This window comes from Nocardia sp. 2TAF39, from assembly GCF_052114905.1.
Classification (GTDB): Bacteria; Actinomycetota; Actinomycetes; order Mycobacteriales; family Mycobacteriaceae; genus Nocardia.
On sequence record NZ_JBFRFQ010000051.1, the window covers coordinates 1 to 48,971 of the forward strand.

Annotated in this window: 30 protein-coding genes and 1 pseudogene; 12 read left to right on the forward strand and 19 right to left on the reverse strand. The window is 66.5% G+C overall.

The window, feature by feature from the left end; translation table 11 throughout:
• Positions 1-600: 600 nt before the first annotated feature.
• On the reverse strand, positions 601-1,539 hold the full coding sequence (locus AB4Z47_RS25505; RefSeq protein WP_441954296.1) for a hypothetical protein: 939 nt from the start codon (positions 1,537-1,539) through the stop codon (positions 601-603).
• A 556-nt stretch (positions 1,540-2,095) separates the two neighbouring features.
• On the opposite strand from AB4Z47_RS25505, the gene AB4Z47_RS25510 reads away from it, so the two are divergent.
• From AB4Z47_RS25510 to AB4Z47_RS25520, 3 genes are all read left to right on the forward strand, one after another.
• Positions 2,096-2,755: an AAA family ATPase gene (locus AB4Z47_RS25510; RefSeq protein WP_441954298.1), complete on the forward strand. Its 660-nt coding sequence runs from the start codon at positions 2,096-2,098 to the stop codon at positions 2,753-2,755.
• Positions 2,756-3,200: 445 nt separating this feature from the next.
• Positions 3,201-3,917, forward strand: a complete 717-nt coding sequence (locus AB4Z47_RS25515) for a metal-dependent hydrolase (protein WP_441954300.1) — start codon at positions 3,201-3,203, stop codon at positions 3,915-3,917.
• Between the two features lie 400 nt (positions 3,918-4,317).
• Positions 4,318-5,316 (forward strand): SMP-30/gluconolactonase/LRE family protein, encoded by a 999-nt coding sequence (locus AB4Z47_RS25520; protein WP_441954302.1) that lies wholly within the window; start codon positions 4,318-4,320, stop codon positions 5,314-5,316.
• Between the two features lie 152 nt (positions 5,317-5,468).
• Here the strand turns inward: AB4Z47_RS25520 and AB4Z47_RS25525 are convergent, their stop codons facing one another.
• On the reverse strand, positions 5,469-6,560 hold the full coding sequence (locus AB4Z47_RS25525) for a hypothetical protein (protein WP_441954304.1): 1,092 nt from the start codon (positions 6,558-6,560) through the stop codon (positions 5,469-5,471).
• A gap of 101 nt (positions 6,561-6,661) precedes the next feature.
• Here AB4Z47_RS25525 and AB4Z47_RS25530 point away from each other — a divergent pair, with 101 nt between their 5' ends.
• The 5 genes and pseudogenes from AB4Z47_RS25530 to AB4Z47_RS25550 form a co-directional block, all read left to right on the forward strand.
• Complete coding sequence (locus AB4Z47_RS25530) at positions 6,662-7,459, forward strand: HugZ family pyridoxamine 5'-phosphate oxidase (RefSeq protein WP_441954306.1); 798 nt, start codon at positions 6,662-6,664, stop codon at positions 7,457-7,459.
• Between the two features lie 85 nt (positions 7,460-7,544).
• Entirely contained in the window at positions 7,545-8,870 is a 1,326-nt protein-coding gene (locus AB4Z47_RS25535; RefSeq protein WP_441954308.1) for a family 1 glycosylhydrolase, read from the forward strand.
• A 254-nt stretch (positions 8,871-9,124) separates the two neighbouring features.
• Positions 9,125-9,976: a proteasome subunit beta gene (gene prcB, locus AB4Z47_RS25540; protein ID WP_441954310.1), complete on the forward strand. Its 852-nt coding sequence runs from the start codon at positions 9,125-9,127 to the stop codon at positions 9,974-9,976.
• Between the two features lie 497 nt (positions 9,977-10,473).
• Positions 10,474-11,352 carry a hypothetical protein gene (locus AB4Z47_RS25545; RefSeq protein WP_441954312.1) on the forward strand — a complete coding sequence of 293 codons (879 nt, stop codon included), beginning with the start codon at positions 10,474-10,476 and terminating at the stop codon, positions 11,350-11,352.
• Between the two features lie 66 nt (positions 11,353-11,418).
• Positions 11,419-11,670: pseudogene (locus AB4Z47_RS25550) on the forward strand (dienelactone hydrolase family protein); the annotation flags it as partial.
• 41 nt (positions 11,671-11,711) lie between these two features.
• Here the strand turns inward: AB4Z47_RS25550 and AB4Z47_RS25555 are convergent.
• The gene (locus AB4Z47_RS25555) at positions 11,712-13,010 is read right to left on the reverse strand and encodes an NtaA/DmoA family FMN-dependent monooxygenase (protein ID WP_441954314.1); all 1,299 of its coding nucleotides are present in this window, start codon (positions 13,008-13,010) and stop codon (positions 11,712-11,714) included.
• 199 nt (positions 13,011-13,209) lie between these two features.
• Here AB4Z47_RS25555 and AB4Z47_RS25560 point away from each other — a divergent pair, with 199 nt between their 5' ends.
• A complete protein-coding gene (locus AB4Z47_RS25560) occupies positions 13,210-13,341 on the forward strand; it encodes a hypothetical protein (protein ID WP_441954316.1) in 132 nt (43 codons plus the stop codon).
• A gap of 551 nt (positions 13,342-13,892) precedes the next feature.
• Positions 13,893-15,983 (forward strand): serine/threonine-protein kinase, encoded by a 2,091-nt coding sequence (locus tag AB4Z47_RS25565; RefSeq protein ID WP_441954318.1) that lies wholly within the window; start codon positions 13,893-13,895, stop codon positions 15,981-15,983.
• A gap of 165 nt (positions 15,984-16,148) precedes the next feature.
• Here AB4Z47_RS25565 and AB4Z47_RS25570 read toward each other — a convergent pair whose 3' ends face one another.
• The 7 genes from AB4Z47_RS25570 to AB4Z47_RS25600 form a co-directional block, all read right to left on the reverse strand.
• Positions 16,149-17,216 (reverse strand): DUF3179 domain-containing (seleno)protein, encoded by a 1,068-nt coding sequence (locus AB4Z47_RS25570; RefSeq protein WP_441954320.1) that lies wholly within the window; start codon positions 17,214-17,216, stop codon positions 16,149-16,151.
• Positions 17,213-18,451: a hypothetical protein gene (locus AB4Z47_RS25575; RefSeq protein WP_441954322.1), complete on the reverse strand. Its 1,239-nt coding sequence runs from the start codon at positions 18,449-18,451 to the stop codon at positions 17,213-17,215. The genes AB4Z47_RS25570 and AB4Z47_RS25575 overlap by 4 nt, the downstream gene beginning before the upstream one ends.
• Positions 18,452-18,473: 22 nt before the next feature.
• Positions 18,474-19,076, reverse strand: a complete 603-nt coding sequence (gene leuD / locus AB4Z47_RS25580) for a 3-isopropylmalate dehydratase small subunit (protein WP_441954324.1) — start codon at positions 19,074-19,076, stop codon at positions 18,474-18,476.
• Positions 19,076-20,482, reverse strand: coding sequence for a 3-isopropylmalate dehydratase large subunit (locus AB4Z47_RS25585; RefSeq protein ID WP_441954326.1), 1,407 nt, complete (start codon positions 20,480-20,482; stop codon positions 19,076-19,078). The genes leuD and AB4Z47_RS25585 overlap by 1 nt, the downstream gene beginning before the upstream one ends.
• On the reverse strand, positions 20,482-22,014 hold the full coding sequence (locus tag AB4Z47_RS25590) for a class I adenylate-forming enzyme family protein (protein ID WP_441954328.1): 1,533 nt from the start codon (positions 22,012-22,014) through the stop codon (positions 20,482-20,484). The genes AB4Z47_RS25585 and AB4Z47_RS25590 overlap by 1 nt, the downstream gene beginning before the upstream one ends.
• Positions 22,004-23,353, reverse strand: a complete 1,350-nt coding sequence (locus AB4Z47_RS25595; protein ID WP_441954330.1) for a Rieske 2Fe-2S domain-containing protein — start codon at positions 23,351-23,353, stop codon at positions 22,004-22,006. The genes AB4Z47_RS25590 and AB4Z47_RS25595 overlap by 11 nt, the downstream gene beginning before the upstream one ends.
• A gap of 498 nt (positions 23,354-23,851) precedes the next feature.
• Positions 23,852-25,273 (reverse strand): purine-cytosine permease family protein, encoded by a 1,422-nt coding sequence (locus AB4Z47_RS25600; RefSeq protein ID WP_441954332.1) that lies wholly within the window; start codon positions 25,271-25,273, stop codon positions 23,852-23,854.
• Positions 25,274-25,415: 142 nt separating this feature from the next.
• On the opposite strand from AB4Z47_RS25600, the gene AB4Z47_RS25605 reads away from it, so the two are divergent.
• Both AB4Z47_RS25605 and AB4Z47_RS25610 read left to right on the forward strand, forming a co-directional pair.
• Positions 25,416-26,054 carry a TetR/AcrR family transcriptional regulator gene (locus tag AB4Z47_RS25605; RefSeq protein WP_441954334.1) on the forward strand — a complete coding sequence of 213 codons (639 nt, stop codon included), beginning with the start codon at positions 25,416-25,418 and terminating at the stop codon, positions 26,052-26,054.
• Complete coding sequence (locus AB4Z47_RS25610) at positions 26,051-27,622, forward strand: MDR family MFS transporter (protein WP_441954336.1); 1,572 nt, start codon at positions 26,051-26,053, stop codon at positions 27,620-27,622. Before AB4Z47_RS25605 ends, AB4Z47_RS25610 begins: the two co-directional genes overlap by 4 nt.
• A gap of 86 nt (positions 27,623-27,708) precedes the next feature.
• Here AB4Z47_RS25610 and AB4Z47_RS25615 read toward each other — a convergent pair whose 3' ends face one another.
• The 9 genes from AB4Z47_RS25615 to AB4Z47_RS25655 all read right to left on the reverse strand — a co-directional run.
• Positions 27,709-28,596 carry a class I SAM-dependent methyltransferase gene (locus AB4Z47_RS25615; RefSeq protein ID WP_441954338.1) on the reverse strand — a complete coding sequence of 296 codons (888 nt, stop codon included), beginning with the start codon at positions 28,594-28,596 and terminating at the stop codon, positions 27,709-27,711.
• A 457-nt stretch (positions 28,597-29,053) separates the two neighbouring features.
• Positions 29,054-29,695, reverse strand: a complete 642-nt coding sequence (locus AB4Z47_RS25620; protein WP_441954340.1) for a hypothetical protein — start codon at positions 29,693-29,695, stop codon at positions 29,054-29,056.
• A gap of 70 nt (positions 29,696-29,765) precedes the next feature.
• Positions 29,766-30,971, reverse strand: a complete 1,206-nt coding sequence (locus AB4Z47_RS25625) for a cytochrome P450 family protein (protein WP_441954342.1) — start codon at positions 30,969-30,971, stop codon at positions 29,766-29,768.
• Positions 30,968-31,633, reverse strand: a complete 666-nt coding sequence (locus tag AB4Z47_RS25630; protein WP_441954344.1) for a glutathione S-transferase family protein — start codon at positions 31,631-31,633, stop codon at positions 30,968-30,970. Before AB4Z47_RS25630 ends, AB4Z47_RS25625 begins: the two co-directional genes overlap by 4 nt.
• Positions 31,630-34,620, reverse strand: a complete 2,991-nt coding sequence (locus tag AB4Z47_RS25635) for a type I polyketide synthase (protein ID WP_441954346.1) — start codon at positions 34,618-34,620, stop codon at positions 31,630-31,632. The genes AB4Z47_RS25630 and AB4Z47_RS25635 overlap by 4 nt, the downstream gene beginning before the upstream one ends.
• Positions 34,617-39,911 carry a type I polyketide synthase gene (locus tag AB4Z47_RS25640; protein WP_441954348.1) on the reverse strand — a complete coding sequence of 1,765 codons (5,295 nt, stop codon included), beginning with the start codon at positions 39,909-39,911 and terminating at the stop codon, positions 34,617-34,619. Before AB4Z47_RS25640 ends, AB4Z47_RS25635 begins: the two co-directional genes overlap by 4 nt.
• Complete coding sequence (locus tag AB4Z47_RS25645; RefSeq protein ID WP_441954350.1) at positions 39,904-46,476, reverse strand: acyltransferase domain-containing protein; 6,573 nt, start codon at positions 46,474-46,476, stop codon at positions 39,904-39,906. The genes AB4Z47_RS25640 and AB4Z47_RS25645 overlap by 8 nt, the downstream gene beginning before the upstream one ends.
• Positions 46,477-46,920: 444 nt before the next feature.
• The gene (locus AB4Z47_RS25650; protein ID WP_441954352.1) at positions 46,921-47,760 is read right to left on the reverse strand and encodes a patatin-like phospholipase family protein; all 840 of its coding nucleotides are present in this window, start codon (positions 47,758-47,760) and stop codon (positions 46,921-46,923) included.
• Between the two features lie 153 nt (positions 47,761-47,913).
• Positions 47,914-48,971, reverse strand: a 1,058-nt coding sequence (locus AB4Z47_RS25655) for an amino acid permease (protein WP_441954354.1), incomplete at its 5' end; no start/stop codon positions are given.

Consider the following 48,971-nt stretch of genomic DNA (forward strand, 5'->3'; position numbering starts at 1 on the left):
CAACCCGGCACGCCGAAGACGATCCAACCCCCGCGTCGTCAAACGCAAAATCCTCAAATGGGCAGCAAAACGCACCCATCACACCCAGCACCCGCAACCGACTCACGACCCGAAACTCACAATCAACGGACCTTAACTGAACGGTATTGCGCCTAAGGCCAGCTCGAGGATTCCCGGACATACTTACACATCAATCGCAACATAAGGCACTCTATGTCACATTCCGTCACTGTGACGCATAAATATGCAGGGGAAATTCGCAGGCGATGCGAGGACGACAGCCCACGAAGGAATCAACACGACACCGCCAAACATCCCCGGAACTACTGGCCACCATCCCTGGGATCACGACACACAGAGTCCATGTCCCACAAGTCGATGTCGCCGATGAACTCGGCCGGTTCTTCCGCCGATAATCAACATTATGTCAAGTAATGGTGACGACGGGCAGCCCCCCGGGGTCGACGACAGAAGCTCGTGCAGGACTTCATGTCTCCGTTTCAGCCTCGTGCGGCACCCCGTGAGCTGTATCAACTCACGGGGTGCCGTGCATGTAAGCGCCCTCTGTGACCATGCCGATCGGCGCCCCGCAGTTCCGGATCAGGAAAGTGTGTCCGCCAGCTCCGCGTGCAAATCGAACAGCGCCGGGATCTGGTCGGCTGGCCGGCGGCCCATGCCGCACTCGGTGGCAATGCCGAAGTCCGCGACGGCGGTGCGGGCGGCTTCGATCCGGCGCACTGCGCCAGCTCGACCGTCGCTGGCGTGCACCAAGCCGAGATAGAGATCGGTTTCGGACGGCAGGTACAGATCGGCGAGGGGTTTGAAGTAGTCGGCGTCGGTGCGCGACCGTGGGACCGGCATGTGGATCCAATCGACGCGCCTGCCCAGCCCGGAAAGGATGCGGGTCGCGACCGAGGCCAGCCGCCCGGTATCGGCGGGTTCAGCGAAGTGGCGGTGGCCGAAGTCGCCGTAGCACAGGTGGTATCCGAGTTCGACCGGTTCGGGCACCGAGGCGCCCAACCGGACCAGCCGCTGCGCGACTTCCTCGAGCTGAGTCGGATAGTCGCCACCGAACCAGGACGGGAACACGCCTTCGAAGATGGCGAACTCCACCGCGGTATCCCATTGCACCGCAAGGTCTTCCGTCGGGATGCCGTCGATGATTCGGGTCAACTCGCTGCGCAGCTGCGCCTCGTACCTCGCCTCCAACTCCCCCTGCGGTCCCGCAACGAACGCCCCGATCACCGCGATCGGCGTCGGCAGGCACACCTGAAATCGCGTGCCCCGCGGGATCACGCCGTCCTCCCGCAGCCGCCGGAAGACCTGCCATGACTCCAGGGCGGCGTCGGCATAGCCCAAGGGGCCGAAGTCGATTGATGCCGCGTCGACGCCCGGTTTGGGTTGCACTCGTTCACTCGGCCCGTATTCCGGGCTCGGCGGCGGAACGGTCTCCAGGTCTGGGTGTGCCTGCATCTTGGGCAGCTGCCACACCACCCAGTTGTCGCGCACTCCCGTCTCACCATCCGGAATGCGCTTCAATCGAGAACCTATCCGCTGTGCTGCTTCCGAGAACACCGCCTGCGCATCCCCCAACGGAACGCTGCCGCACAGATGAACCCCGCGACCGCTACCCACCGTAACCTCCCTACACATCGCCTACCGCTGGTCGAGCCGACCTGGTCGAAACCGGATTGTCGCCACGCACCGTCCCGCACGGTGCAAGACAGGCGACGGTGCGCGGTCGGGTCACAGGCTCGCGATGAGGTCGCGCTACGCGATGCAGCGTAAGCGTGGCCGCGCAAAAAAGTTCCCCACAGTTGGGAAGTAGTCGAGCACTCGCCCCGCCCGCGAGTGCGGCGATGTCGCGGTGGACGAGTTCCAGTCGCAGGCAGGATGCGGAAGGCCTCGTGCGTGCTCAGATCGACTGCGGAGTCCGGGAATTGGGCATGATCGCTGCAGAAGTTTGTCGAGCAAGTCGGCCTTTCCGCTGGTAATCCTTTGGCGATATCAGCGCGTACTTCTGCTCCGGGTTGACGGCCCGGCCTCGCAACGGCACTGCTCCTCTACGGATCTTCGAACTGTTCAACATTCTCCGGTGATCAGTGGTGATTCCGCTACCCGGCGCCGTGCCCCGCCGGGTGGGCACGAATCGACTTGCGCAATAAGGTTTCTCCCTGTCATCGATTCGGCGCGCACCGGAGGTCTCGTCACCATCTGCGACCTGCTCATCCTGATCAACGGACTGCCCGGTTCCGGGAAGTCGACCCTCGCACCGACCTTGGCGCGGGAGCTCGGCGCGCACCTTATCTCGAAGGACATCATCAAGGAAGCGTTGGGTTACGGGCTCGACAAGGCGTCTGTGCTACCGAATCTCGGGGCGATCGCGATGGACGCGGTATGGGCGCTGAGTGCCGCGCTACCAGGCGTCGTAGTGGTCGACTCCTGGTGGTTCAAACCGCGTGATGCACGGTTCGCCGCGAACGGAATCAGCACCTCCGGCGCGACGCGAGCCGTCGAAGTGTGGTGTGCAGTCCCTCCCGATGTCGCACTGGCGCGGTACCGCGGCCGTACCCGCGCCGCCCTGTACCACGATGACGCCCACCTCGCCCACGACTGGAACCGCTGGGCGCGACTCGCCGAACCGATCGCCCTCACCCCCGTCGTCTCCGTCGACACCACCGTGCCGGTGGACTGCGCGGACCTCGCCCGGCAGGTCATGGCGGCAGCGACGGTCGTCATCGATGACGTGCTATAGCGCGAAATCGACTGTCTCCAGCTCGCGGCCTTCCCTGAGCGTCTATGCAGTTCGGTTTGGAACGGGTCCTATTCGAATACGGCCGATTCGAGAGGAGTGTTATACATGCGTATATGCGCAGATGTACGTATCCAGATGCTTTATCTTTGGAGCGGTGCAAGCATCGGCTGCCGCATCCGACACTTCGGACTGCTCAGAGGAACGTCTACATCCAGATCGATGAACGCGACGTCGCCACCTCTCCAACCTCCCATACCGCAGCACCAGTAACACGCAAAGCACGCTGCGGGTTTCCGCGCCACTCCCCCAGCCCCTGACACGAGAGACAACCAAGGGCGCCAGCGTTACTCAGGTCAACAGCCGGGCCGGCGAGTTCACCCACTCGCCTTCGCCGTCGCGCAACGGCATTCGCATGCCCATACGGGGTTGAACTAATGTTCGACCGGTGCTTGGACATTCACATGCGACCAGTGGCGCGTTGGCCTGGTCGGCGGCTGCCGCGGCGCTGCCGGTTACGGTACTGACCTATCCAGCCCTGCAGGATGCCACGGGACATCTCGGCGTCGTCGACCTGCTGCTCGGGGTCTTCCTCACCGCTGGAGCCGCACTGCTCCCCGACGCGGACCATCCCGATGGAACGATTGCGCACGCACTGGGTCCGATCACGCACGCCGCGTGCAAGCTCATCTCCTGGATCTCGGGCGGGCACCGGCACGCCACACACTCCCTGGCATTCGTCGCCGCAGTCGCCTACGGCACGTGGGCAGGCGAGCACTGGCTCGGACGATGGTTCACCCTGGGTCTCGTCTTCTTCCTGCTGGCGTTGGCTGTCCGCGCACTGCACCTATGTCCGTCCGGCAACGGATTCAAGGCGTGGGGACCTATCGTCGTCCTAGCCGCCGCGGGGACCTTCGCGATGGACCATTGGATCGCGGACAAGCCGGTATGGCTGCCATTCGCCGTGGGCCTCGGCGCGCTGGCTCACCTGATCGGCGACTGCCTCACCGACCATGGATGCCGATTGTTTTGGCCCTTCGACATCCGCGTCAGCTTTCCGATCATCGATCGAACCGGCAACAAGGTCGAAATCTGGATTGTGTCACCGCTGTTCACGCTCGGCACCCTGGCTATTCTCTGGTACACGATCACACACCAGCCCTGACACCGTGGCGTCGGCGGACGCGTGCTCTATCGCCGAACGACTCGATGACTGATGAATCCCTCCGGCCGGAGGCCAGGCAATTCCCACGACGCTCCGACGCGTTCCTCGGCGACGATCTTTCGAGTGAAACCCAAGAGTTGCCGCCCCAGCGCTGGCACGACCGAGTGTGCAACCCCCTCGCCTCTTTGCGTTTTTTGGTGACCCTGGACTAGACGTGACCAGGTACGAATGTTGATACATGTTGCAATGCGCATATCTACGTAAGCACATGATAGTCGCCCGCTTACCGAACCCCCGCACCGGGCTTCGCCCACCTCGGGCCACCTAGACCGCAGGAGCCACCCCCTTCCCTAGCACTGTTTCCTACGGAACCCCGCACTCCCCCGGCTACCCTGATTCCATGCTCGCATCGATAATGCGGCCGAAGCGCTGGACTCCTCCGCACGCCCCGGCCCGTGCACGCCAAACCCGCAGCGTCCCACCTCTTCCCGCAGTGAAGCGAGTAGAGCTGCCCGGCAAGGGGCCTGAGGATGTGGTGCTCTCCCCCGAGGGCAGGTTGATCGCTGGTACAGAGAACGGAGCGATCCTCAGCATCGATCCGGCGACCGGCGATGTGCGCGAACTCGCGAACACCGGCGGCCGCCCGCTCGGCCTACACGCAGACACCGACGGCCGTATCCTGATCTGCGATTTCGAGCTAGGGCTTCTGGAATTGGCCCCTGATGGCAAGCTCACCGTACTGGTCGATGAGATCGACGGTGAACGACTCCGGTTCGCCAGCAACGTCGTTCGTGATACCGACGGGACGATCTACTTCTCCTCGTCGTCGAGCCGGTACTCCCTCGACGAGTACATGGGCGACATATTGGAGCATTCCGGGACCGGTCGCCTATTCCGCCGCGACCCTTCGGGCACGGTGGAGACCCTCATCGACGACCTCCAGTTCGCCAACGGCGTCGTTCTCGCACCCGACCGTTCCTGCGTGGTAGTTGCCGAGACGGGGGGCTACCGCGTGACTCGCTACTGGCTGACCGGGTCCGAGGCGGGAACGTGCGATCGCCTGATCGAGAACCTGCCGGGATTCCCGGACAACATGGGCCTCGGCAGCGACGGTCTGCTTTGGATCACTCTTCCCTCGCCTCGAAATACGTTGCTGGATCGCCTTCTTCCACTGCCGGGCATTCTGCGCCGTATCGTATGGACGCTTCCGGAGTGGATACAGCCCAAACCGGCCAAAACGGCCTGGGTAACAGCGGTCGATTTCGAGGGCGAGGTCGTGCACGACCTCCAGGTCGAGGGCACTGACTACTCGATGGTGACCGGTGTGGTGGAGCAGGACGGTGTGCTGTATCTGGGAAGCCTCACCGAGTCGGCAGTGGCTGTGTCGCGGGTGCCCTGAGCCGGCGCCCCTTGCTCAACCACGGGGCGGTCTACGGGGCTACTGTCCTGCCCCAGGACCGAAGCGCAGTCCTCTGTTCCGCCCGATCGGCCGCCGAGTCCCTGCCGAGCTGGACGTAGTCGATTCGCTGCGCATCATCTCCCGTTCGTCATTCAGAGAAGGTCTTCGGGGTCGGCGTCCGCTTCGAGACGGACGTCGGCGGCGAACTGGGATTCCGGGTCGGCGTCGTCGGTATGCGCGGCATACAGCAGCTGGCAGCCACGGATGCCGTCGAGGAGGTCTTCCAGGAGGTCGAGCGCGGGGCGCGCGGGATCGAGGCGGCTGATGCGGAAGCCGGCGAGCATCGCGTCGCGGGTGTCGGCGTCGACGCCGAATTTGTGTGCCTGCGCTTCGATGTCGGCGACCCGCGCGACGAGGCCCCAAGGCGCGGGTACGCGGCCTTCGTGCACCGCCATGGCTTCGGCGATGAGGTCGACGACGACGTCGGTCGGGGTTTCTCCGGCGCAGAGCCGTTCGAGGACCAGGGTGGGGGTCTCGACTTGGAGCGCCTCGATGTCGTCGGCTTCCGCGACGACATCGGTGGTCGACACGCTCGCGGTCTCCCCCGCCACTTCGGCCGCCGCGTAGAGCCAATGGGCGGCGGCGACGGAGGCGGAGGCGGGATCGAGTTCGGTGAACAGTTCGATCGTGCCGAGCGGGTCGGAACGCAGGAGGGCGTCGGCGGCATGAACCTGGGCCGGGGATACATCGGGCCGGGATAGTTCGACTGCTTGGCGTGCGCGGCCGGAGAGGTCGCCGCGTTCGGCGGATTCGATGGCCGCCTGCTCGGTGCGGACCTCGGCGAGCACGGTATCGCGCAGGGTGCCATCGCCGATCTCGTGGAGGGTGCGTCCAACGCAGTGTGCGGATTCGACGACGCCGCTATAGGAGACGAGCAGTCCTTCTTCGGTGGGCAGGTTGGGCGTGCGCAAGGCGGCTTCGACTTCTTTGAAGTTCCTGCGTTCCTCGGCGCGACGCCACGCCTCGCTGTTGGGAACGTCGGGGTCGCCGGCGGCGCTGGCCGGGTGGGTGTAGGTGCGCCACTGGAACCGCGACAGTGTGGTGAGGTTCGACGCCAGATCGGTGGCCTGGTCGGTGGTCACCTGCGGGGGCAGTGTGGCCACGGACTGGGCGAGGTCGCCTCGTCCGGTTGCCCAGGTGGCGACGAGGGCGGTGCGGTCGGCATCGAATGCGTATCGGGTCACCCGGCAAGTCTGCTCGATCTGTGGCGGATGCGCGCGGCCAAGCGGGTCGGCCCCGCGGCGACGTGCGGCGTTTCCCGGGGGCATGCTGAGAAGATGGCGGTATGACTCTCGATCACGGTGATCCCGGCGACGCGCCTTCGGTTCCGCGGCCGCTCGCGCCGCTGCTGAATCCGGCTCGTCCCTCGCCGGCGGAGGAGGCGAGAACCGTTGCGGCGGCGACGAATACCGCGACGCTGGCGAGTCTTGCCGAGGACGGTTCGCCGTGGGCGTCGTTGGTGACCTATGGGTTGTTGGACGGGCAGCCGGTGCTTTGTGTGTCGCGACTGGCCGAGCACGGCCGCAATGTGGCCGGTGATCCGCGGGCGAGTCTGGCGATCGTGGCGCCGGATCCTCCGGCGGACCCGCTCGCAGGTACGAGGATCACACTGTCGGGTGTGGTGGAGCGTCCGGTAAGGGTGGAAGCGGTAGCCGCGCGGGAGGCGCATCTCGCGGCGGTTCCGGCGGCGAGGACGTATATCGACTACAGCGATTTCTCGGTGTGGGTGTTGCGGGTGCGGCGGGTGCGCTGGGTCGGCGGTTACGGGCGGATGGATTCGGCGAGCGCCGAGCACTATGCGGCGGCTGAGCCGGATCCGGTGGCGCCGGTGGCGGCGTCTGCCATCGAGCATCTGAACGACGATCATGCCGACGCGTTGCTCGACATAGCGCGGGCGTTGGGCGGCTATCCCGATTCGACCGAGGCGAGTTGCGAGCGTGCCGACCGCTACGGGTTGGATCTGCGGGTGGTGACGCCACGTGGTGTGGCGCGCACGAGGGTCGGTTATGCGGCGCCGATTGGTTCGATCGGTCAGTTGCGGGAGACGACTGTGGAGTTGGCGCGGCGATCGCGGCGGGCTTGAGTGCACGCGGATCGTGACGGTACTGCGATCGGCGACACGACTGGTTCCACACGGAGCTCAGCAATCTGCCAGTTACGCTACCGCGATGCATACACGCAGACGCCGACGCGGGTGGGCCGCGCTGCCCGCCGCGGCGGCCGTGTTGGTGGTGTCCGGTGTTTCCTCTGCTCAGCCGCCCGGGCATGCGCCGAAGCTGGGTGCGGATTTCCTGTGGGGTGTGTCGGCTTCTGGTTTCCAGTCCGAAGGGCATGCGCCGGACAGCAACTGGAGGCGTTATGTCGCCTCGGGTGAGACGGCGGACCCGTACCACGATTCGGTGGACTTCACCCGCCGGTATATCACCGACATCGGTCTGGCGGAACGGCTGGGGGTGAAGGTCTACCGGGTGGGTATCGAGTGGGCGCGGGTGCAGCCGGCGCCGGATACCTGGGACGAGGCAGCGTTCGGTTTCTATGACAACGTGATCGCCCGGATCGTCGCGGCGGGTATGCGGCCGATGCTGACGTTGGATCATTGGGTGTATCCGGGGTGGGCGTTGGAGCGCGGTGGGTGGCGCAACCAGGGGATGGTCGAGGACTGGTTGGCGAACATGCGCAAGGTGGTGGACCGCTATGCCTCGCGTAATCCGCTGTGGGTGACGTTCAACGAGCCGGCCGCGTATGTCGGGACCGAGTTGCGCACCGGCGGGATCAGCGCCGAGGAGGCGCCGGTGATGCTGGATCGGATCGCGCAGGCGCATAACGAGATCTACGACGTCATCCACCAGTTCCAGCCGGACGCGCAGGTGACCAGCAATCTGGGTTATGTGGCGGGCGCGGAGACGGAGGTCAATCAGCCGATCGTCGATCGGATCGCGGCGAAGTTGGATTTCGTCGGCGTCGATTACTATTTCGCTCGGTTGCCGGAGACCGGGGCGTCGGCGCAGGGCGGCGCCGAGGGGGGTCCGCCGCTCTGGGAGTTGCCGGTGCATCCGGAGGGTATCTACTACGCATTGCGACATTACGCGCGTCAGTTCCCTGATCGGCCGCTGTATGTGGTGGAGAACGGCATCCCGACGGAGAACGGACAGACTCGTCCGGACGGTTACAGCCGTGCCGATCATCTGCGGGACACGGTGTACTGGTTGCAACGCGCGAGGGCCGACGGCATGAACGTGATCGGATACAACTACTGGAGTCTCACCGACAATTACGAGTGGGGCTCCTACGCGCCGCGGTTCGGTCTCTACACGGTCGATGTGCTGACCGATCCTTCGTTGGCTCGCCGCCCGACCGACGCGGTCGACGCGTATGCCCGGCTTATCCGTGCAGGTGGGGTCGATCCGAATTATCTGCCGACCCGCGCCCCGGTTCCCTGCCTACAGATCGACGCGGCGGAAGCGTGCCCGGAGGATGGATCCACTGAGAAGTGAATGGGTTTCGAGCTTGCTTGCGGCTCGCGCGCCGCGACTCCGGTCGAGGCATCCTGGCCGTGCTGGATGGGGCGTTGTCGAGTCGGTCCGCGTGCGGACCGAAGGCACTGACACCGTGGCGGGTGGAGTTCGCGGTAACTCCGGAGGTGCGCCGACGGCCGACCTGGTGAGAGATGTGCGTGGCTGCGGTAGCGTCGACTGAGAGCAACGTGTCGCGTGCACGGGTGGTGCACGGTCCACCCGGAGAGGTGATCATGAGGTCCGACAGCCACCTTCCGCTTGCCATGGATTACCCGGCGGCGTCCTTTTCTGCGTGCTTGCGCAAGTACGCACCGGAGTTGCTGCCTGACAACAGTGTCGGCGGCGTCGGCATCGGCGGTGCGGACATCGCGCCGCATGGGACGACGATCGTGGCGGTCGGTTATCGAGGTGGTGTGCTGCTCGCCGGTGACCGCAGGGGGACCATGGGGCATCTGCTGTCGACCCGCGATATGGAGAAGGTTTTCATCACCGACACCTACTCAGCGGCGGGTTTCGCGGGCACGGTGGGTATGGCGCTGGAGATGATCCAGTTGTTCGCGGTCGAGCTAGAGCATTACGAGAAGATCGAGGGCGCGTCGCTGACGTTCGATGGTAAGGCCAACAAACTGTCGAAGATGGTGCGCGACAACCTCCCGGCCGCCCTGCAGGACATGGCGGTGGTCCCGATCCTGGTCGGCTACGACCTGGACGCCCCCGATCCCGAGAAGGCGGCGCGGATTGTGTCTTTCGACGTGGTGGGGGGCTATCACGAGGAACGGTTCGGCTATACGGCGGTCGGTTCGGGTTCGCTGTTCGCGAAGTCGGCGCTGAAGAAGACCCACCGTCGCGATATCGATGAGCAGGGGGCGTTGCGGAATGCCGTAGAGGCGCTGTTCGACGCGGCCGACGAGGACACGGCCACAGGCGGTCCGGATCTGCTGCGCGATATCTATCCGACCGCGGTGGTGGTCGATGCGGAGGGTGCCGTCGAGGTCGGCAGCGATCGTCTTGCGGAGATCGCCCGTGCGATCATCGACGATCGTGCCGCTGCGGAAGAGACTGCTCGCGGCGTTCGCTCCGCGTGAGGCAATTCAAAGGCTGGTCGATCGACCAGGATTGATGGGTGCCGCGTGCGGGCCGGTTATCCGAGCGCGAATGTGATCGAACTCGCAAAGTTGACATGTTAAGCGTGTCACAGGAATTGCGCTGCGCGCTGAATTGGCGCCGTTGGCACACTTCGCATAGCGAGGGCTCGCAACCGAGGTGAAAGATAAAAGCCAAGATCAGGGACACCGGCGAAAAGTTACCGGCCGGTTGGGTCACAGTGGTCACCCGCGGCCCCGGGACCGGGGGCAACGCATGGGATATCGATCACGCTTGATCCGTTCCTTCTGGGCACTTACCGTAATTTTCATCGATGGTCGATGCCGCCCATTCGAATTCCACCTCACCGAAAGCCACGTCCCCCCAGCCTCTGGGCAATTCCTTCTTTTGATGCTATTGCCTTGGGCGGCTGAAGAATTCACGCGGCACTGTCGAAACTGGAGAAATGGTACAACCAACCCCCTGGCAAGTGAACGATGTGCGATCCCGTCGGAACCAGGATTCCGGCCGCCTGACACCCGGCGTGCCGCCACGCGAGGTGGATCGTGGATCGAATTGGGGCTATCTGTTTGCCGCGGTCGGCAGCGTGGTCACCTTCATCCTGTTGTTCCAGCCGTGGCTTACGGCGTCCGGTTCGGGCGGCCAGGTCACCGCCGACGCCTTCGGCCGGGTGAACGGGGTCACCAGCAATGGCGTCGATGACTCGGCCAGCTACGGCGACTGGGGGGTGTCCAGCTTCGGCAACATGGAAATCACCGGCGTCTGGGGCTTGCTGGCGAGTGGCGCCATGGTGACAACCGTGTTCGCGGTGGTGGCGCACCGGCGGCTGCGCACCGAGGTGCTCTCCATTCTGATCATGGGCTCCAGTGCGGCCGTGGCGCTTCTGGTCCTCATCATCTTGATGTACCTCGACGCCAAGGGCCCCGAACTGCGCAGCCTGACCGTCCAGCAAGAAGGGTTCGGCTCGATAATGGACAGGCTCTTGGGCGCGTCCACGGCTTCGGACGCCGATACGCATCGCATCGCCAGCGCAGGCTTGACTCCCGCGGCGTTGATCGGCGGCTTGACGGCTTGCGCCACCGCGGTCGCCGCGCTCGCTCAGGGCACCCGCCGGTACGCGGCCAACCTGCTGTGGCGTGTCGCCGAACCACAACCGACCTCGCAGACCGCAGCCGTGGTTGACGCACACGCCGAGCAGGCGCCGTCGGAACCGGACGGCGGTCAGACGCTGTGGGAGGAGCTGGTCTTCGATGACGATGTGGTTGCCAACGTCACCTGGGTCCGGAATCCGTTGGCCTCGCCGCTGCACGAGACACCCGACCGCGGGGCCGCCCGCACCCCGATGCTCATCGGCTAGCAGTGTGATGGGTGCCGCCTCCATGTCTGTGGCGGCACCCTCGCGGCGGCCGCGGACCCGCACCGTCCTCATGTGTTCGCCGACCGGATCAGCGCGCGAGTGCTCGTCGCCGCAGCCACCGATGACCGGGTATTCTCCGCCGAACAGCGCGAGCGTGTGCGGGCGGCGATCGCCAGTGCCGGTGTGCGGCACACGATCGAAATCTATTTCGCCGCATATGGATTCGCTGCCACGGACAATCCCACCTACGATTCCGGCTCCGACCGCCGCCACTGGGCCGCTTCGACGGACCTCCATGCTGCCGAGCTGCACGCCTGAGCGTTGATGTAAGCCTCGTGTGTTCGGGATGGCGGGACGGCTCATTCCGGCACCGGCGGTAACTCGAGGTTCTCGCGGAAGGTCGCGCCGACGTAGTCGGTGCCGGCGATGCCCCGGCGGCGCAGTTCGGGCAGGAGCCCGTTGACGACGAAGTCACGGGTGCGGGGATCGGCAAGGCCGCCGAGGGAGATCACGTCGAGAACCCCTGCGTCGTAGCGCTCCGCAACGGCGTCCGCGAGCTGTTCGGGGGTGCCGACCGCCGACCAGTGGCCGGTGTCTTCGGCCGCGAGAATCAACTCTCGCAGTGTCTTTCCCGAGCGCGCGAAATTCGAGAAGATCTCCACGCGGCCACGCCTGCGGTGCACCGATTCCACGTCTGGTAGCAGGCTTTCCGGAATCGGTTTGTCCAGCGGCAGCCCGGACAAGTCGACGCCGCCACCGAGCATGTCCGCCAAGGCGATTCGTCCCGCCTCGAAGTCGGTGGCCTCCTGCTGTTCTCGCGCGAGGCGACGGGCCTCGGCTTCGGAGGCGCCGTAAGTTGCGTGGAGCGAACTCATGATCAGGGGCAGGCCCTCGGCGCGGCCGAGTTCGCTCGCGCGGGCACGGATCCGCTTCGTGTAGGTCACCGCGTCTTCGAGGGTCGGCAGCGAGGTGAACACTACCTCGGCGAACCGGGCGCCCAGCTCGACGCCACCGGCGGACTGTCCGGCCTGGAATTGGACCGGTCTGCGCTGCGGTAAGGGCGGGATGTTCAGCGGCCCGCGTACGGTGAAGTACTCCCCGGCATGGTCGATCGGCTGGACCCGGTCCGCGTCCAGCACTGCGCCGCCATGTCCGTCGGAGGTCAACGCGCCCAGCTGCCAGCTGTCGAACAGGGCGTTGACGACCTCGATCGACTCGGTCGCCCGTGCGTAGCGCTGCTCGGGGCTCGGCAGTTCCTGGTCGCCGTAGTTCTCCTCGCCCACCGACGAGGTCACCGCGTTCCAGGCCGCGCGTCCGTTGCTGATGTGGTCGAGCGTGCCGAACAGTCGCGCGAGGTTGTAAGGGTGATGGAAGGTGGTGGTCACTGTCGCGATCAGCCCGATGTGGGAGGTCACCGCGCTCAGCGCGGACACGAAGATCAGCGGCTCCTGCGCGCCGATCGCGCCCTGCGCGCCGAAGCTCAGCAGGTCGGCGGCGAACAGGGCGTCGAATTTGTTTTCCTCGGCAATCTTCGCGACCTCGATCGAGGACGCCACCGTGGACACGTCGGGATCGATCGCGGCCGCGTACACACTGACCGCACCGCTGACGCCCGTGACGGTCTTCAGCGGTCGGCGGCGCACGCCAGCATTGCCCATGGCGCTGACGCTACCCGCGCCTGCTCCTGCGTCCCCGGGTTGCGATCAGCGTGATCCTTTCCGGCCGAACCGGATCGGGACACCCGCGTCGCCGAGTCCACCCTTCGTCAGAAGTGTCGCGCTTCGCACCAGTGCGGCTGAGAGCGCCGAGGCAGGTGAACGGTGTGAAAGCCTTCGACGCTGTGGCAGCTTCGTCGAGATGTCCGGGCAGGGCTATGTCACGACCGTGGTGGCGGCGAGGCCCCTGGCGGCGTGCACCGCCGACGTCGAGCAGGTCGGTCAGCAGCCTGATCACCTCCCCACCGTCGACCTGGTACTCCACGGCCGTTGACGTGGCCCGGCTGCCGCGCCCTTCTGCCCGGCCGGGTTCATCCGGGCGAGGTCGAGCCCGTCCGGCAGGTGCTGAATCGTCCGGGCCGCCACAACCGAACGCGCCCGGACGAGCAGGGGCGCGCCAACCCCGGCGTAGGCCCGTCATGGTGCCGCCCCCGGCGGCACCCCGGTCCAGGATCACGAGCATCCCAGCAGCAGAGTCGACGAGCTCGATCGCCAGCTCGGGCTCCCCGTGCAGAAGCCGCCTACAGCCGCATCGATCTGGGCGTGCGCCCCGGTCTCCGTCAAGGTCACGACCCTGGCCTGCGGGAACGCCGCTGGCTGGGGTTGAGGCCGCCCCAGCACACGGCGATCGGCGTCCGTCTCCGGAGGCATCCGGTACGAACCCATCCACGGCCGCAACGCGCATCCCGCGATAGGTCCCGTACCGGATCGCCTTGCCTACAGGGTGATGCGCCAGGAATGTCGGGGCCGATATGATCGATATGCGACCTTTCACGATGCGGATCCTTCCTAGGAAACGCGATCCATCCGTGCGGGAGGTGGTCGGTGAACGGCATAGCGTTCGGCCGCTACCGGTTGCAGGAGCTGATCGGTGAGGGTGGCATGGGCCAGGTATGGCGGGCCTACGACACCGTCACCGACCGGATTGTGGCGGTCAAATTGCTGCCCGAACGTTGTGCCGCCGATCCCGGCTTCCGGGAGCGCTTCCGGCGCGAGGCTCACGACACCGCGCAGCTGCGCGAACCACATGTGGTCCCGATCCACAGCTACGGCGAAATCGATGGCCACCTCTACCTGGATATGCGCCTGATCGACGGCGACGACGCGAAAACCGTGCTCATCCGCGATGGTGCTATGAAGCCGCAGACGGCGGTTGCGGTGATCACCCAGGCCGCGGCGGCGCTGGATGCGGCACACGCTCAAAGTTTGGTGCACCGCGACGTCAAACCGTCCAACCTGCTGATCACCGACAGCGGCTTCGTGTATTTGATCGACTTCGGTATCGCCCGCTCGGCCGATGCTACCGCGCTGACCAGCACGAGCACGATGATCGGAACTCTGGCCTACATGGCTCCGGAGCGATTCACCACCGGTGTCGCCGACGCCCGCTCCGACGTGTATGCCCTCACCTGCGTGTTGTGCGAGTGTCTGACCGGGATCCCGCCCTACCTGGGCAACAGCGCGGAGCAACAGATCGCGGCACACCTGACGGCCGACCCCCCGGCGCCGAGCCTGCGGCGACCCAACCTGCCGGGCGGATTCGACGACGTCGTCGCACGGGGCATGGCGAAAAGCCCGGACGACCGCTACCCGACCGCCGGAGAGCTGGCCGCCGCCGCCGGCCGCGCCCTCACCACCGGCCCCACAGCTATCGCCGGAAGTACCGGCACAACCACACCCCCATCAATCCCGAAGCCCGGCTTCGAAGGTCGCAGCGCTCGGCCCGATACGCCGCCGCCGGTCCCGTCCACAGAACAGGACGCGGAGCAAAAGTCTACGGTCGACGCCGGACCTTCCGTGCACCTCGGTGGCCTGCAGCCCATCCGATCCGAATCGAAGAGGATCCGACGAGGGGGCCCCGGACCGCCGCGACGTAAACGGCCCGTCATCCGTGCAGCGGTGGCTGTGGTTGCCGTGCTGATCGCCGCGGCGACGGTGGCGGGACTTTGGCAGCTGACCCACCGCTCGAAGCCCGAGCTCGCCTTCGATGGCAGGTACGAGGTCACCTACACGCCCCGAACTATGAACGGGAAGCCGGACGACCGGCCACAGGAGACCCGGGTGTGGTCGGTCCGATCGCACTGCCCACCGCAGAGCGAACGATGTGTAGCCTCGATAACCAGCCAGAACCCGGCCGAGCCGCAGAAGCTCCCGACCCAGTTCACCGCAGACTATCGCGACGGCACGTGGATGGCCACAAAAGAGCTACCGCCCCAGCCAGATCCCATTTGCGAAAGTCCGATCACCAAGGCGCCCCAAGTCGCCCCGGTATGGAAAAAAGTCCAATTCCGATTCGGCGCCCCGCCGTGGACCGGAACCTACTTCGGCTACGGTGGTGGGCCCTGCGCATATACCCAAGAGGCAGGGATGGCGCTCACCCGCCTCGGCGATGTCGACCCGAATGTCACCGTCGTCCCGCCCGACACCGTCTCCGCCCGCGTCGATACCCCGACCATCGCGCCGATCAGCGGCACCTACGACGTGACCGTCACCTACACTGCGACACCGGATGTTCCCAACCCCCCACCGCCGGACAAGATCCAGCAACAATACGAAACCATCTGTGTGCGCGGCGGCGACCGCTGCGCCGCAACGACGCACGCGGATCTGCGCGCAGATCCGCGCACCATCTTTTCTCCGTTGCTCGTGTTCGAAGGCGGGGCATGGCGGACCGGCTACAACAGTCCTTATCCCTGCTACGTCGGCTCGAACGAGCCGCACACCAACGCGACATTTCGTTGGGAGTTGTTCCCGTCCGATGCGAGGCCCGACCCCACCGAATTCCTTACCGGCACATGGGTCCGCGACATAGCCGACCCGTGTCCCGCGACCAGCCGCGCTACCGTCGAAATGCGGCGGGTCGGTTCGGTCGGCCACCAGCCGGGGGCGTTCAGGCCAGCGGTTTCACAACGCTGAGGCTGCGCTGGCTCGAAGCGCCCCGAGACCCCGACTCGATCGTCCCGGAATCAGGAGAGCGTGTGCGGGGCTGCCTACCGGGCGTTGAGCGGCTGGTTTCCCGAATACGCTTACGCTCGGGGGCATCTCGCACAGGGAGCCGCCCTGGCGGTTCAGGCGGGTGCGTCAGCCGATGATGTCGGCACCGGGGTGGGCGAGGCTCCACTCAGACCATTTCGAGAGATAACCGTCCGGGGCGTGGGACAGCTGACGACCCAGATGCGGACCGCTGTGACAGGCGCCGAGATGATCCCAGGTGCCGCCGAGACGGTCGACGAGGCTGCCGGGGCGGAACTCGACAGCAGCGCCGTCCAGCTCGCGTTCGAAGACCAGCCCACGGAAGTCACCCGCCAGGGTGAACAGCAACGGTCGCCCGGCGAGTTCGGTCTGCAGGACGCCACCGTGGGAACGCAGTGCCGCCACGGGTATCGCGACCGCGGCGCCCGTGGCCGCGTCACCGGCGCCCAGGACCAGCTCCGCGGGCGGCAGTCGGTGGTCGATGAGTGCGGGACTGTGCAGGCGCACCTCGCGCAGACTGGTGTGGGCGGCGTCGGGATCGAGCACGCCGGGCAGGTCGGCCACATGCGGGCGCGTGCGCATCTCGTCACCGGCCAGCGCCACGGTCGTCGCTGGGAAATCGCGCGACCAGGAACCCCAGTGGTCGATGAAGGCCGGGAGCCGGTGCAGCTGCGCGCCCGCGAGCGGTCCGCTGTGCGCGCGGCCGGTGAACGGATGCCAGCGGCTGTGCGTTTCGACATCGGCGATGGTAAAGGTGCCGAGCGCCCGGTACGGGCTGTCGGCTGTTCGCTCCACCAGACTGAATACCAGTGGCTGCGCGCTGGGGCTGTCGGGGATCGGAACGAACGCCGATGTCGCACTGCATGCCTCGCACAGGCTCAGCACCACGGGGGTGCTGGGAAACCACGGGTAGCCCGGTTCACCGGTGCCGGTCATCGCCTCGGTCCACAGGTAGCCTTCAGGCTCCGCGGACAGCAGAAACGTGTCGTTGACCAGGTGGTGGTTGGCGAGGATCCACCATGGATAGGCTCGCGCCTGCGCACCGACGAGCACACCGACCACCGGATCGTCGTCACGCATGTGACCCGCGCGGTTCGCATCGACGACCGGCGGATTGTTCAGCGGCAGGAACCACGGCCGCTTCCGCGCCGGGGAGAAGCCGTCGCCGCGGCTCATCGGGAATCACCGCCATCGTTCCTGCCGAGGAAGGCGAACAGTTCTTCCTTGTCGATGATCGACTCATTGCGCTCGTAGGCAACGGATTTGACCCAGCGCAACGCCGAGTCGAGTTCGCCCTCGGTGAGGGCGATGCCGTGTTGTGCGACCACCGCCTGCAGCACCCTTTTGCTGGCCAGCTGGGTGATCTCGATCCGCGGCTCGACTCCGAGCACCTCCATCGGATCGAAGGGACGGAACACACCCCGATCCAGGAATGGTGTGCCGGTGGAGATCGAATTCACGCCGGTGCCGCAGATGGGGTCGGTAACCTTGAGCGGCACCCCGGTGATGCGGCTGACATTCGCTGCGATCGGTACGACCCGATGCAGATCGGGGGGCTGCTCCCACAGGTCGACGGGCTCCCCCACCGCGCTCTTCACGGAACAGACGACGCCGGAGAGTGCGACGATCACCTGTTCGGTGGCCGCGAGCCCGTTCCGCTCGCCCAAGCCCATCCAGGAGGACGCGACCACACGAACGCCTTGCGCCACCGATTCCATGATGTTGGCCAGCGCAAAGCCGAGATCGTTGTGCAGATGGACGCCCACCACCGCGTCCGCGATGCTGGGGTCCGCGCACAGCCGTTCCACGAAATCCTTGGTCTGCCGCGGAAAGAAACGCCCGGCGGTGTCGCACACCTTGACGATCGATGCTCCCGCCGCGTCGAGTGCGGCAACCACGTCCGCGACGTACTGGGGTTCGTTGGCGTCCGCGCCGGAGAGGGCCACGTCGATCGGGGTACCGTCACAAGTGTCGAGGGCGTAGGCGAGGCAGTCGAGCCCCCGCTGGAGGGCTTGTGCCCGCGAAGCCATGCCCAGCGCGTGTGCCAGCGCCTCGGACGCCGGGATCCAGAAGGTGACCCGGGGGTGCGCGGCGTCGCGCAGCGCGGTACGGCCGAGGTCGATATCGTGCCGCGTGGCTCGGCCGTGTGAGGCGAGCGAGCAGTTGTCGACACTCTCGGCGAGCACCCGCATGGCGTGCACCTCTTCGGGCCCGATCGCGGGGAAACCGGCGGCGAAGATCACCTGGCTCGGCCCTTCGGAGCCGAACATGCCGCCGGTCTCACTGGCGATGAGTGCGCGTTCGGATCCGCTCATGATGGTCTTGGCCTGGGCTCCGTCGCGCGCGCACTCCTCCCAGATCACAAGCCTGCCACGGGATGCGGCCTGTTTCGGCCGGTCGTGTGCGCCCATGGGACGTCCTCTCCGATGATGGTTATCGACCCTGGTAGACCCACGGTCGACGGTGCTGGTCGCGAGACTGGAAGTCGGCGATGGCGCTGCTGTGCGCACGGATCAGGTCGATGGCCGTGTGGCCGGTACCCAGCAGCGTGCGCTGCAGAGTCGTCAGCTCGAATCGCACCGAGCGCCCGTCCGGGAGCACGACCGTGGACCGCTCGATGTCGATGGTGAGGGCGCTGGTCGTGTGCGCGGTGATCATGGTGGCGATCTCGCCGATCCAGCTGCTCGGCAAGACCACGGGCACGATCTGGTTCTGCACGCAGTTGGCGGCGAAGATGGATCCGAAGCTCGGCGCGATGATCGCTTCGATGCCGGCGTCCCGCAGCGCCCAGACCGCGGCCTCTCTGGAACTGCCGCAGCCGAAGTTCGCCCCGGTCAGCAGCAGGCTCGCCGCGCGAAATTCCGGGCGGTCCAACACGAACGGCGCACCGGCCCGGCCCCGCCAGCAGGCGAACAGGTGCCGGCCGCAGTCGTCACCCGCACGGGGCGGAATGTCGCGGGAACGGATGATGAGATCGGTGTTCACATTATCGATAAGCAGGGGCGCAACGACCCCGGTGCGGGTCGAGCCTGCCATCAGAGCGCTCTCGGGTCAGTGATCGCGCCGGCCACCGCCGAGGCGGCGACGGTAGCCGGACTGGCCAGGTGGGAGCGCGCCGCCGGCCCCTGGCGGTGCTCGAAGTTCCGGTTCGTGGTCGTGATCACGCGGCGGCCACCGAATCCTTCCCCTCCGGCGTAAAAGCACATCGAGCACCCCGGCTCCCGCCAAGCGAAGCCCGCGGCGACGAACACCTCGGCGAGACCCTCGAGTTCGGCTCGGCGCTTCACCTCCTGTGAACCGGGCACGCAGATCGCTTGCACGCCTGGGGCGACCGTCCGACCGCGCAGCACCGCCGCAGCCGCACGCAGATCCGACAGGCGACTGTTCGTGCAGGATCCGATGAACGCCACGTCGATCGGTATGCCGAGAACCGGCTGTCCGGGCGCGAGCCCCATATAGCGCAGCGCCCGGTCGATGTCGTCGGCCCGTATTCCTTCGGGCGCGGGGACACAGCCGTGAACCGAGACGACTTGCGCCGGGCTCGTCCCCCAAGTCACCTGCGGGGCAATAGAATCGCAGGTGACCGACAGTGTCGCAGCATAGGGTGCACCGGGATCCGAGGACAGGGCACGCCACTGATTCAGCGCTTGGTCCCAGGCGGCACCCTTCGGGGCATGCGGTGTGCCGGACACGAACTCGAAGGTGGTGTCGTCCGGGGCGACAATCGCGGTGCGGGCACCGAATTCCACGGCCATATTGCAGATCGTCAAACGCTCATCGATCGACATACGCCGCACCACGTTTCCGGCGAATTCGACTACATATCCGCGTGCCCCGTCGGCGCCGACCACACCGATCAGATGTAACACCACGTCTTTGGCGGTCGTGCCCGCCGGAGTCGATCCGGTCAACTCGATCCGCATCGGGCGTGGCGCTTCCATCAGCGCACATCCGGTGGCGAGCGCGTACTCCAGCTCCGTCGTGCCGACGCCCCAGCCGAGCGCCCCGACACCGCCGACCGTGCAGGTGTGACTGTCATTGCACGACAACGTCATTCCCGGCAACGCGATCCCGGTCTCCGGCGAGATCACATGGACGATTCCCTGGCCGGGGTCGTTCACGTCGAACAGCCGCAGCGCGTGCCGGCGCGCTCCCGCGCGCAGTTCACCGATGAATGTCGCACCACCCGGCACCGATGTCCGATCGGTGCGGCCGGGCTTCGTCTCCACGACGTGATCGATCGTCGCGAACACCGACTCCGGTCGCGCCACGGGCGTGCCCGCCTCGGTCAGCTTGCGCAACACCAGTCCACCACCGCGGTCGTGCAGCATGAGGCGATCGATATGGAGGACACAGGCGCCACCGCCGAGGTCTGCCACGACGTGCTGCGCCCAGATCTTGTCGATGACGCTTGCGGGCGCTTTTCGCGTCGTCGTGTCCATTACGCACCGTCGATCTCGGCGGCCAGCATCGTCGCGATTTGTGCGACAGCGGGTTTTCCGTTCGGCGTGGCGGGTAGTTCCGGCCAGATCGCGATGTGCGCCGGCACCACGGATGTGGGTAGCGCGGGTTCCAGTTCGGTCCGCAGCGCGGCCGCCTCGACACCCTCGCGAGCCAGCACGGCGACGGCGACCGCGCTACGGCCGTCCACGCGCACGCCCACCGCGACGGCATCGACAACCGCGGGGTGCGTGGCGAGCGCACTCTCGACCTCGGTGGGCCAGACCCGGGTACCGTCGTCGAGCGTGATCACCCGGGAGCCACGGCTCTTGAGGTAGACGTAGCCGTCTTCGTCCTGGTAGCCGAGGTCGCCGGTGTACACCACCGTCTGTCCGGGGAAGGCGCCGTGGGTACGCAGCTGGGTCGCCGTCAGTTCCGGCTGGCCGAGATAGCCGTGCATGATCCCGGGCCCGATATGGGCGATCTCGCCGACGATCCCGACCGGTGCCAGTGCCTGTTCATCGCGCGCGATGAACAGCGTGGAGCCCTCGACAGCCCGTCCGACACTGTCGATCCGGTGCCGGTGCTCCGGTGCGTTGATCGGAAAGTGCGTCATCTGCCGCACCTCGGCCTGTCCGTAGATCTCGAAGACGCGTACACCGGGACCGAGACGGGCGAACAGTTGCCGCAGACGTGAACGCGGCATGTGCAGTCCACCGGTGAAGATGTAGCGCAGCGTCGGCGCGTCGCCGAACAGCGGCTCGTCGACGGCGCCGGTCGCCAGCGCGGCCGTCCACATCGGCGTGGACCCGCCGAGGCCGGTGATCCCCGACCGCCTGATCACGTCGCCGAGTTCCTTGCCTCTGGCCCGGCTCAAATGTAGTGCCGCGCCGGTGAACAGCGCGCTGAAGATCTGGACGAGTCCGAGATTGCTGCCGAAACCGACGTTGCACAACAGCCGGTCGTTCGCCGTGATGCCGCTCCCGGCGATCTGTACGTCGGCGAAGTGCTCCAACCCCCGACGGGTGCCGAGGACGGCTTTCGGGCGCCCGGTCGACCCGGAGGAGAAGTGTGCCTCCGCGATGCCGGGAAAACCCGCCGAACCGGCGCGAACCTGGTCTGCCGACGGATCGAGGCCGCCGGGCCGCACTCGAATCGGGGGGAATGCGGACCGGTCGTGGTCCGACAGCAGCCCGGTGCCGAATTCGTCGACGAGCACTCCGACGGGATCCATCTGCTCGATGAGCCATCGTCGATCACCGGGCGAAAACCGTTCGCTGAGGAAGCAGAACGCGGCGCCTTGCAGTAGTAGCGCGCAGGCCACCGCGACGGATTCCGGGGTCTGCCGGGTGAGCAGCGGCACCAGGTGGCCGGGGCCGACGCCGAGCGCGGCGAGTTGCCTTCGGTATCGGCGGATCGCCATCCGAAGCTCACCGAACGTCATCACTCGCGGGGGCGTGTGTTCTTCGTCGACGACGGCGGGGCGGTGGTCCGGCCAGGCGGCAATGGCGGTCGCGAGTCGTTCACCGAACATGCGGCCCGGTCTCCCTCGCGCGGGCCGGACGGGCGTGTTCGGGAATCGTGTCCCAGGTGGCAAGGGCTTGCTCGATGAGTTCGGTGTCGGAACTCCAGCCGTATTCGCCCGCGATTCCGCTGACCTCACCCGGTCCTGGCTTGTAGATCGGGCGGGTGACCATGCCGTGTTTGATGCGCTCGCGAGGGAAGTCGACACAGACGTTGGCCGCCGGATCCCGGAAGACGTTCATCGGCTCGTCACCCTGCTCCAGCTTGCGCAGTTCGCGTAAAAGCAGCTTGCGGTACTTGATGATGCCGGTGTCGGAGACGCCCAGCTTCTCCCGATCGCGCTCGGCGATGGCACCCTGCTCCACCCAGGCCATGTAGTCCTGGTTGAAACTGAAATTCAGGATCCAGTCGCCGAATTCGTCCTTCAGCGGCACATAGCGATACGGGATCTGCTGCTGCCGAGGAGCTTTGGTTCCGGGCGCCGTCGGAAAGACGTAGAGCGAGATGTGGTTGGTGTGCGTGTCGTCGATCGGCACCCGGAATTGCATCGTGTAGGCGAACTGGCAGCCGGTGACGAGGATATGCGGAAAGATCACCGGATGGCCGACGGTCCAGTCCTCCTCGGTTCCGGTGTCGCCCTCCACCATCCGCGCCTTGGCCATGCCGTATTCGAAGTCATAGAAGCGAATTCGGCGATGCCGCTTGCCCGCTGTCGGACCGAGCCCTTCGAACCGGGTCTCGTCCCCCATGTTCGTGACCTGGCGCAGATAGTTCGGGTAGTTGGTATGCAGCCACTCGGTGTGCACCGGATCGAGCGAATTCTCCTGGCACTGCAGCCAATTGCACGGTAGCTCGGCAATGGAGATGTCACGCACGGCCTCGTCCCACACCAGCGGCGCCCACCGCGGCAGCAGCGGTGCGGGACCGGCGCCGAGATATGCCCACACCAGCCCCGCCAGCTCTTGGACCGGATACCCGGGTATGCCACAGCTACGGGCGAAATGATCGTTGCCCTGCACGGTCAGCTCGAAAGGCTGGTCGATACACGAACCGTCGGCGGCGAACTTCCAACCGTGGTATGGGCATCGGATGCCGTCCTGCTCGACCATGCCGAGCGCGAGGTTCACCCGACGGTGCGAACAGTAGCGATCGATCAGCCCCAGTCGCCCACTGCGATCACGGAACAGCACCAGATCTTCGCCGAGTAGGCGCACCTCTTTCGTGCGCAGCGGGTTGGCGTCCAGTTCCGCGACGGGCGCGATCGGATGCCAGTATCGACGCATCAATTCGCCCATCGGGGTTCCGCTACCCACCCGCACCAGGCGTTCGTTGTCGGATGATTTCAACATCGGGCACCCTCGACTCTCCCGAGCGGCATGTGACTCAGGTAACGTACCACTAGCTAACGGCCCGATCAATGGGTGCGATAGTTTCCCTGGCCACCGCGTGGACTCGACAGTGTGGGCAATTGCACTGCTAGGCATGATTTTTCGGTGCGCCACCACAGAGAGGACGGACGACACGGCAGCACACTCGATGCTGGAACTGGGACAGCGATGGATTCGAATGCGGACCAGCCCAACAGGATTGGGATAATCAGCGTTGGTACAGATGGTGCCCGCCGCCGTGCCTGGCAAACTGGCGAAAGTTCCGTTCGTCGAATGACAGGCGAAACGGTGCATCATCGGTAGGTCGATCCAGTGATAGACCGCGGCGGCGCCCGGTACTGCAAGCGCGAAACAGCGTGTCGCGCAGCCCAACCAGCCCAGGAGGCCGTGCGTACGGAGACCCTATGCAGATCCCGCGTCGCGATCGCGCAGAACCACCGAATACGTTGAGAGACAAGCCTAAATCCTCCGCACCGGCTGTTCTTCCGGGTTCCGGTCGGCGATTACCTCGAAGCCGGGACGTCGCCTGCCCGAGCTACCGCGGCGCGTCCCGAGAACGGCTCCGTACGCGACGCCCGCGACGAGAGACCCGACCAGGCTGAGCGGCACCGTCTGATAGAAGCCCTCGGGTAGGAAATCCTTCCCCCAGAAATTCACCGCAAAACCTGCGAGGAAGCAGGCGAGTGCCGGGATGCGCCATCGGTCGGCGAAGCCACCCGCAGGGCGGAAGTAGCTGTTGACGTCGCGTTTGTCGACCAAGCCCCACAGCCAGTCGACGATCATGACGAAGGCGAACGGGCCGAGCAGCTCACCCGCGCCGGTGACGAACGCCTCGGCGTGCGCCAGGATGCCGGCCTGAGCCAGCAGGACACCGAGCACGCCGAGGACGACCGTGACGACGGGCTGTTCCCAGCTGCGCGGTTTGCGCACGGTGTTGAGAGTCACGAGCAGGTCGACGGTCGAGGGATAGAGGTTCATGGCGTTGGTATGCAGTACGGCAAGCGCCGCGCCGATCGCCGCCACCGCGCCCCACCCTGTGATCTGCGCGCCGAGGACGGCGATGTTCCAGTCGCCGATCGCCTCCTGCGAGTAGGCGCCCATCACGCCCATGATCACGTTGGGCATCATGATCCCGAGGCTCGGCATCACGAAATACCAGGTCCGCTTGACCGTCCGGTCGGCAGGCAAGCAGAAGCGCGAAATCGTCGACGTCTTATATGTCCAGGAGAGAATCGAGAACCCGGCGACCGCGGAAACCGCCGTGCCCCATGCCATCGGAGCGGTCTGGCGCGGAGCGTGCAGCGAGTAGTGCGTCGCCAGGTAGACGGTCAGCGCGGCGTAGCAGACGATGAACAGCAGCGCCGTGTAGCGGTAGAAGTACTCGAGCCACTTGAACCCGAACAACACGAGCACGATATCGATCCCGCCGACGATCCAGTACCACGGTGTCGCAGCGGTGTGCCACAGCGCCGCGATGATGAGGGCGCCAGTGGCCGTGTTCAGCCCGAAAAACACCATGTTGACGAAGGAGAACAGCGCCGAGAGCAGAAATGTCGCCGACCATCCGTAGGTGCGGCGAGCGACCACCAACGCCGTGAGCGGCAGCTCACGGCCCATCTCGGAGAACAGGCCACAGGGAATCAGGAAGATCAGCCAACTCACCACAATCGCGCCGATCATGTACCAGAGCCCGAAGGGATACAGAATCGCGCCGATCAGTGGTGTCATCGCGGAGCCGGACGTCATGGCCCAGACAGTGAACAACCTTCCCGGTGTGGCAGTGCGTTGACTGTCGGGTACGGGCGCCACGCCGACCGTCTCGACTTCGCCACCCACTCGCCGCAACCACGAATCGGAGTCGGTAGCACCGGCTTCGTTCATTCGGTGAATGTACCGTCAATCAACGGCTCATTCAACAGAGGTTGAATTGGCAGCGCCGACTCGGCGGCCGTCAATCCGGGACGCAACCACGGACCAGAACTTGCAGTTTCTGAAATTTTGCAGTTTGTGCTAAATTTTGCACATGTCCCCGTCGAAGCGTGCGGAGCCAACGATCGGGTTGCGCGAACAGAAGAAGCTGCGGACCCAGCTCGACCTTTGTATGGCCGCGCGACGGCAGACGGTCGAGCGGGGGCTCGATGCCACGACCGTCGAGGACATCGCGCGAGCCGTCGGTGTATCGCCGCGTACGTTTTTCAACTACTACGAGACGAAGATGGACGCGGTAGTGGGCCCGGTCGGCGAGATCGGCACACCGGAATTGCGGGAGCAGTTCACCGCCGGCGGACCGACCGGTGTGCTCATGGACGATCTCACCTGGCTTTTCGCCGCGGGATTCGAACCAGAAAACGAAGTACGCGAGGGAATTTCGTTGGTCACCGAGATCATCAAGACCGAACCGCGGGTGCTCGCGGCCATCATCGCCGCCGGCGTCCGGTTGGAAGCCACCGTGAGCGAACTTCTCTCGACACGGCTGGGTAGCGAGGTTTCACCCGAATTCGCTTCGCTCGCAGCGGGAGTCATGACAACCATCACCACGAGGGCGGCGATGTCCTCGGCGGGTGATCCGAGTGTATCGCTGGTCGCGGCGATACGCGACCACTGTGCAATGGCCGCCCGGCTGTTCGAGCCGGCGGGCAGGAAAAGGAGACGTGCCGAATGACCACGACCGCTGAATCGCCGCCCGCCCCTATTGTCCTGACCCAGAGGCGGATCGGGCTCATCTTCGCCGCGCTGATCGCGGGCATGTTCTTGGCCAGCCTCGATCAGACGATCGTCGGCACCGCCATGCCGACCATCGTCGGCGATCTCGGTGGCATCTCCCATATGGCCTGGACCGCAACGTCATATCTGCTGGCGACCACCATCATGATGCCGATCTACGGAAAATTCGGTGACCTTTTCGGCAGGCGCTGGCCGTTCCTGTTCGCGATCACCATCTTCACCATCGCCTCCGTCGGCGCCGCCGCGTCGACGAGTTTCTGGGAGTTCATCACCTTCCGCGGCCTGCAGGGCGTGGGTGGTGGCGGCCTGATGATCCTGGCACAGGCCATCATTGCCGACGTGGTGCCCGCGAAGGATCGCGGCAAGTACATGGCCCCGATGGGCGCCATCTTCGGGATCACTTCGGTCGCGGGCCCGCTGCTCGGCGGCTTCTTCGCCGATCACCTCGGCTGGCGCTGGTGCTTCTGGATCAATGTCCCGATCGGTATTGCCGCGCTGTTCATTGCCTTCCGCTACCTGAGCATTCCCAGCCACCGCCCCAAGACCCGGCCCGACTACCCCGGTGTCGTGCTGATGTCGGCCGCGACCACGCTGCTGATCCTGATCACCGACTGGGGCGGCAAGCAGTACGCCTGGGGTTCGACGGTGATGGTGACGATGATCGCCGCGTTCGTGGTGATCGTGGCCGCGTTCGTGATGGTGGAGGCCCGGGCCGAGGAGCCGATGCTGCCGCTGTGGTTGTTCCGCAATCGGACGTTCGTGTTGACCTCGGCGATCGGGTTTCTGGTCGGCCTGGTGATGTTCGCGGCGCTCGCCTTCATTCCGACCTATCTCCAAATGGCCACCGGCGCTTCCGCTTCCGTCTCCGGGCTGTTGTTGATACCGATGATGGTCGGTCTGATGATCACCCTGATCTCTTCGATGACGATGGTCACCAAGACCGGTCGCTACAAGGTCTATCCGCCGCTGGGCGCGGCGCTCATGTTCGTGGACATGCTGTGGCTGACGCGCCTGGACGCCGACACCCCGATGTGGGTGGTTTCGGCGATGCTCTTCGTGATGGGCGCGGGCCTCGGTCTGATGATGCAGATCATCGTGCTCGTCGTGCAGAACGCGGTGTCACCCAACCAGATCGGCACCGCGACCAGCGCCAACAACTACTTCCGCGAGATGGGTGGCGCACTCGGTGTCGCTATTTTCGGTTCGATTTTCACCAACCGGTTGACCGAAGGTCTCACCGATGTATTCCGGACGCACGGTCCGGAGGCGGTCCAGGCGAAACTCGACCCGAGTGCGCTGGTGCCATCGGTGGTCAAGAACCTGCCCGAGGGCCTGCACGACGCGATCGTCGGGTCGTATGTCGACGCCCTGGTCCCCGGTTTCTGGTATCTGATTCCGGGCGTGGTGATCGCATTCGTGCTCGCGCTGTTCATTCCGCACATGAAGCTGTCCGACGAGGCGGGCATGGTCGCCCGCGGCGAAGCGGTTATGGAAGAAGACGCGTAGCAGCCGGATCCCGATCTGGAACCGGAGCTCGTCGCCGAGCACTGAGGCGTAGCACCGACGCATCGAGGGAGCCGCCGAGACCGTGGCTAACGCACTGCGCTCAGATACCGGGGTTGCTGCCACAGCTCGGTAAGCTCGTCGGGGAGCTCCGGAGCCGATCGACCATAGGCTCTGGCCAGCTCCGCTGGACTGAATGTCTGTACCGACCAGCCGCTTTCGGCCAACCATTGCGCCGGGTCGGCCCGCTCGTCGTCGTAGAACAGCTCAGCCAGGTCGATATCGCCGAACAGGGCCTTGTCGAAATACTTCGACTCGATGGTCGCGAAGCGTTTGACATCGGTTCCGGTCACGAAGCTCTCCACGCCGAGGCGGCTGCCACGTGCGGAGAGCTCGACGATCTGCTCGAATAATGCGTCCTGCGCCGCACCAGGAAGATACGGCAGCAGTCCTTCTGCCGACCATGCGGTGGGCTTGTCGGGATCGAAGCCCGCTGCCTCGAGGGCAGCAGGCCAGTCCTCTCGCAGGTCCACCGCCACCGCCCGTCGATCGGCCTTCGGTTCCGCATCGTGTTCGACGAGCACTTTCTCTTTGAACTCCAACACCTTCGGCTGGTCGATCTCGAACACCGTGGTACCCGACGGCCAGTCGAGGCGATACGCCCGCGCATCCAACCCTGCGGCCACGATCACCGCCTGCCGCACCCCGTTCGCGACGGCCGACAAGAAGAACTCGTCGAAAAATTTCGTCCGAAAACCCATGAAACCGGGAACCAACGGCGTACCAGCCAACGCGGAGGGATCGGCCAATAACCCGGTGAAATGCGGTTCACCTGCAGCCTCGACGAACAGTGGCGCGTAATCGTCCTGGATCAACGGATCGGGATCGGCCGCCTCCAATGCCCGAAACGTCGCGACCCCCAACGCGGTGAGCCCCACACTGCTGACGATGTCCCACACGTCTCCATCAGTTCGCATAGCCGAAACACCTACCGATCTTGTCGACATACGTGGACGTGACAACCAACCAGCAGGACGGCGAAGAGTGCCGCGCACTCGACGGCCTCACACCGAGCTACTCGTTCGCACCAAGCCGGAATCACCCATCTACTCGCGATTCTACGACGACCGGGTCCTTGACAGGATGAGGCGCATACTTGCAGCAACGCGGCATCTCGCTCGCGCAGAGCGGTCCCGGCGCCTGTACCGTCGCCCCCATGGCCGAACTGGCCGGCGACCGGCCTCTGCTGGTGTTCGGTTTCGTCTTCGGTGGGGTTCGCCGGTGGGGAGGACACCACCGGCTACCGGTCGTGCCTCCCCCGAGCTTCCAGGACTTCGCCGGCACCGATACTCGGGACGAGAGCGATGGCCGCACGTCGATACCAGTCTGGCTGCTGACAGTGCACTTGCCCTTCGCCTGGCGGCTCGATGACGATCATCGCCCGGGCGTGTCCCGCACGCTCCGCACCACGATCGCGCCGTAATCCCTGCTCGGCGGATCCGGGTAGTAGTTGGGGACGATGTGCTTGCGGTCGGGCACCAGATAGTCGTGTCCCCGGTACATTTCCAGGAACGGATCGACGAGGCAGCCACCGAGCTGACGAAACGCGTAGTCGCGGGCGTCGATTTCGCCGAACCGGCGGCAGTAGGCGTCGTAGCCGGGGATCTTGGCTCCGGTGAGGACATAGTTCAGCGCGAATCGCTTGGCCAGTTCGACCGGGGTCTCCATCATCACCGCGTATGCCGTGCCGCCACGCGCGCTGCGCTTCAGCGAGCCGGAAGCAAGGTAGATGGCGTTCGCGCTGTCCAAGTCGATCTCGGGGTAATAGCCGTGGCCGGTCACCGTGTCCCAATCGCTGAGTTCGGAAATCCTGTCCGCCGTGTATCGCATGGGGAAGCCCATCAACGTGCCGACGACCTCGTCGTGCTGCTCGAAAATCCAGAATCCCTCAGGGAACGCGCGCAGGCGAGCCATCATCTGGTCTCGGCTCGCCCGCTGGGATTCCTCCCAGTCCTGTTCGACGGCCATGATCTCGTCCAGGTCGTCCAGCGCCGCCTGCCGCACCCGGACCGTCATCTCGCCTCCTGTGTCGTGCGGGGGTTCCCGCACCCCGTCGGCTCGATGAGCGCTGCGCGATTGTGTCTCATCACGCCTCCCAGGTCACGGGAAGGCATTCCAGGCCGTTGACGAATACGCCGTTCTTCCATCGCAATGTGTCCGGATCGGCCGCGAGTCGCAGTCCGGGAAAGCGCTGCACCAGGGTTCCGATGGCCACCGTCGCCTCGATTCTTGCCAGCGACGCCCCGAGACAGAAGTGCAGGCCGAGGCCGAAACCCAGGTGCCGGTTCGGTGTCCTGGTGATGTCGAACCGGTCCGGTTCGGGAAACTGCGCCTGATCATGATGCGCAGACAGCAGCGAAGCGACGACCAACTCCTCGGCCGGAATGACCGTGCCGCGGAACTCGACATCGGTCAGCGGAAAAGCCCCGGTGCTGTTCGCCACCGGCGGGCAGTAACGCAACACCTCCTCGATCGCCGATTCGATGAGTTCCGGCGCGGCGCGCAGCCGCCGCAGTTCCGCTGGATGCCGCAGCAGTGCCCATACGCCGTTGCCGATGAGGTTCCCCGTCGTCTCGAAACCAGCCGCGATGAGCAGGAACACCATGCTCATCAGTTCCACTGACGACAGCCGGTCGCCATGCGTCTGCGCCTCGATCAACGCACTGGTGAGATCGTCGCGCGGCCGCCTGCGGCGCAGCGCGAGGAATTCCTCGAGGTACTGCTGAAACTCGATCGCCATCCGGCGCAGGGCGTCGAAGTCTCCTTCCGACGGCGGAGCAATCAGAATCCTGGTCCACTCCCGAAAGCGCTCCTGGTCTTCGATCGGAACCCCGATCAGCTCGACCAGCACGGTGATCGGCAGCCGGAAGGCCAATGCGTCGAGCAGGTCCACCGAGTCCTGGCGTTCGGCCAAGTCCAGCAGCCTCGTTGTCGCTTCGGCGATACGGGGGCGCAGCTCCGAGATCCGGCGGGGAGTGAAGGCCCTGGCCACCAATGCGCGCATCCTGGTGTGCTCCGGCGGATCGGCGTAGAGCATATGCTTGTCCAGCCGGTCGAATTCGGTGATCCGGAAGTACCGGGAGCGCGCCTGATCGGACAGTTTCCGCTTGTCTTTGGTGAAGCGGGGATCGCGGAGCAGTTCGACCACGTCGGCATACCGGGTCACGCGCCATTCGGGCGCCCCCTGGTGCGGATTGAAGAGCCGGGCGATCGGTACCTCGGCGCGCATCAGCGCCAGCGTCGGCAACGGATCGACCCGCATCTGCTCACCCCACAGATCGAACCGGTTCATTCGGGTCGCTCCAGCACCTTGCCGACCCGCAGCCACGTCGGCCGTCCGCTGATCTCCCGCCACCACCGCGCCAGGTTCGGCCGCGCATCGATCAGGTCCGCGCCGTTGGAGGCGACCAGATACTGCAAGTAGGGCAGCCAGGTGACCTCGGCGAGTGAGAACTCGGGGCCGGCGAGGAACTCCTGCCTGGCCAGCGTGGCGTCCGCGACGTCGAACGGTGTGGTCAGCGCAGCGCGGGCAGCGGCGATCGCGTCCTGGTCCGGCGGTGGCGGCAACAGCGGTGCGGCGGGGCTTTCCCGGATGATCTCGTAGACCGGGCCGCCGCGGACCAGCTCCCACACCGGCCCGCTGACATAACTTTGCTCGATGCTGATCCACTGTTCCATCAGCCCGCGCAGCTGGAGGTGTTCCGGCGTCAGTGCGGGGCCCGGCAGCCGCTGATCGAGGTAGCGGATGATCGCCCGGGATTCGTACAGCAGGAACCCGTCGTCGTCGAGTACCGGAATCTCGCCGAAGGGCTGGCGTTCCCGGTGTTCGGGCGACTTGTCGTGTCCTTCGAGGACACTCACCTCGACCAGCTCGGCGTGGTGATGTTTCTCCGCAAGCACCATCAGCACCTTGTGCGTACACGCGCTGGTGGCCGTCCCGTATACCTTCATCATGATCCATTTTCTCCATGCTCGGCGAGCACCTTCAGCAAGTACCGGGTGATCGCCCGTGGGGTCGGATGATCGAAGGCGAGGGTCGCCGGCAGCGCGAGGCCGGTTCGCGCGGCCAGTTCGTGCCGCAGTTGCACCGTCATCAGCGAATCCATGCCCAGTTCCATGAACATGCCGTCGACCGGCACATCGGAAGGCGAAGACAATTGGAGCACGGCAGCCGCGTCCGTGCGCACGGCTGACTCGATCGCGGCTTCCTGCTCGATGTCCGGCAGTCCGAGCAGCTCATCGACCCAGTGCATCGGCTCCGCGGCCGCCTCTGCCCTCGACGGTTCCGGGGTGTCGAGCCAGTAACGCCTGCGCTGCCACGGATAGCGCGGCAACGACACCACCCGGCGGCGATCCCGGTAAAGGCCGGCGAAGTCCACCGGATACCCTGCGGTATAGAGCTCGGCGACCGAGCTGAGCAGGCCGCGCAGTTCAGGACGTTCCCTGCGCAGCGTCGGTAATGCCGCTCCCCCGCCGAGACAGTTCGCGACATGGCCGGAGAGCACCGGATGCGGTGCTATCTCGAGGAAAACCTGCTGCCCATCTCTGGCCGCGGCGTGCACGGCTTCGGCGAACCGGACCGGATGCCGGACGTTGTCCGCCCAGTATCCCCCGGTCAATTCAGTTCCGGCGATCCGGTCGCCGCGGACCGTGCTGTACAGGGGGCACACGGTCCGGCCGGCCTCGACCGTGCCGAGTTCCTCCGCGAGTTCGACGGCCAGCGGCGCGATCGACGGCGAGTGGAACGCGTAGTCGACCGGTAGCCGGCGGCAGCGAACGCCTCGTCGCTGGAGCGGGTCGAGCACGGTGTGCAACTCGTCCAGCGTGCCGGACAGCACGACGGACCTGTCGTCGTTGATAGCCGCCACCACGACCGAAGTGTCCATTGTCGACATCGAGGCCGCGATCTCATCCTGGCTGAGCGCGACCGCGACCATCGCCCCCGAGGCGTGTGCCCGCGACATGATGCGCCCCCTCGACACCACGATCCTGATGGCTTCCGCGAGACTCAGCGCCCCCGCGACCTGCGCGGCGGCGATCTCGCCGACACTGTGCCCGATGACCGCGTCCGGTCGAACGCCCCATGAGGACAACAGGGCGGACAGCGCGATCTGAATGGCGAACACCGCGGGCTGGGCGACCTCCGTGCGCTGCAACCTCGACCGGTCCGGCGGCGCGGCCAGTTCCGCGAGCAGCGAGAACGACGCGTTCTGCGCGATGAGCTCATCACATCTACCGAGCGCGGTGGCGAAGACCGGCTCGCTGGCTTGCAACTGCCTTCCCATGCCGATCCACTGCGCGCCCTGTCCGGAGAAGACATAGGTGAGCGCGGGCGGTGCGTCGGCCCGTGCCGCGGTGACACCATCGCGCGCCAAGGCGTGCAGCTTCTCGGCCAGCTCGGCACCGGACTCGCCGACCACCGCGATCCGCCGCTCATGATGATCACGCCGGGCACCCGCGGTGTAGGCGATATCGTGCGGATCGCTCTCCCGCTCGAGGACCCTCGCGTGTGCCGAAGCCAGCTCGGTCAGTGCCGGCGAGCTTCGCGCCGACAGCGGAAGCAGGATCGGTCCGGCGCGCGGTGGCACCTGCTCGGCCGTTGGCGCTTCGGCGACGACGACATGCGCGTTGGTGCCGCTCATGCCGAACGAGCTGACCCCGGCGATCCGTGACCGCTCGCCTTCGGGCCACGCAACAGCTGTCTTCGGTATCACGAATGGTGTTCCAGTCAGGGAAATCCTCGGGTTCAAGGCGCTGAAGTGCAGGTTGCGGGGGATCTCCGCGTACTGCAAGACCAGCACCGCTTTGATCAGTCCGGCGATACCGGCGGCAGCCTCGAGATGCCCGATGTTGGTCTTGACCGCGCCGAGCACACAATCGCCGCGGTCCTGGTCCGGCTCGCCGAAAACCTCGGTCAAGGCCTCGATCTCGACCGGGTCCCCGAGGGCGGTGCCGGTGCCGTGGGTTTCCACGTATCCGATGTCGCCGGGGCGCACGCGCGCATCGGCGAACGCCTGACGCAGCATGTCCTGCTGCGCCAGTGGATTCGGCGCGGTCAGTCCGGCCGAGCGACCGTCCGAGTTCATCGAGGAACCCCGCAGCACGGCGAGCACCCGATCACCGTCGGCCAGTGCGTCGGACAGTTTCTTCAGCACCACGATTCCGCAACCCTCGCCCCGGACGAACCCGTTCGCACGCGCGTCGAACGTGCGGCACCGGCCGTCCGGTGACAGCGCTTGCAGATCGGCGACCATCTCGGTCACCGAGTCGTCGAGAACGAGGTTCACTCCGCCGGCCAGCGCGAGCGAGCTCTCCCCTGTGCGCAGACTCCGGATCGCCAGGTGCACCGCGACCAGCGACGACGAGCATGCGGTATCCACAGACAGACTCGGCCCGCGCAGCCCGAGCAGATACGACAATCGGCCCGCACCGAAACTGTGGGCTGTTCCGGTGCCCGCATACCCACCCATGGCGCCGGATCGGGCGCTGAGCAGCAAATAGTCGTTGCCGCTCATACCGACGAACACGCCGGTTCTGCTGCCGGCCAGCCGCTCGGTCACTACCCCCGCGTCTTCCAGCGCCTCCCATGCGACTTCGAGCAGCAGCCGGTGTTGCGGATCCAGCGCGGCGGCCTCTCTCGGTGAGATCCCGAAGAACGCCGCGTCGAAACCGTCCACAGCGGACAGAAAGGCTCCTGTTCTCGTGGCATCGTCGGTGGCGCGGGCCGGTCGCTCGGACACTGCGTCGACGCCGTCGGAAAGCAGTGCCCAGAATGATTCCGGGTCATCGACGCCGCCGGGGAAGCGGCAACCCATGCCGATCACCGCGATAGGTTCGGTATGCTGCCGTGTCAGCCGCGCGACCTCGGCCTCCAGACTGCGCAGCGCGGAAGCGGCTTTGACAAGACGTGAGCGGTAGCCTTCCTCGTCGACGAGGGTCACGGCAGGTCCCCGCTTTCGAGCCGGTCGATCGAACCGTCGATCTGCGCCAGAAGGTCGGCTATGGTCAGGTCGTCGAACTCGTCGGTGGCGACCTGCGGCTCGGCCATGCCGAGCACGCCGAGTAGCTGTTCGGTCAGTGCTCGCACCGTCGGTGCGGCGTACAGCAGCGTCGCGGACAGCCGGACGCCTAGCGCCGACTCCAGCCGGTTCCGGAGTTCGAGCGCCATCAGCGAGTCGACTCCCTGGGTGGTCAGCGGCGCCTTCCGGTCGACAAGAGCGGCGTCGAGGTGCAGGATCTGGCCGAGTTGCTCGGTCACGACGGCGTCGATCAGGCTCGGGCGTTCGGCAGGCGTGGCCGCACGCAGCCGATCTGCGAACCAGGGAACCGATGGTCTTCTGCCGCTCTCCGTGCCGTCGTCACGGAGTTCAGCGAACAGCGACGCGCCTGCCGAAGCCGGGTAGAACGCCAACCACTGTCGGAGATCGAGATCGGCCGCCGCGACCTGGCTGATGCCGCTTCCGAGCAGGAGACCGAGGATGTCCATGCCTTGCTGGGGGGTCAGGGTGCCGATCCCCCGATGCGCGAGGCGCTCCCCTTCCGTGTTCCGTCCTGCCATGATGCCTTCCTGCGAGTACAACCCCCAGTCCACGCACAATGCCGTTGCGCCACCGTGTTCCCGATGCCGCGCGAGCGCGCCGAGAAATGCGTTGGCGGCCGCGTAGTTGGCCTGTCCTGGTGAGCCGAGCAGGGCCGAGGCCGACGAGTACATGACGAAGAACTCCAGCTCCCGGTCGCCGGTCAGCTCATGCAGATTCCACGCGCCCCGCATCTTGGGTGCCAGCACGCGGTCGTACCGTTCGGCGTCCAGTTCCAGAATGGTCCGATCGTCGAGCACCATGGCCGCGTGCAGCACTCCACGCAGTGGCGGCATCCGCTCGTCGATATCCGTGAGCACCCGGGCAACGTCCTGGCGCCGGGCCACGTCCGCCCGCGCGACCACGACCTCGACGCCGTCCCTCCTGAGCTCGGCGATCCTGGCCTGCACGTCCGGAGCCGGATCGTGCCGTCCGGCCAGTACGAGGTGCCGCGCCCCGCGCGCGGCCAGCCAGGCCGCCAGGCCGATGCCGAGCCCGCCGAGCCCGCCGCTGATCAGGTACGTCCCCCTGGTCAGGGTCAGTTCGGTGTTTCCGGTCTCGAAGGAGGCCCGTACCAGCCTCGCCAGGTTTCGCCCTTCCTCGCGTAACGCGACCTCGTCTTCGCCGTCTGCGCCGACCAGCTCGGGGAGGAGTTCTTCAGCGCAACGGCTTCGCGCCCATCCCGATTGGAGGTCGACCCGCGTGCACTCCAGTTCGGGATGCTCGACGCTCAGCGTCCTTGCCAGTCCCCACAGCGGGGCTTGAGACACCGCGACCGGTTCGCGGCCTACCTGCTGCGCTCCTCTGGTGACCAGCCACAGCCGGGGCTGATCCCGCGGGTGGAGGCGAGCGAGCGCGCGGACCAGGCGCACCGTGCTGAGTCCGGTGATCCGCTGATCGGCGGTCAGTGTGTCGGCGGTGACGTGTTCGGTACCGGTGGTGTCCAGGCTCCACAGGTGCACCACCCCGACGCAGGCTCGTCCTCCGTCTGCGACGTTGTCGAGCAGCGCGCTCCACGCGTCGTCGTCGGCGATGTCGAAATCCTCTTTGTCGACCAGTACGCAGGTCTGGCCACGCTGTTCGAGCAGCGTGGCCAGCGCCGTGCCGACGCCGGTGGAATCGGTCAGCACCAGCCAGGTCCCGGCAGTCCTCGCACCGGGCTCCGGTGGCACGAGCCGTTCCCCCGCGCGCCATGCCACCTGGTAGAGCCAGTCCCGGTACGGTTCTGCTCCGGCGGGTCTTGCCACCGTCAGCCCTTCGACCTCGACCAGCACCGTGCCGTCCTCGTCGAACACCAGCAGATCCCCAGTGTCCTCGGTGGACCGTGCGCGCGCGTGTACCCACACGCGGGCACCGGGTGGCCGGTGCACGCGGACCCGGTCGATCCGCACCGGAATGACCCCGCCGGTCGCCCGCCGGTCGAGCAGCACACCCCCGAGTACCTGGAAGCAGGCGTCCAGCAGCGCAGGGTGGCAGACATATCCCGAGGACGATCCGGCCAGCTCGACCAAGGCAACGCCCTCACCGTCACCGGCCCAGATCCGTTGCACACCACGGAAAGCCGGGCCGTAGCCGATGGTTCGCCTGGCATACCGTTCGTAGTGCTCCGCCACGGCGACCTCGGTGCGGCACCGGTCCCGCACCGACGACGGTGGCTCGGCCGGCGGTGGCCCGCCGTCCCCATGACGGACCGTTCCGTGCGCGCACGGAACCCACGGCTCGTCCCTTGTCGCTCGGACATATACCTGGAAACGACCGGAATCCTCGATGAGCTGGACGTGTCCTGAGCCGTCCTTCCCGAGAATCGCCATCCGGTCGAATGTGAGGTCCTCCAGCACCGACGATCGCCGGGACGTTCCGAGCGCCATCTCCACGTAACCTGACGCTGGGAACACCACCGCGCCGTCCACCGTATGGTCGACCAGATACGGCAGATCCAGTTCGCGTTCCCAGATCCGGGTCCCTGGCGAGGTCGCCGGGCTGACCGGCTCGCCGAGCAATGGATGCCCATGGCTGGCGCGGTGCCCCGGAGCTGGGTCCACCCAGTACCGCTCGCGCCGCCACGGGTAAGCAGGCAGCGGCACGCAGCGCCCGCCCCCGGGGTGGAGTGCGGGCCAGTTCACCTGGCAACCCCGGACATACAGCGCGGCAAGCGATTCGAGAAACACCGCTCGCTCGTCGTGTTGGCGCCGCCCGGACGGAAAGACCGTGCCCCCGTCCTCTTCGATCGAGGGCAGCAGGATCGGGTGCGGGCTCAGCTCGACGAATACCGTGCGCCCCGGCGCCATGCAGTCACGGACCGCCTCCGAGAACAGCACGGGTTCACGGAGGTTGCGTATCCAGTACGCGGTATCCAAATCGGCTGCGGCGCAGATCTTTCCGAGCACGGTGGACCACATCGGCACGGTGGTGGCCTCCGGTGTCAGCGCACCGAGTCGGCGACTCAGCTCATCGGTGATGGCGTCGACTTGCGGGCTGTGCGCGGCGACCTCGACCTTGATCCGACGACCGAAAACCCCCGTACCGGCCAGTTCGGCCAGGAGTTCGTCCAGTGCGTCCGGGTCACCGGAGAGCACGGTGGAGCGTGCGCTGTTATTCGCCGCGATCGACACCCGATCGGCGAACCCGGACAGCGCCGCGCGCGCCCGATCCATCGGCAGGTCCACCAGCGCCATCGCGCCGCGCCCGGCCAGTCCACGCAGCAACCGGCTGCGATGGCAGATGATCCGCGCCGCGTCGGCAAGCGTGAGCGCGCCCGCTACATGCGCGGCAGCCACCTCGCCCATGCTGTGGCCGATGACAGCGTCCGGCTCGATGCCCTTCGACCGCCACAGAGCCGCCAAGGCGACCTCCATCGCGAACAGTACCGGCTGCACGATGTCGACCCGGTCCAGCCGAGACCTGGACGGCTCGGCGGTCAATTCATCAAAAACTGACCATCCGGTCTCATTTCGAATCGCGTCGTCACACGTCTGGACAGCCGCGCGAAAAACGGGCTCACCGGCGAGCAGTGCGCGGCCCATGCCGAGCCATTGCGAGCCCTGGCCGGGAAACACGAACACCACTCGCGGCCGTTCGCCTGGCTCGGTGCCCGCCACCAGTCGCGGCGGCCCGTCGCCGGGCAGCACCAGTGCGGCGCGGTGCTCGTGATGGTGCCTGCGGACAGCCGCGGTGTAGGCGATATCGGTGACCTCCGCCTGCCGCTCGGCGAGGCTGGCCCGGTAGGCGGCGACCAGATCGGTCAGCGCGCCCGCATGACGCGCGGAGATCGGCACCAGCGCCGCTCCCGGTTCGGTCGCGGAAGGCTCAGCGTGCTCCGGCGGATCCGCGACGATGACGTGCGCGTTGGTGCCGCTGATGCCGAACGAGCTGACGCCCGCCATCCGCGTCACGCCGTCCCGCTTCGGCCACGGGACCGGATTTATCGGCAGTACCAGGGCGGTTCCGGTGAGGTCGATCCTGGGGTTGACGGTGCGCAGGTGCAGGTTCGCCGGGATACGCTCCCGCTGCAGCGTGAGCACGACCTTGATCAGCCCGATGATCCCGGCGGCCGCCTCGAGATGCCCGATGTTGGTCTTCAGTGCGCCGAGCACACAGCGCGAACCGTCGTCCCGCAGCCCGCCGAGCACGTCGACCAGCGCGTCCACCTCGATCGGATCGCCGAGCGGCGTTCCGGTGCCGTGCGTCTCAACATAGCCGATGTCCGCCGCGTCGGCGCGAGCACTGCGCAAGGCCTGACGGAGCAATGCCTTCTGCGCCGAGACGTTCGGCGCGGTCAGCCCGGAGGAACGGCCGTCGGAGTTCACCGCGGAACCACGGATCACCGCGAGCACCGGATCGCCGTCTGCCACCGCGTCGGAAAGCCGCCGCAGGACCAGCATCCCGCAGCCCTCGCCCCGGACATAGCCGTTGGCCAGCGCGTCGAAGGTCTTGCATCGCCCGTCTTCGGACAGCGCGCGGGAACTGGCCAGCATGTCGGTCATGTCTCTGGCCAGCATGAGGTTGACCCCGCCGGCCAGCGCCATCGTGCTCTCTCCGGATCGCAGACTTTGGACCGCGAGATGCACGGCAACCAGCGACGACGAGCACGCCGTGTCCACGACCATGCTCGGGCCCTGAAGCCCGAGCACGTAGGACAGCCGTCCCGCCGGGAACGAGTGCCCGTTGCCGGTCACGGTATAGATGTCCCGTCTTCCCATGCTGAGCCGGTCGTAGTCGGTGACGACAACGCCGGCGAACACACCGGTCCTCGAGCCGGTCAGCCGGTCGGGCCGAGCGTGCCCGGCCCGTTCCAGCGCCTCCCAGGCCACTTCCAGCAGCAGGCGCTGCTGGGGGTCCATCGCCTCGGCCTCCCGTGGCGCTATACCGAAGAAAGCCGCGTCGAATTTGTCCACATCGGACAGAAAACCGCCCCAGCGTGGAGCTCCGGTGTCCTCGCCCGCCCACCGGTCCGGGGGCACTTCGGTGATGGCGTCGACGCCGTCGTCGAGTAGCCGCCAGAACTCGTCGGGGCCGGTGCCACCGCCCGGCACCCGACACCCCATGCCGATGATGGCGATCGGCTCGGTCTTCGCCAGCAGCTCCCGGTCCAGCCTTGTTTGCAGGGTCCGCATGGCCGCCAACGCCTGTTTCACCGGCGACGCCTGCTCAGTCATCGCGCTGTTCCTGTTCGACGAGCCGGATGCTGTCCAGCAGCATGGCCTCGGCTTCCGCGTCGGAGAGCAGATCGATGTCCGCTGCGACGGAAGACCAATCGTCCGGTTCCGGCTCGGCAGCCGAAGGTTCGGCCACCGCGAGTTCGTCCGCGATGAACGCGGCGAGCGCGATGATGGTGGAGTAGGTGAAGACCAGCGCGACGGACAATCGGACGCCGAGCGTGGATTCCAGCCGGTTGCGTAGCTCCACCGCCATCAGCGAGTCCATGCCCATGTCCTGGAATGTCGCCTTGCGGCTCAGGCTCGCGGAATCTCGGTGCAGCGTCAGGGAAACCTGCTCGAGCAGGTGCGCTTCGATCAACCCGGTCCGTTCCTGGGCACTGGCCGCGGCCAGCCTGCCGGCGAATGCGGTGGCGATCTCCGAGGCACGGGATTCGATCTCGTCGAACAGCGGTGTGCCCGCCGCGCTGGGAAACGACTCGAACCAGTGCCGGAGGTTCAGCGTCATGACCGCGAGCTGCCCGAGGTCCGCGCGCACCGCATGGTCCAACGCGCGCGCGAGACCCGCCGAGGACGCATCGGTGATGCCGTGTGCCGCCATACCTTCCTGCGCGAGGTGCAGGCTCAGTGCCCGCAGGCCGAGAGCGCGGCGATGGTGTGCGATCGCGTCCAGCCGCGCGCTTCCCATCGGGTCACCCAGGCACCCGAACAACGAGGCGACCGATGAGCAGAGCACGAAGAGATCGAGCCTGCGATCGAGCGTGTGCTGATGCCACCGCCACGCGCTGTCGTCGCCCGCGGCGTGGATGAGCCCGCACAAGGGGCCCGCGGCGGCCTCGATCTCGGCGATCAGCTCGATCATCTCGCGGTCGTCGGTAACGCACGTGTCGATGGTCAGGACCTGTACCCCAGGAAAGCTGATCGGCCCGATGGCACCGGTCCGGTCCAGGATCACGACGTTGCGCGCACCGCGGTCGGTCATCCACCCGGCGAACGACTCCGCGAGTGCTGCATCCTCGCAGACGATCACGTATGCGCCGTCGGCCCGCAACGGCGCCGCCCGCTCACCGACCTGCGGCACGCGGATCAGCCTGGCCACGAACCGGCCACCGGGACGCAGGGCGATATCGGTCTCCCGATCATCGCTGAGCAATTCCGACACCACCGTGTCCACCTCATTCGGCGTCGGCCGCGCGGCAAGATCCACCCGCGTGACGCGCAGCTCCGGATGATCGAGCCCGATCTCCCTGCCGAGTCCCCACAACGCCGCCTGGTCGACATCCATCGTCGAGGTGTGCTCGCCGACCGCCTGTGCACCACGGGTCACCAGCCACAGCCGTGGCTGATCGCGCCAGCCCATTCCGGCCAGCGCGTCGGCCAGCACCTGCGCGCTCGCGCTGCCGAGACTTCCGATGTGCACCACCCCGGCCGGCGCCGGTCCAGCCAGAACCGCCCGCAGGGACGCTGTTCCGGTCAAGTCCGCTGTCCGCGCAGTCACCAGATCGCACTGCTTGTCTCGAGCCCGAAGCTCGTCCGCGAGCTCGACGCCGAGGCAATCCTCGCCCGCGAACACGATCCACGGCTCAACTCGGTCTCGCACCGGTTCTCGGTGTGCTCGCTGGCGCCATTCCACGGTGTACAGGCAGTCCGCGACCGGATCGGGATAGTGGAGTGGCTGAAGGCGCACGTCCTCGGCTTCCACCAGTACCCGGCCGTCGTCGTCCAGCAGGTAGAGGTCGAAGCCCGGCCCCACCGATCGGCCATGCGCCCATACCGGGCGTGCCGGTGCCCGATGCACTCGCAACCGACCGATCCCGGTCACCACGTTGCTGCCGGACGAACCGTTGCACAGGGCGATCAGCGCCTGCAGACCAGCGTCCAGCACCGTGGGATGGATGCGGTAATCGGTGCCTCGACGGTGCGCCGGGTCCGGCGGCACGAGCAGAGCCAGCACTTCATCCTGGCCGAACCATAGCTCCGAGACGCCCCGAAGGTGCTCTCCGATGTCCAATCCAGCCCGGGCCAGCGCGCGGTAGTGCTCGGTCCCGTCCCGGTGCGCGGTGCAGCGGTGCCTGATCAGTGCGGGCTCCTCGCGCACATCCGGCTTGCCGGCGTCCGGACCGACGGTGGCCAGCGCGTGCCGTACCCAGTCCGAACCGTGGTGGCTGAACACCTGGAAGAGTTCATCCTGCGTGTTGATCACTGCCTGGGTCGCGGGCACGATCGTCTCGGAAATTTCCAGCATTCGCTCGAACGCCAGGTCGGTAATGGCGATGTTTTCGGTTCCGTACGTCTCGGCGCCCGAAGACAACGCCATTTCGGCGAAGGCGGCCGCCGAGAGCACGGTGTTCCCGCGCACGGTGAGGTCCGCGAGATACGGCAATCGCGCCGGGTCCAGCGTGCGTTGCCAGTATCGGGTTCCGTGCTCTACCGCCGAGATCAGGCCCGCGCCGAGCAGCGGATGGCCCCCGTCGTCAGCGGAGAGCGCGGTGCGCCGGTCGGCTGCGAGCCAGTATCGCTTCCGCTGCCACGGGTAAGCGGGCATTGAGACGGCCCGGCCGGTATCGAGTAGCCGATCGAAGTCCGGCAGGCAGCCACTGGCGTAGAGTGCGCCGGCCGCGCGGCGCAGCGCGGACTGTTCGTCCTCACCCCTGCGCAGCGAACCGATGGCGTGACCGTCGATCCGCCGGGCGGCAAGGCATCGCTGAACGTTCTCCGACAGAACCGGGTGCGGCCCGATCTCCAAGAAAACCCGGTACCCGTCGGAGATCGCGGCGTTCATCGCGTCCGCGAACCGCACGGTCTCCCGCACGTTTCGCATCCAGTAGTCCGCGTCGAATCGCGGATCATCAACGAGCTTCCCGGAAACTGTGCTGTAGACGGGCAACCGGCTCGGACCCGGAGCAAGCATGCCGAGCGCCTGAGACAATTCGTGCCCGGCCGCGTCCATCCGCGCACTGTGGAACGCGTAACCGACGCGGATCTCACGGCATGGGACCCCCTCGTGGCGCAGCCGTCCGAGCAAGTCGGCCAGTGCGGCGGCGTGGCCGGAAACGACGGCCGAGTAGGGGTCGTTGATCGCGCCGATCGTGAGCTCACCCCGGTACCCGCTCAGCATGTCGTGTACCCGCTCGGCGGGCAGTTCCACGGAAGCCATCCCACCTTCTCCCGGCGCGGCCTGCATCAACCGGCCCCGGTGATACACCACCTCGACCGCTTCGGCGATGGACAGCGACCCGGCCAGGTACGCGGCGGTGACTTCGCCGACGCTGTGGCCGATCAGCGCGTCCGGCACGAGCCCCCATGCCTGCCACAGCCGCGCGATCCCCACCTGGATCGCGAACAGGGCCGGTTGCGCGACCGCGGTCTCATCGAGGCGACTACGTTCCGCGGGCGCGGTCAGCTCGGCCGTCAGCGACCACTCGGTCAGTGGCCGTAGCCATTTCTCACATTCCTCGACAGCGGCGCGAAACACCGGTTCCGCACGCAACAGGTTCCGGCCCATTCCGGCCCATTGCGAACCCTGGCCGGAGCACACGAACACGGTCCCTCGCGGCTCGCCATGCTCCACGCTGCCCAGCCACGAGTTGCCGGGCACAGTCCCCGCAACCGTCGCACGCAACGAATCGGCCAGCTCCTTCGAAGACGAGCCGGTCACCGCGAGCCGGTGTTCGTAGTGGTCCCGCCGCACCGCCGCCGTATAACACAGGTCGCGTAGCACGATGTCGTTGTCATCACTGCCGAGCTCGCGCGCCATCGTTGTCGCCGATGCCAGCAGGGAATCGCGCGAGCGGGCGGAAAGCACCAGCAACTGCGTCCGGCCCCGGTCCGACGTCGGCGGATGGGCGGCACCCAGGGTGTACAGCGCGCCTAATGAGTCGACCAAGGTCGAGCGGTCACGGTCCCCCCGACGCAATGTCGGCAGCGCCGTGCCGCCGTGCTGCTCGACCACCGACGTGAGAATCGGATGGGGGTCGGCGTCGACGAAAATTTGGCTGCCCTCGGCGAGCAGGTGGCCCATCACGGTGTCGAATCGCCATGGTTCGCGTTCGGTGCGCACCCAGTGCTCGGCATCGAGCAGCGCGCCGTCCATCCGCGTCCCGGTGACCGAGGAGTAGAACGGTATTCGGGTCCCGCCGGGCCGCAGGTCGGCGAGCGCGGCCCGCAATTCGGGCAGCACCGGGTCGACATAGGGACTGTGCGAGGCGTAGTCGACCCTGATCCGCGCCGACGCGACCGATCGTGCGGCAAGTTCGTCCCGTATCGCCTGGATAGCTGCTCGATCGCCGGAGATCACCGTGCTTCCCGGGCTCGCGCGGCCCGCGACCCATACGTCGCCTCCGTGCCGGGACAGCAGCTCGTACGTGTCTTCGGTGGGCAGGTCGAGAACGGCCATGCCACCGTGGCCGGAAAGTCCGCCGGCGATCGCGCTGCGCCTGCACATGATCAGCGCGGCGTCGTCGAGGCTGATCGCTCCGGCGACGTGCGCGGCGGCGACTTCACCCATGCTCATCCCTGCGACGGCATCCGGCTCGACTCCCCATGATCGCCACAGGTCGGTCAACGCGACCTGCATCGCGAAGATCGCAGGCTGGGCCAGCTCGGTACGCTCGATCCAGCTCTCGTCGGCCGAGGTCAGCAGCCGGGTGAGGGACCAGTCGACATGCTGGCGCAGCGCGGACTCGCACCGCGTGATCGCCGACCGGAACGCCGGCTCACGCAGCAACCGCGCGCCCATCCCCGCCCACTGTGCGCCCTGACCGCCGAACAGAAACGTGACCGGCGGCCGGTCACCGTCGACCTTTCCGGTGCCGATCCCGGATCCGGCGTGGCCGCTGAGGAATTTCTCCGCGCTCGATGCGAGATCGTCGTGGTCGCGAACGGACAGTGCGAGCCGGTGCGAGCCGTCCGCCTTCGCCGATGCTGCGGCGCACAACCGGGCGATCGGGGGCAGGTCCCGAGCGGTCGCCAGCTCCCGCGCCGCGGAGCGGAGGCCGTCTTCGGTGTCCGCGGCAAGAGGCAGCAGGTGGACCGGGGCGTCCTCGCCGCTCTCGAGGACCACATGGCAGTTCGTGCCACCGAAACCGAACGCGCTCACCCCGGCGACGAGGCGACCGCCCGCGTCGCCTCGCCACTGCTCCGACCGCAAAGGCACCCGCAGACCCCATTCGTCGAACGGGATATGTGGGTTGGCTTCCTCGAACTGGCCGCATGGCGGCACGGTGCGATGCCGCATCGCCAGCAGCACCTTGATCAGCCCGGCGATCCCGGCCGCCGCTTCGAGATGCCCGATCGCGCTCTTGACCGAACCTATCGGCAGCAGCTGGTCACGAGCCCGGCCCGCGCCGAGCACCGCACCCAGTGCGCTTGCCTCGATCGGGTCGCCGAGCGCCGTTCCCGTCCCGTGCGCCTCGACGTACCCGACGTCGGCAGGCGCAATACCCGCTCGGCGATAAGCGGTGCGCAGCAAGGATTCCTGGGCCAGCGGGCTCGGCGCGGTCAGGCCATTACTGAACCCGTCGTGGTTCACCGCGCTGCCCACGAGCACGCCATGAATCCGATCGCCGTCGGCGAGTGCCCGGTCGAGCGGCTTCAGCACGATCATCCCGGCACCTTCGCCGCGACCGTATCCATCGGCACGCGCGTCGAACGCCTTGGACCGCCCGTCCGGTGCCAGTGCGCCGAGCCGGACCAGCGCGTGCACCGTGTCCGGCCCCAGCATCAGGCTGACGCCACCGGCGAGCGCAAGGTCGCACTCGCCTGCACGCAGGCTCTGCGCCGCAAGGTGCACCGCGACCAGCGACGATGAGCACGCGGTGTTCACCTGAAGGCTCGGCCCGCGCGCACCCAACGTGTAGGACAGCCGGGCGGGAATAATGCTCGGATCGCCTCCGGTCAACGTGTGCTGGGTGACCAGGTCCGGGTCCGCCCGAATACCCGCCCCGTACTCACTCCACATCGCACCGACGAACGCCCCGGTTCGGCTGCCCCCGAGACTGCGAGGCGGAATGCCCGCGTCGTCGAGAGCTTCCTGCATCAGTTCGAGCATGAGCCGTTGCTGTGGATCGACGTGCGGAGCCTCCCGGGGAGAGATACCGAAGAACTCGGGGTCGAACTCGTCGATCCGGTCGAGAAACCCGCCGCGCGGCGGACCGTCTCCGGCCCATCGGCCGTTCGGCGGTTCGGTGAGCGCGTCCGCGCCCGAGTTGAGCAATCGCCAGAATGCCGTCGCGTCGGGAGCGCCGGGGAACCGGCAGGACAGACCGACAATCGCGATCGGCTGCTTCGGACCTGGCGATTCGTGCTGCGCCGATGGCGTCGCCCCAGCGCCGGTAAGCCGGCCTGCCAATCCGATCGGCGTCGGATACGCCCATAACAGAACCGGCGACACCGGATGGCCGCCTGCCTTGCTCAATTCTTCGGCGAGCGCGGTCAACATCAGTGAATCGAGCCCGTAGCGGGTAAACGGCTCGCGTCCGTCGATCGCAGCGGGATCCAGCCCGCTCAGGGCGGCGGTTCTGGCGATGAGCCAGTCCCGCACGGCCTCCATAGACCATGCCAGCATGGATAGGGCCACCTCCAGCAACCAACTAGATCTTGGCGTGTCGCCGGCGGCTCGCCTGAATCGGACCAGATAGTATCGCCGCCGAATTCATCATGTAAAGGGTGAAATCCGTCTGGTCGGTTTGGGTCTGGACCTGTCGCCTTCAGTACCCCGCCGCCAGGATCCGTGGCCCTGCAGTCGCTGTCAGCAGTCAAAACCTCAGTAGTTCATGATCATTGAGGTTTTCTCACTCGGCGTGAGCGAATGTTTCCTCGATCCCGAGCAGTCCCGTGAACGACGGTGTATCCGGGTAATCGTCCCGGTTGCGGTGTAGCCGCTTGCCCGACCCTGCGTAGGGTCGGGCAAGTGCTCCGTTACCGCACAGCCGAATCGTGATTGCCAGAAACGACCACCCGCCGAAGAAGGGCGAGCAAGCCCGCGGGCCGGTTCGCGCTCGGTTTCGGTTCAGCGGGCTGGCCAGACATCCTTCAGCAGTACCGCCGCATCGGCGGCTTGGCGCGCACCGGCCGAATACGCCGGGACCAGCGCGGCCGAGTTGAACAGATCGAGTCCGAACACCGCAGCAGCGGCCGCGTCGGGAACGATCGAAACCTCGATGGCCGAACCCAATTCGCGGTCGCTGGGAATGCGCGGGAACATGTGCGCCAACGGTTCCAGGATCACCACCACATCGGCGCCGGCGGCCAGGTCCGCGTTGACCGGTGAGCGCATCCCACCATCGATGTAGTAGCGGCCGTCGATCGGGATCGGCGGGAACACCCCCGGCACTGCTGTGCTCGACGCCAGCGCCGCCTGCAGCGACACCCCGCTGTCGCGGGACCACGGCTGCAACTCGCCGGTGGTGATGTCGACCGCGGTGACCACCAAGTCGCGCGTCGACCACTGCGAAACACCGGCCAGCGTACCGATGCGGGCGATGTGCTCGTCCGGATCGCCGACCTGCGCGGACAACGCCAGCTCACCCACCCGGCGACGCGCTTGGGCCGGATCCTGCCCAGGGGCACGCAGGACGCCGAAGATCTCCCCCATCAGCACCGGATCCACCTGCACCGGTGCCGACGTCGACGGTGGGTGCAACAACCGCGCCGGATCACCGCCGTCGGCCAGCACCGCGCCCACGATCGCCCCGGCCGAGGTGCCCACGAATCGGTCTGCCAGCGCCAAGTCGATTCCGCTGTCCCTCAGCCCGGCGGCCAAACCCGCCAGCCACGAAAGGCCGACCGGACCGCCCCCGCCCAGAACGAGCGCAACCAGGGATTCGTTGAGTGGCACCGTGTCCGACATTCCGTCAGGCTATCCGTCCCGGTCGCATGGCGTGCGTGAGCTCGCGGAGAACGAACGCACCGCACCACCGAGTGCACCTGGCATCCCACCCGTTCACCATCTGCGGCGCTTCCACCCACGGACTCACCGGACAGCGCTTCCGCCGGAACCGACCTAGGGGGTCAGGTCACGAGAACCGGCGGTGATGCGCGCACGCCGCCGAGCGATGCCCGCCACGTTCTTGCGCGCGAGGAGCCAGCCGACAACGAGCGTCGGCATCATGATGATCACGGCCGCGATCACGGCGCCGCGCTGCACGTCATCGTCGCTGAAGGCCATCAATACGACGACGCCGACGAGAAACAGCAATGTCGCCACACTCGTATAAGGCGCGCCGATCAACCGGAAAGACGGACGTTCGACGAGCCCGCGCCGCGACCTACGCCACAACTGCAACTGACACACCACGATTGCCATCCACGAGGCAATGGTGCCGAGCGCCGACATGTTCAGCACGATTTCGTATGCCTTCTCCGGCACCACAGCGTTCAGTCCGACGCCGAGCAGCGCGATCGCACCGGTGGCGAGAATGCCGACATAGGGCACACCGCCCTTCGACATTCGCGACGCCGCCGCTGGTGCGCTGCCGTTCATCGACATCGAGCGCAGAATGCGACCCGTCGAATACAAACCTGCGTTCAGGCTGGAGAAGGCCGCGGTCAACACGACCATGTTCATCACTGAATCGGCCCCGCCTATCCCGAGTTTCGAGAAGAACGTGACGAACGGGCTCTCCCCCGCCTTGTATGCCGTGTACGGAAGCAGCAGCCCGAGCAGCACCAGCGATCCGACGTAGAACAGCGCAATCCGGGCGATCACGGAGTTGATCGCGCGCGGCATGATCTTCTCCGGGTTCTCCGCCTCACCGGCCGCCGTACCGACCAATTCCACTGCCGAATAAGCGAAGACGACACCTGTCGTCACCGTCACCAGCGGTAGCACACCGGCCGGGAACAGGCCGCCGTGCTCGGCGAGCACACCGACGCCGGTCGACATACCTTGCAGGGTGGACCGGCTGGCCAAGAAGACCGTGCCGATGATCAGGAAGGCGACCAGCGCGACCACCTTGATCAGCGCGGCCCAGAACTCGAGCTCGCCGAACCACTTCACCGAGATGAGGTTGATGCTCACCACCAGCGCGAGGGCCACCAGGGCGATCAGCCACTGCGGTA

Coding starts and splice junctions, on each gene's coding strand:
- AB4Z47_RS25630 (WP_441954344.1), bottom strand. CDS start 31,633: ATGATGAAGGTATACGGGACGGCCACCAGCGCGTGTACGCACAAGGTG.
- AB4Z47_RS25530 (WP_441954306.1), top strand. CDS start 6,662: ATGACTCTCGATCACGGTGATCCCGGCGACGCGCCTTCGGTTCCGCGG.
- AB4Z47_RS25520 (WP_441954302.1), top strand. CDS start 4,318: ATGCTCGCATCGATAATGCGGCCGAAGCGCTGGACTCCTCCGCACGCC.
- AB4Z47_RS25620 (WP_441954340.1), bottom strand. CDS start 29,695: ATGACGGTCCGGGTGCGGCAGGCGGCGCTGGACGACCTGGACGAGATC.
- leuD (WP_441954324.1), bottom strand. CDS start 19,076: ATGGCAGGCTCGACCCGCACCGGGGTCGTTGCGCCCCTGCTTATCGAT.
- AB4Z47_RS25570 (WP_441954320.1), bottom strand. CDS start 17,216: ATGAGCCGCGGCGACGGCTTCTCCCCGGCGCGGAAGCGGCCGTGGTTC.
- AB4Z47_RS25650 (WP_441954352.1), bottom strand. CDS start 47,760: ATGTCGGACACGGTGCCACTCAACGAATCCCTGGTTGCGCTCGTTCTG.
- AB4Z47_RS25555 (WP_441954314.1), bottom strand. CDS start 13,010: ATGGGCAATGCTGGCGTGCGCCGCCGACCGCTGAAGACCGTCACGGGC.
- AB4Z47_RS25585 (WP_441954326.1), bottom strand. CDS start 20,482: ATGGACACGACGACGCGAAAAGCGCCCGCAAGCGTCATCGACAAGATC.
- AB4Z47_RS25645 (WP_441954350.1), bottom strand. CDS start 46,476: ATGCTGGCATGGTCTATGGAGGCCGTGCGGGACTGGCTCATCGCCAGA.
- AB4Z47_RS25615 (WP_441954338.1), bottom strand. CDS start 28,596: ATGCGAACTGATGGAGACGTGTGGGACATCGTCAGCAGTGTGGGGCTC.
- AB4Z47_RS25605 (WP_441954334.1), top strand. CDS start 25,416: ATGTCCCCGTCGAAGCGTGCGGAGCCAACGATCGGGTTGCGCGAACAG.
- AB4Z47_RS25535 (WP_441954308.1), top strand. CDS start 7,545: ATGCATACACGCAGACGCCGACGCGGGTGGGCCGCGCTGCCCGCCGCG.
- AB4Z47_RS25610 (WP_441954336.1), top strand. CDS start 26,051: ATGACCACGACCGCTGAATCGCCGCCCGCCCCTATTGTCCTGACCCAG.
- AB4Z47_RS25590 (WP_441954328.1), bottom strand. CDS start 22,014: ATGTTCGGTGAACGACTCGCGACCGCCATTGCCGCCTGGCCGGACCAC.
- AB4Z47_RS25625 (WP_441954342.1), bottom strand. CDS start 30,971: ATGAACCGGTTCGATCTGTGGGGTGAGCAGATGCGGGTCGATCCGTTG.
- AB4Z47_RS25640 (WP_441954348.1), bottom strand. CDS start 39,911: ATGACTGAGCAGGCGTCGCCGGTGAAACAGGCGTTGGCGGCCATGCGG.
- AB4Z47_RS25575 (WP_441954322.1), bottom strand. CDS start 18,451: ATGGGCGCACACGACCGGCCGAAACAGGCCGCATCCCGTGGCAGGCTT.
- AB4Z47_RS25560 (WP_441954316.1), top strand. CDS start 13,210: ATGTCCGGGCAGGGCTATGTCACGACCGTGGTGGCGGCGAGGCCCCTG.
- AB4Z47_RS25595 (WP_441954330.1), bottom strand. CDS start 23,353: ATGTTGAAATCATCCGACAACGAACGCCTGGTGCGGGTGGGTAGCGGA.
- prcB (WP_441954310.1), top strand. CDS start 9,125: ATGAGGTCCGACAGCCACCTTCCGCTTGCCATGGATTACCCGGCGGCG.
- AB4Z47_RS25600 (WP_441954332.1), bottom strand. CDS start 25,273: ATGAACGAAGCCGGTGCTACCGACTCCGATTCGTGGTTGCGGCGAGTG.